At 69.8% G+C, this 57,385-nt stretch carries 52 protein-coding genes (2 of these 52 only partly in view); 32 read left to right on the top strand and 20 right to left on the bottom strand.

Going from position 1 to position 57,385, the window contains the following annotated elements:
• The 3 genes from ABD235_RS25525 to ABD235_RS25535 all read left to right on the top strand — a co-directional run.
• Positions 1-298, top strand: the 3' end of a protein-coding gene (locus ABD235_RS25525; RefSeq protein ID WP_344178363.1) for an amidohydrolase family protein. 641 nt of this gene lie to the left of the window's left edge; the window shows 298 of its 939 coding nt (coding positions 642-939); its start codon lies off the left edge, out of view; it ends in the stop codon at positions 296-298.
• Between the two features lie 102 nt (positions 299-400).
• Positions 401-964 carry a cysteine dioxygenase gene (locus tag ABD235_RS25530; protein ID WP_344178365.1) on the top strand — a complete coding sequence of 188 codons (564 nt, stop codon included), beginning with the start codon at positions 401-403 and terminating at the stop codon, positions 962-964.
• A gap of 224 nt (positions 965-1,188) precedes the next feature.
• On the top strand, positions 1,189-1,527 hold the full coding sequence (locus ABD235_RS25535; protein ID WP_344178367.1) for a hypothetical protein: 339 nt from the start codon (positions 1,189-1,191) through the stop codon (positions 1,525-1,527).
• 282 nt (positions 1,528-1,809) lie between these two features.
• Here ABD235_RS25535 and ABD235_RS25540 read toward each other — a convergent pair whose 3' ends face one another.
• From ABD235_RS25540 to ABD235_RS25555, 4 genes are all read right to left on the bottom strand, one after another.
• Complete coding sequence (locus tag ABD235_RS25540) at positions 1,810-2,619, bottom strand: class I SAM-dependent methyltransferase (RefSeq protein ID WP_344178369.1); 810 nt, start codon at positions 2,617-2,619, stop codon at positions 1,810-1,812.
• A gap of 85 nt (positions 2,620-2,704) precedes the next feature.
• Complete coding sequence (locus ABD235_RS25545) at positions 2,705-3,496, bottom strand: hypothetical protein (protein WP_344178371.1); 792 nt, start codon at positions 3,494-3,496, stop codon at positions 2,705-2,707.
• Positions 3,489-4,184 carry a helix-turn-helix domain-containing protein gene (locus tag ABD235_RS25550; RefSeq protein ID WP_344178373.1) on the bottom strand — a complete coding sequence of 232 codons (696 nt, stop codon included), beginning with the start codon at positions 4,182-4,184 and terminating at the stop codon, positions 3,489-3,491. The genes ABD235_RS25545 and ABD235_RS25550 overlap by 8 nt, the downstream gene beginning before the upstream one ends.
• A 311-nt stretch (positions 4,185-4,495) precedes the next feature.
• The gene (locus tag ABD235_RS25555; RefSeq protein WP_344178375.1) at positions 4,496-5,611 is read right to left on the bottom strand and encodes a TIGR03118 family protein; all 1,116 of its coding nucleotides are present in this window, start codon (positions 5,609-5,611) and stop codon (positions 4,496-4,498) included.
• An 80-nt stretch (positions 5,612-5,691) separates the two neighbouring features.
• Here ABD235_RS25555 and ABD235_RS25560 point away from each other — a divergent pair, with 80 nt between their 5' ends.
• Positions 5,692-6,087 carry a RidA family protein gene (locus ABD235_RS25560; protein ID WP_344178378.1) on the top strand — a complete coding sequence of 132 codons (396 nt, stop codon included), beginning with the start codon at positions 5,692-5,694 and terminating at the stop codon, positions 6,085-6,087.
• Positions 6,088-6,286: 199 nt separating this feature from the next.
• On the opposite strand, the gene ABD235_RS25565 is transcribed toward ABD235_RS25560, so the two are convergent.
• Entirely contained in the window at positions 6,287-6,925 is a 639-nt protein-coding gene (locus tag ABD235_RS25565; protein WP_344178380.1) for a hypothetical protein, read from the bottom strand.
• A gap of 151 nt (positions 6,926-7,076) precedes the next feature.
• Between ABD235_RS25565 and ABD235_RS25570 the strand changes: the two genes are divergently transcribed.
• From ABD235_RS25570 to ABD235_RS25595, 6 genes are all read left to right on the top strand, one after another.
• Positions 7,077-9,623, top strand: a complete 2,547-nt coding sequence (locus tag ABD235_RS25570; RefSeq protein WP_344178382.1) for a sensor histidine kinase — start codon at positions 7,077-7,079, stop codon at positions 9,621-9,623.
• Positions 9,620-10,297, top strand: a complete 678-nt coding sequence (locus ABD235_RS25575; protein ID WP_344178385.1) for a response regulator — start codon at positions 9,620-9,622, stop codon at positions 10,295-10,297. Before ABD235_RS25570 ends, ABD235_RS25575 begins: the two co-directional genes overlap by 4 nt.
• A 223-nt stretch (positions 10,298-10,520) precedes the next feature.
• The gene (locus tag ABD235_RS25580; RefSeq protein WP_344178388.1) at positions 10,521-11,372 is read left to right on the top strand and encodes a hypothetical protein; all 852 of its coding nucleotides are present in this window, start codon (positions 10,521-10,523) and stop codon (positions 11,370-11,372) included.
• A gap of 50 nt (positions 11,373-11,422) precedes the next feature.
• On the top strand, positions 11,423-12,643 hold the full coding sequence (locus tag ABD235_RS25585) for an SGNH/GDSL hydrolase family protein (RefSeq protein ID WP_344178389.1): 1,221 nt from the start codon (positions 11,423-11,425) through the stop codon (positions 12,641-12,643).
• Between the two features lie 194 nt (positions 12,644-12,837).
• Positions 12,838-13,965: an SGNH/GDSL hydrolase family protein gene (locus tag ABD235_RS25590; RefSeq protein WP_344178391.1), complete on the top strand. Its 1,128-nt coding sequence runs from the start codon at positions 12,838-12,840 to the stop codon at positions 13,963-13,965.
• A 173-nt stretch (positions 13,966-14,138) separates the two neighbouring features.
• Positions 14,139-15,071 carry a PE-PPE domain-containing protein gene (locus ABD235_RS25595; RefSeq protein WP_344178394.1) on the top strand — a complete coding sequence of 311 codons (933 nt, stop codon included), beginning with the start codon at positions 14,139-14,141 and terminating at the stop codon, positions 15,069-15,071.
• A 177-nt stretch (positions 15,072-15,248) separates the two neighbouring features.
• Here the strand turns inward: ABD235_RS25595 and ABD235_RS25600 are convergent, their stop codons facing one another.
• The 4 genes from ABD235_RS25600 to ABD235_RS25615 form a co-directional block, all read right to left on the bottom strand.
• Positions 15,249-16,670, bottom strand: coding sequence for an aromatic amino acid lyase (locus ABD235_RS25600; RefSeq protein ID WP_344178396.1), 1,422 nt, complete (start codon positions 16,668-16,670; stop codon positions 15,249-15,251).
• A gap of 73 nt (positions 16,671-16,743) precedes the next feature.
• On the bottom strand, positions 16,744-17,577 hold the full coding sequence (locus ABD235_RS25605) for an SMP-30/gluconolactonase/LRE family protein (protein ID WP_344178398.1): 834 nt from the start codon (positions 17,575-17,577) through the stop codon (positions 16,744-16,746).
• A 151-nt stretch (positions 17,578-17,728) separates the two neighbouring features.
• Positions 17,729-17,974, bottom strand: coding sequence for a type B 50S ribosomal protein L31 (locus ABD235_RS25610; RefSeq protein WP_077018606.1), 246 nt, complete (start codon positions 17,972-17,974; stop codon positions 17,729-17,731).
• On the bottom strand, positions 17,971-19,071 hold the full coding sequence (locus tag ABD235_RS25615; protein ID WP_344178401.1) for a CobW family GTP-binding protein: 1,101 nt from the start codon (positions 19,069-19,071) through the stop codon (positions 17,971-17,973). The genes ABD235_RS25610 and ABD235_RS25615 overlap by 4 nt, the downstream gene beginning before the upstream one ends.
• 137 nt (positions 19,072-19,208) lie before the next feature.
• Here ABD235_RS25615 and rpmG point away from each other — a divergent pair, with 137 nt between their 5' ends.
• Positions 19,209-19,376, top strand: coding sequence for a 50S ribosomal protein L33 (rpmG, locus tag ABD235_RS25620; protein ID WP_184800145.1), 168 nt, complete (start codon positions 19,209-19,211; stop codon positions 19,374-19,376).
• 3 nt (positions 19,377-19,379) lie between these two features.
• Positions 19,380-19,685 carry a 30S ribosomal protein S14 gene (rpsN, locus tag ABD235_RS25625; protein WP_344178405.1) on the top strand — a complete coding sequence of 102 codons (306 nt, stop codon included), beginning with the start codon at positions 19,380-19,382 and terminating at the stop codon, positions 19,683-19,685.
• 53 nt (positions 19,686-19,738) lie between these two features.
• On the opposite strand, the gene ABD235_RS25630 is transcribed toward rpsN, so the two are convergent.
• From ABD235_RS25630 to ABD235_RS25645, 4 genes are all read right to left on the bottom strand, one after another.
• Entirely contained in the window at positions 19,739-21,217 is a 1,479-nt protein-coding gene (locus tag ABD235_RS25630; RefSeq protein WP_344178407.1) for a carboxylesterase/lipase family protein, read from the bottom strand.
• Between the two features lie 94 nt (positions 21,218-21,311).
• Positions 21,312-22,070 (bottom strand): IclR family transcriptional regulator, encoded by a 759-nt coding sequence (locus ABD235_RS25635; RefSeq protein WP_344178409.1) that lies wholly within the window; start codon positions 22,068-22,070, stop codon positions 21,312-21,314.
• Between the two features lie 24 nt (positions 22,071-22,094).
• Positions 22,095-22,292 carry a hypothetical protein gene (locus tag ABD235_RS25640; RefSeq protein WP_344178411.1) on the bottom strand — a complete coding sequence of 66 codons (198 nt, stop codon included), beginning with the start codon at positions 22,290-22,292 and terminating at the stop codon, positions 22,095-22,097.
• The gene (locus tag ABD235_RS25645) at positions 22,289-23,182 is read right to left on the bottom strand and encodes a GNAT family N-acetyltransferase (RefSeq protein WP_344178413.1); all 894 of its coding nucleotides are present in this window, start codon (positions 23,180-23,182) and stop codon (positions 22,289-22,291) included. Before ABD235_RS25645 ends, ABD235_RS25640 begins: the two co-directional genes overlap by 4 nt.
• A 117-nt stretch (positions 23,183-23,299) precedes the next feature.
• On the opposite strand from ABD235_RS25645, the gene hutH reads away from it, so the two are divergent.
• The 9 genes from hutH to hutI all read left to right on the top strand — a co-directional run bounded on the left by hutH (position 23,300) and on the right by hutI (position 33,665).
• Positions 23,300-24,871, top strand: a complete 1,572-nt coding sequence (gene hutH, locus ABD235_RS25650; RefSeq protein ID WP_344178415.1) for a histidine ammonia-lyase — start codon at positions 23,300-23,302, stop codon at positions 24,869-24,871.
• A 30-nt stretch (positions 24,872-24,901) separates the two neighbouring features.
• Positions 24,902-26,557 carry a urocanate hydratase gene (gene hutU / locus ABD235_RS25655; RefSeq protein ID WP_344178417.1) on the top strand — a complete coding sequence of 552 codons (1,656 nt, stop codon included), beginning with the start codon at positions 24,902-24,904 and terminating at the stop codon, positions 26,555-26,557.
• Positions 26,558-26,728: 171 nt separating this feature from the next.
• Positions 26,729-27,727 carry an ABC transporter ATP-binding protein gene (locus ABD235_RS25660; protein WP_344178419.1) on the top strand — a complete coding sequence of 333 codons (999 nt, stop codon included), beginning with the start codon at positions 26,729-26,731 and terminating at the stop codon, positions 27,725-27,727.
• Positions 27,724-28,377: an ABC transporter permease gene (locus ABD235_RS25665; protein ID WP_344178421.1), complete on the top strand. Its 654-nt coding sequence runs from the start codon at positions 27,724-27,726 to the stop codon at positions 28,375-28,377. The genes ABD235_RS25660 and ABD235_RS25665 overlap by 4 nt, the downstream gene beginning before the upstream one ends.
• A gap of 1 nt (position 28,378) precedes the next feature.
• Positions 28,379-29,029, top strand: a complete 651-nt coding sequence (locus ABD235_RS25670) for an ABC transporter permease (protein WP_344178423.1) — start codon at positions 28,379-28,381, stop codon at positions 29,027-29,029.
• 53 nt (positions 29,030-29,082) lie between these two features.
• Positions 29,083-30,012, top strand: coding sequence for an ABC transporter substrate-binding protein (locus tag ABD235_RS25675; protein WP_425553176.1), 930 nt, complete (start codon positions 29,083-29,085; stop codon positions 30,010-30,012).
• Positions 30,005-31,198 carry an allantoate amidohydrolase gene (locus tag ABD235_RS25680; RefSeq protein WP_344178428.1) on the top strand — a complete coding sequence of 398 codons (1,194 nt, stop codon included), beginning with the start codon at positions 30,005-30,007 and terminating at the stop codon, positions 31,196-31,198. Before ABD235_RS25675 ends, ABD235_RS25680 begins: the two co-directional genes overlap by 8 nt.
• Positions 31,195-32,502 (top strand): formimidoylglutamate deiminase, encoded by a 1,308-nt coding sequence (locus ABD235_RS25685; RefSeq protein WP_344178430.1) that lies wholly within the window; start codon positions 31,195-31,197, stop codon positions 32,500-32,502. The genes ABD235_RS25680 and ABD235_RS25685 overlap by 4 nt, the downstream gene beginning before the upstream one ends.
• Positions 32,499-33,665 (top strand): imidazolonepropionase, encoded by a 1,167-nt coding sequence (gene hutI / locus ABD235_RS25690; protein WP_344178432.1) that lies wholly within the window; start codon positions 32,499-32,501, stop codon positions 33,663-33,665. Before ABD235_RS25685 ends, hutI begins: the two co-directional genes overlap by 4 nt.
• Positions 33,666-33,726: 61 nt before the next feature.
• Here the strand turns inward: hutI and ABD235_RS25695 are convergent, their stop codons facing one another.
• A complete protein-coding gene (locus ABD235_RS25695) occupies positions 33,727-34,602 on the bottom strand; it encodes a type IV toxin-antitoxin system AbiEi family antitoxin domain-containing protein (RefSeq protein WP_344178434.1) in 876 nt (291 codons plus the stop codon).
• A gap of 173 nt (positions 34,603-34,775) precedes the next feature.
• Here ABD235_RS25695 and ABD235_RS25700 point away from each other — a divergent pair, with 173 nt between their 5' ends.
• Positions 34,776-35,798: a sialidase family protein gene (locus ABD235_RS25700; RefSeq protein ID WP_344178436.1), complete on the top strand. Its 1,023-nt coding sequence runs from the start codon at positions 34,776-34,778 to the stop codon at positions 35,796-35,798.
• Positions 35,799-35,941: 143 nt separating this feature from the next.
• Positions 35,942-36,511 carry a phosphoribosyltransferase family protein gene (locus ABD235_RS25705; protein WP_344178438.1) on the top strand — a complete coding sequence of 190 codons (570 nt, stop codon included), beginning with the start codon at positions 35,942-35,944 and terminating at the stop codon, positions 36,509-36,511.
• A 112-nt stretch (positions 36,512-36,623) separates the two neighbouring features.
• On the opposite strand, the gene ABD235_RS25710 is transcribed toward ABD235_RS25705, so the two are convergent.
• Complete coding sequence (locus tag ABD235_RS25710; RefSeq protein WP_344178440.1) at positions 36,624-37,103, bottom strand: GNAT family N-acetyltransferase; 480 nt, start codon at positions 37,101-37,103, stop codon at positions 36,624-36,626.
• A 228-nt stretch (positions 37,104-37,331) separates the two neighbouring features.
• Between ABD235_RS25710 and dnaK the strand changes: the two genes are divergently transcribed.
• From dnaK to ABD235_RS25730, 4 genes are read left to right on the top strand one after another with little or no spacing between them, the layout of a single operon-like run.
• Positions 37,332-39,203 carry a molecular chaperone DnaK gene (gene dnaK, locus ABD235_RS25715; protein ID WP_344178752.1) on the top strand — a complete coding sequence of 624 codons (1,872 nt, stop codon included), beginning with the start codon at positions 37,332-37,334 and terminating at the stop codon, positions 39,201-39,203.
• Complete coding sequence (gene grpE / locus ABD235_RS25720; RefSeq protein ID WP_344178442.1) at positions 39,200-39,919, top strand: nucleotide exchange factor GrpE; 720 nt, start codon at positions 39,200-39,202, stop codon at positions 39,917-39,919. Before dnaK ends, grpE begins: the two co-directional genes overlap by 4 nt.
• A gap of 21 nt (positions 39,920-39,940) precedes the next feature.
• Complete coding sequence (dnaJ, locus tag ABD235_RS25725) at positions 39,941-41,122, top strand: molecular chaperone DnaJ (protein WP_344178444.1); 1,182 nt, start codon at positions 39,941-39,943, stop codon at positions 41,120-41,122.
• Positions 41,122-41,592, top strand: a complete 471-nt coding sequence (locus tag ABD235_RS25730; protein ID WP_344178446.1) for a heat shock protein transcriptional repressor HspR — start codon at positions 41,122-41,124, stop codon at positions 41,590-41,592. The genes dnaJ and ABD235_RS25730 overlap by 1 nt, the downstream gene beginning before the upstream one ends.
• A 63-nt stretch (positions 41,593-41,655) precedes the next feature.
• Here ABD235_RS25730 and ABD235_RS25735 read toward each other — a convergent pair whose 3' ends face one another.
• On the bottom strand, positions 41,656-42,318 hold the full coding sequence (locus ABD235_RS25735; protein WP_344178448.1) for a hypothetical protein: 663 nt from the start codon (positions 42,316-42,318) through the stop codon (positions 41,656-41,658).
• 150 nt (positions 42,319-42,468) lie between these two features.
• Between ABD235_RS25735 and ABD235_RS25740 the strand changes: the two genes are divergently transcribed.
• Positions 42,469-43,008, top strand: a complete 540-nt coding sequence (locus ABD235_RS25740; RefSeq protein ID WP_344178451.1) for a GNAT family N-acetyltransferase — start codon at positions 42,469-42,471, stop codon at positions 43,006-43,008.
• Here ABD235_RS25740 and ABD235_RS25745 read toward each other — a convergent pair.
• Together ABD235_RS25745 and ABD235_RS25750 are read right to left on the bottom strand one after the other, a co-directional pair.
• Positions 42,972-44,111: a glycosyltransferase 87 family protein gene (locus ABD235_RS25745; RefSeq protein WP_344178453.1), complete on the bottom strand. Its 1,140-nt coding sequence runs from the start codon at positions 44,109-44,111 to the stop codon at positions 42,972-42,974. The genes ABD235_RS25740 and ABD235_RS25745 overlap by 37 nt on opposite strands.
• Positions 44,101-45,300 (bottom strand): glycosyltransferase 87 family protein, encoded by a 1,200-nt coding sequence (locus ABD235_RS25750; RefSeq protein ID WP_344178455.1) that lies wholly within the window; start codon positions 45,298-45,300, stop codon positions 44,101-44,103. The genes ABD235_RS25745 and ABD235_RS25750 overlap by 11 nt, the downstream gene beginning before the upstream one ends.
• A 143-nt stretch (positions 45,301-45,443) precedes the next feature.
• Between ABD235_RS25750 and ABD235_RS25755 the strand changes: the two genes are divergently transcribed.
• Together ABD235_RS25755 and ABD235_RS25760 are read left to right on the top strand one after the other, a co-directional pair.
• Positions 45,444-47,225: a sensor histidine kinase gene (locus ABD235_RS25755; protein ID WP_344178457.1), complete on the top strand. Its 1,782-nt coding sequence runs from the start codon at positions 45,444-45,446 to the stop codon at positions 47,223-47,225.
• Positions 47,222-47,899, top strand: a complete 678-nt coding sequence (locus ABD235_RS25760; protein WP_344178459.1) for a response regulator transcription factor — start codon at positions 47,222-47,224, stop codon at positions 47,897-47,899. The genes ABD235_RS25755 and ABD235_RS25760 overlap by 4 nt, the downstream gene beginning before the upstream one ends.
• On the opposite strand, the gene ABD235_RS25765 is transcribed toward ABD235_RS25760, so the two are convergent.
• The gene (locus tag ABD235_RS25765) at positions 47,881-51,555 is read right to left on the bottom strand and encodes a S8 family serine peptidase (RefSeq protein ID WP_344178463.1); all 3,675 of its coding nucleotides are present in this window, start codon (positions 51,553-51,555) and stop codon (positions 47,881-47,883) included. The genes ABD235_RS25760 and ABD235_RS25765 overlap by 19 nt on opposite strands.
• Positions 51,556-51,721: 166 nt before the next feature.
• Here ABD235_RS25765 and ABD235_RS25770 point away from each other — a divergent pair, with 166 nt between their 5' ends.
• On the top strand, positions 51,722-54,298 hold the full coding sequence (locus ABD235_RS25770) for a S8 family peptidase (RefSeq protein WP_344178465.1): 2,577 nt from the start codon (positions 51,722-51,724) through the stop codon (positions 54,296-54,298).
• Between the two features lie 201 nt (positions 54,299-54,499).
• Complete coding sequence (gene clpB / locus ABD235_RS25775) at positions 54,500-57,076, top strand: ATP-dependent chaperone ClpB (protein ID WP_344178467.1); 2,577 nt, start codon at positions 54,500-54,502, stop codon at positions 57,074-57,076.
• Between the two features lie 51 nt (positions 57,077-57,127).
• On the opposite strand, the gene ABD235_RS25780 is transcribed toward clpB, so the two are convergent.
• Positions 57,128-57,385, bottom strand: the final stretch of a protein-coding gene (locus ABD235_RS25780) for an aminoglycoside phosphotransferase family protein (RefSeq protein WP_344178470.1). The gene runs 426 nt beyond the window's last position; the window shows 258 of its 684 coding nt (coding positions 427-684); its start codon lies beyond the right edge, outside the window; its stop codon occupies positions 57,128-57,130.

Consider the following 57,385-nt stretch of genomic DNA (forward strand, 5'->3'; position numbering starts at 1 on the left):
GCATCACGAACGCCTGTCGGCCCGCGGTGGACGCCTCGGCACCATCGACCCGCGGCTCTTCGTCGACACCTCGAGCTACGGTCCGCAAGGCATCGACGCGGTCGCCCGGGTCCTCGGCATCGACCAAGTCGTCCACGGCACCGACCGCCCGTACGCCGGAGTCACGGAACTCCGCCAGGGCGAAGCCGCGACGACGGTGATCCGCCACGACAACCCGCACCGCCTGCTGTTCGGCACCTCACCACCCCGCGACGCTCCCGGCCGCATCGGCTTCGGGCGCGGCGCACCGTCGTACTGAGCCTTCCGGCGTCCTGTACGCCGGGCAACCACTCGCTGCGGACCAGCGGCGAGCCCACCGATCCGCCGGCACCACGCCGGCATCCTCCGAGAGGGGAGTGCAGTGACTGCTCAGCCCGTTTCCGACGCACCCGTCGTTCCCGCGCGCCAGGCCAGCCGGCTCGTGGAGCTGAACGGCTGTCTGTCCCTGGACAACCTCCCGGGACGCGATCTCGACCCCGACGAACTCGCCGAGCTTGCCGGCGGCCTGGCCGCCCAGCCCCACCTGTGGGAAGACAAGGTCGCCTACAGCGACGAGGAGCGCGTCTTCGCCTCCCTCCACCGCGACGCCAACGTCGACGTCTGGCTCATCTGCTGGACCCCCGTCAACGACACCGGCTGGCACGACCACGACGTCTCGTCGGGCGCCGTCGCCGTCGCTCAAGGCCGCCTGGTCGAGCACAACCTGGCCCTGGGCACCGCCTCGCTCGAAACCGAGATCAAAGCCGGCGACGTGTTCGGCTTCGGCCCGGACCACATCCACCGAGTGGTCGGCCTCGACAAGGGCTCAGTCACCATCCACGCCTACAGCCCGCCACTGTGGCGCATGGGCCAGTACTCAGCCAAGGACGGCGTCCTCAAGCGAACGTCAGTCTCGTACGCCGACGAACTCCGGCCCATCGACTGACCCACCAGCAAGACAGCAAAGAATCAAAAGAGCAAGGAACAAAGAGCAGAACCAAAGAACAAAGAGCAGAACCAAAGACAGAAAAGCAAGGAAGAATTTAGTTAGGTCGGCGCGTGGTTGCGGTGGGTTCTACCTTTACGTCCGCCGTGGCGAAGGGCCTCTGCAGTCACGCGCCAGATCTCTACGTGTGTCGACTCATGCCTAGCCGGGTCGCATACTCAACCATGACTGACATCGAGCCCGTGTGGGAGCGCATCAGGCGTCACGCAGGCGAGGAGTTCCTGACCATCACTGGCCTGTCGTTCGTCTATGAAGTGCCGGGCAACTATCTACGCACCAATCGAACGGTTCGTCACCTCTCCAAGACGAACTTCGCGAGAGCGTTGGCGGACATGCCCGCGCCCGGTCCTGGTGCTATACCGGAACGTCAGGGCGCGTCTTATACGTGGGCGATCTTGATGGATGAGCGCATCCGCTCGGGCGAGTGGTGGTTGGAACGGACGCCCTCAGAGCACAGTGGGTTGTCCGGGGGCATTGCCCGCCCTCTTCGAACTGATGCTTAATGCGGTCTGCTCATGAGTTCGACAGCACGTGAACTAGTGACCGCTTGCCGCCAGGTCGCCTAGTTCGTACAGTTCAGCGGCCGTCGAGCGTAGGAGACGACCTCGGGGGAATCGTCGCGCAGGCGCGGTAGACGCCTGAGGTGCCGCGATCCAGCAGGCCGGCTTGTGTGAATCGGCGAATGACCTCGCTGCTGGAGCCGACGGCCTTGGCCTTGGCCTGGGGTTGTCGTGATGAGGCCCCACTGCTCCTTGGCGAGGTGTGTGAGGTCAACGTACTTGGGGTCAAGCACGTTGGCCGACTGCGAAGAACTGGGAGCTGGCGGGGACAAGGTCGGGGTAGCGGTCGGCCAGGTGGGAGGCGAGGAGGGCTGTTTGTAGGGGGTCGGGGGTTGTGAGGGTGTTTGGGGGTTGTTGGTTTTGGAAGTGGGCGTCGAGGGCTACGGTCAGCCAGCCGCCGGGGCCGGTGAGGGCGTGGATGGTGATGGAGCGGAGGCCTAGGCCGGTCATCTCCTGGCGGAGTTGGGGGACCGAGTGGTACGTGGTTTCGGCCATGCGGTCGTTGGCGGGGGTGAAGCCGGTGTCGAGGAGGTCGCGGACGATCTGTTCGCGTTGCTGGAGTTCGTTGGCGAGTGTCGCGCCGATCAGGTTGGCGGTTCGGTTGAGGGCTACTACGGCGACGAAACCGCCGGGGCGCGTGACTCGGGTGGCCTCGCGCATCGCCGTGAGACGGTCCTCCAGGACGGGGAGGTGGTACATCGGGCCGGCCATCAGTACGGCGTCGAAGTACTCGTCTTCCCAGGGGAGTTGGCGGGCGTCGCCGACGATCGCGTCGATGCCCGTTGCGCGAGCTTCGTCGACGTGCTGGGGCATGAGGTCGAGGAGCTCGACCGAGTAGCCGCGGTCCTGCAGCCAGCGCGCGTGTACGCCCGGGCCGCCTCCGATGTCGGCAATCAGTGCTGGTGGATCCGGTAGGTACCGGCCCAAGAGGTGTTGCATCCGGGCGAGTTCGAACTGGCCCTTCACAGTGGACGTCAGCCGAAGGCCTTCGTCTCGTTCCACGTAGTGCGCCTGAAGCGCGCTCTCGATCAACATCCTTCGAGCTTGCCGCCGGCGGCGCGGTCTCAGGAGGGCAGATCGAGGGGCATTCGAGGGCAGATTGGCTTGTGTGGCAGCTGGCTCAGCGGTCTATCTCCTCGCGTTTCTTGAGGTGGGGATTTGAACTGCAGAGGATGCGCCAAGTGGTGATGGCATCTTCCCGGTGGGGGCCGAGCCTGGTCCAGGCGGCGTGGTTCGGGTCTGCGAGATGTCTGTCCAGGTAGAGAATTCGGCCGTAGTCGCTGCCTTTGAAATGCGTTGTGAGAGTGATCGGGTCGGTGACGAGTGAGGTGAGGAAGGCAGCGTCGGAGACGTGGCGTTCGGGGCGCAGCTTCTCGGTCTTGAAGGCGGCGGCCTTGAGGACAAGTGCGCCGAGCAGTGAGGGAATGGCGATCTCGGTGGTTCTGATGCCCTTGGCAACTCGGACTGTCTGAGAGCGTTGAAGTGCTTGAGTGCCGCCGTCGATGCGGAGGGTTGCCCGCGGCCGCTTGGTGATCGGTGGCCAGGACTGGTGATCCGGCGCGAGAATGTCGATCACGGATCCGTCGCTCGGGCGTACGAAGCGATGGAGGAGGTCGGGGTCGTTGGCTTCCAGGGGTGTGAAGCCGAGGTCCTTGACCGTGCGAACGCACGCGGTGAGCTTGGGTTTCGACGGCGGGAGCAGGACCGCCGCGAGCATGTCGATGTCGTTGGTGGCGCGTGTCATGACCCTGCCTGCGATCAGCCCGTGCAGCATCACCATCTGTCCGCCGACGAGCATCCATGTGTCGGCGGACAGGGCTTCGCCGAGGTCGACGATCGTCTCCCACAGGTTGTCCAGTGCCGGCGGTAGTGGCGGGAGGATGCAGGTGGTCGTCGGGTCGGGCTCAGGCACGACGGAAGTCGGCCAGGAGGTGCGCTGCCAACTCGGTGCCCGCGTGGGTCGTCCGGGGGTCGGTCGACTCGATGAGGTCTACGGCGACGACGGCGTCCGGCATCGTCGTACCGGAGGCGAGTAGCGCTTGCACGAGGGCGGGGTCCTCGATCGTTCGGACGGTGAGGTTAGGACTGCTGCTGGTCGTGGTGAGCGCGTAGCGGGTGAAGAGTTGCTCGCGCGTACGGCGGTCGCAGTACAGCTCGGCCAGATCCATGCTGAGGATGTCGGCCCCCGCAGATTCCGCGGCGCTCAAGCCTGCGGCGGCTACGCCTTGTTCCTTGGTGACCGTCTCGAGGTAGGCGGGGAGGATTCGGCAGTGCTCGACGTGTGCTCGCCGGCGGACGGCCAAGGCGAGCGACTCGGGGGTGGTCTCGCGGAGACGCTTTCGTAGGCGTGACTTCTCGGAGTCGCCCAACCAGTCCGGCGTCAGGCCGGAGAGCAACCACAGGGCGCCCCACGAGATGCGCTCGGACCAGGGCCGTCCCCGGGTGGGAGTGGCTGCCTGCCTGCGCGTGACGTCGTCGCGGTCCACGTGCCAGACGCCGCCGAACCGGTGCCCGCGCAGGGTGCCGTCGGCGGCCAGCCTGCGGACGCGCCGCTGGCCGATTCCCAGCGTGTGCGCCGCCTCCCGCGAAGTGATCTCCACCGCGACCGCCCTACTGGCCTGGCCCATCCGACTGTGGTCGGTTTTGAGGTTAACACAATTGGCCCCAGAACGGTCTATTTGTGTCAAGGCCGATTGAGGCGTCCGGTGTGCAGTCTGGATCAACATGCCTTGAGCTTGGCTCCGCGTGTGGTGTCTCGGGAGGGCTGATCGTGGGGCAGATTGCGCCACCGACGTCGTGCCCCGGCTAGCTGCCGCGACCCTCACCACAGCGGACGTGCAGTGAGAGTCGACAGCAACCGTCTGCAACCCAACTAAGTTCTTGTTCTTTCCATCAGTTCTTTTGCCTGCTGCTACGGGTGGCGCAGGAGGCCCAGCAGGCCGTGGGTTTCGTTGGCGATGCCTGCGGAGAACCACAGGGCGTCGGTGCCGCCGGTGGTGGCGGTGCCGGGGGTCAAGGCCCAGAGGCCGGGGATTGCGAGGGTGTGGCCTTGGGTGTTCTTCAGTTGGGACGTGGTGTAGCGGCCGTGGGGCTTGGGGGTGAGGACGTTGATGCGGCCGTCGCCGAAGTTGCCGATCAGGAGGGAGCCGGCGAGGTTGCCCCAGGAAGCGGGGGCGAGGGCGAGGCCCCAGGGGGCGTTCAGGGTGCCTCGGGAGGCGATGCGGGTGACGAAGTGGCCGTCCGGGGTGAACTCCGAGACGTAGCCGGCGCCGCGGGTGTTGACGCTGCGGCCGGTCTTCGGGTCGACCTTGGCGTACGTGACGAAGACGCGGGTGCCGAGGGTCTGGACGTTGAAGGGGGCGTAGCCCTTCGGGAGGTGCAGGTCGCGGAAGGACCACCAGGGCTGCTTGGTGCGGGTGAAGGTGGAGTCGAAGACGTCGACGCGGTTCTGGGCGAAGTTGGCGGCGTACAGGGCGTCGTTGGTGGGGGAGATGGCCAGGCCGGTGTACGCGGCACCGGGGACGGTGGCCTTGATCTGAGCGGCGCCGATGAGCGGGCTGACCGGTGGGCCCCAGGCGGCGATCGAGCCGGTGAGGGTCGCGAAGATGAAGCGGGCGGGGGCGGTGGTGGTGCCGTTGGTGAGGACGAAGCCGGTCCCGGCGTTGGCGACCTGGCCGGAGGGGGCAGGGACGTCCACGCGGACGGTCGGGACCTTGGTCGCCGTGGTGGCGCCGGGTGCGGCGGAGTAGAGCGTTGAGGACGACGTACCGGCGTTCGAGACCCACAGGGGCGAGGTCGCGCCGAGGGCCAGGCCCCACGGGTTGACCAGGTCGGGGTCGAGGAGGGCGGCCTTGCCCGGTACGTCGGAGACGAGGTTGACCTGCTGTACGGCGAGGTCGTGGCCGGACGGGTGGTACCCGTGTGCGCTGGCGGTGCTGGGGGCGACGAGGGCCAGGCCGGCGGTCACGGCGGTGGCGAGTGCGATGGTGCCTGTCCGAGCTGAACGGCGGGATCGGCGCAGCGACATGTCACAGTCCTTCGGGTGGGTGGTTGAACATCTCCCACACGAGCGGTTCGGTCGGTCGGTTCAGTGGTAGACATTGCGGCATGAGCGAGCTCGCGATCACTCCGCTGAACCCCTCGATCCTGCCGGCGGCGACCGGGAACTACACGCATGGTGTCGAGGTGACCGGCGGCCGGCGGATGGTGTTCGTCAGCGGCCAGGTGCCGTGGGGGGACGAGCAGGGGCGGATCCCGGAGGACTTCGAGGACCAGTGCCGGATGGTGTGGCGCAATGTGCTCGCCGTGCTGTCGGAAGCGGGGATGAGTGTGGAGAACCTGGTGAAGGTGACCACGCATCTGTCCGATCGGCAGTACCGGGCGGCGAACTCGAAGATCCGCGAGGAGGTGCTCGGGGATCATGCGCCGGCGTTGACGGTGTTCATCTGCGAGATCTATGCGGAGGAGTGGTTGCTCGAGATCGACGCCATTGCTGTTGGTTAGTTCGTACGACGTACGGCCTGTGGCTGGTCGCCGCGGGTTCGCCGGGGGACGTTGCTGGAACTTCTCGCCGCTGCCGGCGGAAAGAAGTTGAGGGCAGAGTCCCAGGTGGGAGGCAGGCGTGCGTGCCCGGGCGGCGGTGATCGGCGCCTTGGGGGCGGCGGGGTGCGGATCGCCGTAGCGCGCACCCCGCCGCGAACAGCTACGCCCAGGTTTCGGCGTGGGTTACTACGCCGTTGGGGGCGCTGATCTCGGTGATGACGTCGTCGGCGTCGGCTTCGAGGGGCTCGAAGGGGTACTCCGGTACGACGTACGCCCGGGCGCCCGCGACCAGGTCGACGCCGGGGAGCTCGAACCAGGCTTCGCCGGTTTCGCGGCTGATCTCGTAGATGGCCTGCTCGGCGGTGTCGACCGGGTCGCGGTCGCCGGACTCGTCGAGCTCGACCGGGTGCCGCTCCTGGGCGGCGCGGCCGGCGTCGAGCAGGGCCTCCAGGTCGACCACCTTCAGGTCGAACCGGGACACCACGCTGATCAGGTGGTCCTGCTCCTCGGGCTCCTCGTCGTCCACCTCGACGATCTCGTCGTCGAGCAGCAGCGGCGTCGTACCGGTGTGCTCGAACACGGCGTCGTTCCAGCCCTCGACGAGCTCCTCGAGCTGGGCGTTGTGCTCGTCGAGCACGGCCTGCTCCTCGTCGCCGGTCATCGCCAGCAGGGCCTCGGTGTGGGCCTGGAGGCGCTCGGCGAGCAGCCGGCTGGCCTCGGCCAGCGCCTTGCGGGACTCGTCGGAGAAGAACTGCTCGGAACCCTGGGCGGGGAACTGCTGGTCGTCCACTTCAGTCACTGCGTTCTTCCCTAACTCTGCGAAGACTTCTCATTGCCAGGCGTAAGTATGTGGGCTGCGGCCGCCACGGCGAAGTCCGGTCCACCCACCACCTCTGTGAGAGAGCTGTGAGTACGGCGTCCGCCGGGTTCCGACCTGACACTATGGAGTCATGGCAGGTCGCGGGCGGCTGAGGATCTATCTCGGCGCCGCGCCCGGTGTCGGCAAGACCTACAAGATGCTGGGCGAGGCACGACGGCGGCGCGAACGTGGGACCGACGTGGTCGTCGGCTTCGTCGAGACCCACGGGCGCGAGCAGACCGCCGCCATGCTCGACGGCCTGGAGGTGGTGCCGCGCGCGATCGTCGACCATCGCGGCGCGAGCTTCACCGAGCTCGACCTGGAGGCTTTGCTGGCCCGCCGGCCCGAGGTCGCGCTGGTCGACGAGCTGGCCCACACCAATGTTCCGGGGAGCCGGAACGCGAAGCGCTGGCAGGACGTCGACGAGCTGCTGAGCGCCGGGATCGACGTGATCTCCACGGTGAACATCCAGCACCTGGAGTCGATCAACGACGTGGTCGAGAAGATCACCGGCGTGCCGCAGCGCGAGACCGTGCCCGATCGCGTGGTGCGGGCGGCGGACCAGATCGAGCTGGTCGACATGGCGCCGGAGGCGCTGCGGCGGCGGATGGCGCACGGCAACGTGTACGCCGCCGACAAGGTGGATGCTGCCTTGGGCAACTACTTCCGGATCGGCAACCTGTCCGCCCTGCGCGAGCTGGCGCTGCTGTGGTTGGCCGACCGCGTGGACGCGGGGCTTCAGCAGTACCGCGAACAGCACGACATCGACTCGACCTGGGAGGCGCGGGAGCGGGTCGTGGTCGCGCTGACCGGCGGTCCCGAGGGCGAGACGCTGATCCGGCGCGCGGCCCGGATCGCCGCCCGGTCGGCGGGAGGCGACCTGCTCGCCGTACACGTCACGCGGTCGGACGGGCTGACCGGCGCGGACCCGGCCCGGCTCGCGCAGCAGCGGCAGCTCGTCGAGAGCCTCGGCGGGAGTTACCACCAGGTCGTCGGCGAGGACGTTCCGAACGCGCTGCTCGCGTTCGCGCGCGCAGAGAACGCGACGCAGCTCGTCCTCGGCGGCAGCCGGCGCTCGTTCCTGTCGATGCTGCTCACCGGTCCCGGGATCGGCGCGACGTCGATCCGCGAGTCGGGCGACATCGACGTCCACATCGTCACGCACTCGCAGATGGGCCGCGGCCGGTTGCCGCGGGTGCAGGGGAGCCTGTCGCGGATGCGGCTGATCTACGGCTTCGGCCTCGCGATCCTGCTGCTGCCCGCGCTTGCCCTCCTGCTCGGCTCCGGCAGCGACACGCTCAACCTGACCAGCACTGTGCTCGCCTTCCTGCTCGCGGTCGTCGTGGTCGCGCTGGTCGGCGGGTTGTGGCCGGCAATGCTGGCGGCGATCGCCGGCACGTTGGTGCTGAACTGGTTCTTCACGCCGCCGACCCGGTCCTTCTCGATCACCGAGCCCAACAACGCCATCGCGCTGAGCATCTTCATCCTGGTCGCCGCGATGGTGAGCTCGGTCGTCGACCGGGCGGCCCGGCGTACCAGGCAGGCCGCGCGGTCCGCCGCGGAGTCCGAGACGCTCGCGACGCTGGCCGGGTCGGTGCTGCGGGGCGAGACGGCGTTGCCCGCGCTGCTGGAGCGGGTCCGCGAGGCGTTCGGGATGACGTCGGCCTGCCTGATGGAACGGGTCGACACCGACGAGCTGACCGAGACCTGGCGATCGATCGCCTCCGCCGGTACGCCGACCTGCCGCAGGCCCGAGGACGGTGACGCGAAGATTCCCGGCCGGGACGACCTGGTGCTCGTGCTGCAGGGCCGCTCGCTGGCCGCTGACGAACGTCGCCTGGTCGGCGCGTTCGCAGCGCACGCCGCCGCGCTGGTCGATCGGGCCCGCCTCACCGAGGCCGCCGCGGAGGCGAAGCCGTTGGCCGAGGCCGACAAGCTCCGTACGGCGTTGTTGCGGGCCGTCGGCCACGATCTGCGCTCGCCGCTGGCGTCGGCGAAGGCCTCGGTGACGAGCCTGCGCAGCTCCGACGTCGAGTGGAGCCCGGCCGAGCGGGACGAGCTGCTGGAAACGGCCGACGAGTCGCTCGACCGGCTGAGCCGACTTGTCGACAACCTGCTGGATCTGAGCCGGTTACAGGCGGGGGTGCTGCCGGTGTTCACGCGGCCGACGGCGCTGGACGAGATCCTCCCCGGCGTACTGGGTGAGGACGCGGCCGACGTGACGGTCGACCTGCCGCCGGGGTTGCCGCTGGTCGAGGCGGACCCTGCGTTGCTCGAGCGCGTGGTGGCCAACCTGCTCGCCAACGCGATCCGGTACTCGCCGCCAGGCCGCGGGCCCTTGCTGACGGGGAGTTCACTGGGGGACGTGGTGGAGATCCGGGTGATCGATCGTGGACCGGGGATCCCGGCCGAGGACCGGGACCGGGTGTTCGCGCCGTTCCAGCGACTGGGTGACACCGACAACACGACCGGCGTCGGACTCGGCCTGGCGCTGGCGCGTGGTCTGGCCGAGGCCATGGGCGGCTCGCTGCGGCCGGAGGACACGCCGGGCGGGGGTCTGACCATGGTCGTCTCGATGCCTTCAGCAACAATGAACGACGTGCCGGTACCCGGCCGCCTCGAGCGGGGAGCCCTGTGACCAGAGTGCTGGTGGTCGACGACGAGCCGCAGATCGTGCGCGCCTTGCAGATCAACCTGAAGGCGCGCCGGTACGAGGTGCACGTGGCCGGGAGCGGGACGGCGGCGCTCAAGGTGGCCGCGCAGCACCCGCCCGATCTGGTCATTCTCGATCTGGGGCTGCCGGACTTCGACGGCGTCGAGGTGATCCGCGGGCTGCGCGGCTGGACCGAGGCGCCGATCCTGGTGTTGTCCGGCCGGACCGACAGCACCGACAAGGTGGAGGCGCTGGACGCCGGCGCCGACGACTACGTCACCAAGCCGTTCGGGATCGACGAGCTGCTGGCCCGGATGCGCGCCGTACTGCGTCGCAGCGGCACCGTGGCCGAGGAGCCGGTGGTCACGGTCGGCGACGCCGAGGTCGATCTCGCGGCCAAGCGGGTCACGATGACCAACGGCGACGAGGTCCGGCTGACGCCGACCGAGTGGCACCTGCTCGAGGTGCTCGTCCGGCACCCCGGGAAACTGATGTCCCAGCGCCAGCTCCTCACCGAGGTCTGGGGGCCGGGCTACGAGACCGCCGGCGGCAACCTGCGCTTCTACATGGGTCAGCTCCGCCGCAAGCTCGAGGCCGACCCGGCCCGACCCCAGCACCTGCGCACCGAACCCGGCATGGGCTACCGCTTCGAACCCTGAGGGGAGATGCGCCGATGGCGATCATCGACAACGCCGGCTCGCGGTCGACGACACGATCGCGGCGCACCAGCGGCCGAAGGTCGGCTACCCGTACGCGCTGCTGCTGATGCTGGTCGTCAGCTGCGGCCTCTACTTCGTCTTCACACGCCGCGGCTGGTCCTGAACACCCGCGGGCGTCCGATTCCTGTAAGACATCCGGCGCGTGAGTTGGCAGGGTGGGTGCATGGAGATCTTCGAGGGTGGTCGGGAGTTCGTCAGGCGTGACGCGCGGCTGGTCGAGCGGCGGCTGTTCGCCACGCTGTTCGAGGGTGCTGACGGCGACGGCGTCCTGGACGCGCTGCGCGGGTACCGGAACGCCGACGGCGGGTTCGGCCACGCGCTCGAGCCGGACAAGCGGTGCCCGGACAGTACGGCGCTCGACGTGGAGACCGCGTTCGACGACATGATCGCGGCCGGCGTACGGGACGACGAGCTGATCGGCGCGGCCTGCGACTGGCTGCAGTCGGTCGCGACGCCGGAGGGCGCGGTGTCGCTGTGCAGCCCGGCGATCGAGGGGTACCCGCGGGCCGAACACATGTCCGACTGGACCTACGTACCGGGGCTCAACCCGACCGCGGGACTGGTAGGGCGGCTGTACACGCTCGGGTTCGAGCACCCGTGGCGTGACCAGGCGGCCGAGTGGTGCAAGGCCGAGCTGGCCAAGGGACTGCCGACGGACGGGCACGCGATGCTGGAGACGCTGCAGTTCCTGGAGCATCAGCCGGACGTCGACCTGGACCGGATCCGGGACTGGCTGCCGAAGCTGTCCACGTACCGCGCCAACGCCGACGATCCGTCGTACGGCGTGACGCCGCTGCACTTCGCGCCGACACCGGACAGCCGCTGGCGGCAGCTCTTCACGCAGGAGCAGATCGACGGCCATCTCGACCGGTTGCTCGCCGACCAGCAGGCCGACGGCGGCTGGGCGATCACGTGGGAACCGCCGGGCCCGATGGCGACGCTGGAGTACCGCGGGGTCGTCACGGTGGCGGCGCTGCGCAGCCTCCAACTGAACGGGAACTTGTCAATCGACTGAATGAACTCGCGCCCCGGCTGTGGAAGAATGGAGCCGGTGAGGCCGCCCCGATGAGCTGGATGCAGTCGCTGATCGCGGCGATCGCGATGGTGGCCTCCTCATTGCCCGGAGCCCCGGCGCCGCAGGCCCCCGCGCGGATCGCGCCGACGGACGGCTGGGTCGCGAGCTGGGGTGTCGCGATGACGCAGGCCGGTACGACGGGGCCGTCGGCGACCGGCGTCCGGAACACCACGATCCGGCAGGTCGCGCACCTCTCGCTCGGCGGCGGTTCGATCCGGCTGCGCCTGTCCAACCGCTTCGGCAAGCAGCCGCTGGTCGTCGGCGCGAGCTCGGTCGCACCCCGCAAGGGCGGTGCCGGTACGCCGAACCTCGAACTGCTGAAGAGCGTCCCGGTCACGTACGGCGGCCGCGCCGCGGTCACGATCCCGGTCGGCGCGGAGTCGGTGTCGGACCCGGTCGACCTGCCGATCGGCGACGACAGCGACGTCGTGATCAGCACGTACTTGCCCGGGCCGACCGGGCCGCTGACGCAGCACCCGGCCGGGTACGCGTCGGCCTTCAGCGCGGTCGGGAACCAGACTGGCGCGGGTGGTGCGCCGTACAAGAAGATCCCGGGGATGGCGCGGTTCGTGCTGACCGGCGTGGACGTGAAAACGCCGGCCGAGGGCGCGATCGTGCTGTTCGGCGACTCGATCACCGACGGCGCCTCGTCGCCGGTCGACCGGAACCTGCGGTACCCGGACCAGCTCGCCGACCGGCTGCTCAAGCGCCGGTACGCCGTGGTGAACGCCGGCATCGGCGGCAACCGGCTGCTCGTCAACGGCGGCGTCTCCGGCGAGGCCGCGATCGGCCGGTTCGAACGCGACGTGGTGCGTCGTAGCGGCGTCCGGGCCGTCGTGATTCTCGAAGGGATCAACGACATCCGCGCCGGCAACGGCACGATCTCGGGCGCGCAGCTGATCAACGCGCATCGCCAGCTGATCGCCCGGGCGCACGCCGCCGGGCTTCGGGTGTACGGCGCGACGCTCACGCCGTACTGGGCGGCCGATCACTACACCGTCGGCGGCGAGGTCGCGCGGCAGGCGCTGAACCAGTGGATCCGGACGGCCGGCGAGTACGACGGGTACGTCGAGTTCGAGCACGCCGTGCGCGATCCGTACCAGCCGTTGCGGCTCGCGCCCGGGTACGACAGCGGGGATCACCTGCACCCGAACGCGAAGGGCTTCACGGCGATGGCGCACGCGGCCGATCTGGACGCGCTGACCTCTTAACGCAGGGGACCGACCGCTCACCGACCGTAGGGTTGCGATCCCGGAGCGTGCTGCGTGGAATCGAGCTACGTGTCCGTCCCACGAGAGGTGCTGTCATGCGCCCGTTGCGCAAACTGGTTGTCACCGCTGCTGCTCTGCTTGTCGTTGTTCCCCTCGCTCCTGCTTCGGCCGAACCGTCCTTCGGGGCTGATTGGGTGGGTACTTGGGCTGTTGCCGTCACGCCGCCCGGTACGTCGGGGCTGTCGGCGACCGGCGTCACCGACACGACCCTGCGGCAGGTCGCACACTTGTCCGTCGGTGGCTCCGAGCTGAGGCTCAGGCTGTCGAACGTCTACGGGACCACTCCCTTGAAGGTCGGGAAGGTGACCGTCACTCCGCGGGCCGACGCGTTGGCCGGTACGCCGACCGTCGATCCGTCGAAGCTCAAGCCGGTGACCTTCGGTGGTCAGGCCGCGGTCACCATCCCGGTCGGCACCGAGTGGATCTCCGACCCGGTGCGGCTGCAGGTGCCGGACGACACCGACCTCGTCATCAGCACCTACTTCCCCGGGCCGACCGGGCCGTTGACGCAGCACCCGGCGGGGTACGCGACGGGCTTCGTGGCCGGCGGCGATCAGACCGGCGAGGCGGGGCCGGCGTACACGGCGATCCCGGGCGCGGCCCGGTACGTGATCGAGGGCGTCGACGTGAAGAGCCGGGTGCGGGGATCGGTCGTGCTGTTCGGGGACTCGATCACCGACGGGGTCGTGTCGCCGATCGACAAGAACCTGCGCTACCCGGATCAGCTCGCCGATCGGCTGCTGGCCCAGCCGGCGTGGCGTGAGCTCGGCGTACTGAACGCGGGGATCAGCGGGAACCGGCTGCTGGCCAACGCCGGTACGGCGGGCGACTCGGCGCTGGCGCGCTTCGACCGGGACGTGCTCGGGCAGACGAGTGCTCGAAGTGTGGTGTTGTTGGAGGGGATCAACGACATCGGCAACAGCCGCGGCGCGACGGATCCGGCCGAGCTGATCGCGGTGCACCGGCAGTTCATCCAGCGGGCGCACGAGGCCGGGTTGAAGGTCTTCGGGGCGACGCTGACGCCGTACGAGGGGGCCGGGTACTACTCGGTCGAGGGCGAGGCCGACCGGCAGGCGCTGAACCAGTGGATCCGGACGTCGGGCGAGTACGACGGGGTCGTGGACTTCGACAAGGCGGTGCGGGATCCCGCCGCGCCGGGGAAGATGTTGCCGGCGTACGACGTGGGCGATCACCTGCACCCGAACGCCGAAGGGTTCAAGGCGATGGCTGCCGCGTTCGATTTGGCGGCGCTGAGCCGGTGAGCTTTTCGATGCTGCTGGAATAGGCGGCATCCGTTGTGGAGAACGGTTGTCCGGCCTCTGACCTGCGCGTTTTCCGTGCTGGGTCGGGGGCCGGACGGTCTGGTGGGGGTTGAATCGGTGGCGGGGTTCTCGGCACGCTGCCGACATTCCGTTCTCTGATGGAGGAGTGCTTCATGCGTGGTGAGAAATCGATTGCCCGAGTGGTTGGTGTGGTCGCGTTGGTCGTGGGCGGCGGGGTGGTGGCGACGTCCGAGGCGGCGGCCGAGGCCTGTCCGGCGACGGCGGTCTTCCAGACTGACGGCTACACGGCGGGTGAGTCGCTGGTGAACTGGAACAACTCGCGGTTCAACCACAACGTGCCGGCCGGCGTACAGGTGATTCAGGTGCCGTACTACGCGGGAGTCTTTCCGGTCGTCGATCGGTTGGCGCTGGACGCGTCGGTGGCCGAAGGGGTCGGCAAGCTGACCGCGGCCGTGAACGACTTCCACGGGCGCTGCCCTGGGTCGCAGCTCACACTGGCTGGGTACTCCGAAGGAGCTGTTGTCGCAGGCAACGTTCTCGAACGGTTCGCGCAGTCGTCGGCGATCCCGCACGCGCAACTGAACGGCGTCCTCTACGGCAATCCCCGCCGCCCCTTCGGCCCCGGCGGCCGCGGCGGCGTCGCCGGCGGCATCGAGACCAACCTGCCGACCGTCCTGCCCGGCGTCACCATGCAGGGCCCGCACCAGTACGCCGGTATCGCCGTCCGAGAGGTCTGCAACGAGAACGACGGCATCTGCAACTCCACCAACCTGATCACCAACCTCGCCGCCTTCGCCAACGGCCTGATCGGCTACGCCTCCGGCGACCACGCCTACGACCTCGACCCGATCCGCGACACGGGCAACGGCGTCACGCTGCACCCCCAGAACCCAAGAATCCCGTACGGCGCCCCGCTGCCGCTCCCCATCGGCACCCCGTGGCAGATCCAGCAACAACTCTTCGGCGACGGGCCGGCCCGACAAGCAGCCATCACCGCCCGCAACTCCCTGGGCACAGTAGCCTCCCCAGAAGCCCTTGCAGCGTTGGCAAACCAGCCTTGGTTCCGCCTACTGGCTGCTGCTTAACCCGGGGAACTGCGCCAGGCGTTTGGTGCACGCTGTACGACGGCCGGCTCGGTCGACCCGACCAGGGCGCGTTGGCAGGGGCCGAGCCGAGCGCGGTCGCCCCTCGGCGCAGCCGAGTGGGCTCGGGGCGACAGGCTCCCTTCCCCCACCCCGCCTGACCCTCGGCGCAGCCGAGGGTCAGGCGGATTCGGCGGGGTGCTCGACTTGGCGATCGCCCCACTGGGTCATGAGCCCTCTCGCAATCTCCAGGTCGTCTCGGAGGGAGCGGTCCGCGAGCGCCGGGGGGAGGGCCGCCAGGGCGTCTGCCAGCCAGGGGCCAACTGCAGACGGCGCCAGATCCTCGGGAGTGAAGCCGGCCAGGCGGATGGCTCGTACGGCGGTGACCAGCTCGCACGCCAGCACCTCCCGCAGGGCGTCGAGGAGTTGGGTGGTGAGGACGGCCGCCTGGGGAGCGAAGCTTGCATGATGTTCGGCGCCCCGGGAGAGGGTGGCGGTGCCGAGAGTGGCCGGCTGGGCGGTGGAGCGGACGGCGGCGAGGGCGTCGTGGGCGACGTACTCGATCATCATCACGCCCGAGCTGGCTTCGGCGCCGCTGGCGAGGAAGCGGGACAGGCCGGTGAAGTCGGGGTCGACCAGGTTCGCGACGCGGGAGGTGGAGAGAGTCGCGACGCTGTGCAGGCTGAGGCGGAGCGAGTCGAGCGCGAGGGCGATCGGCATCGCGTGCCAGTTGCCGTTGTGCAGGACGGTGCCTCCGGCAACCAACGGGTTCTCGGCCGAGGCGTTGATGTCGATCATCAACGCGTTGCCCAAGGCGTCGACATGATCGACCGCGGGGCCCAGCACTTGAGCAAACGCCCGCAAACCGAAGGGATCCTGGATCCGCGCAGGCGCCAGCGGCAGACCGGCGAGCAGCCCACGCATCCGGTTGGCGACACGCACCTGACCGGGCTGCGGGCGCGCCTCGTGCACGCGCACGTCGTACACCTCCGCGTTGCCGCGCATCGCGACGTGAGCGAGCGCACCGACCAGCGGTACGACGTTGATCAGCGTCGCCGCCTCGACGTACGCCAGGCAGCACTCGGCCAGCGTGATCGCGTTGCTCGACAGCAACGGCAGCGCGCTGGTCCCGTCGATCACGTCGCCGAGCGCGAGCCCGAGCTCGGCGAGCGGACCGAGGTCGCCGGTGCCGATCGCACCACCGCGATGCAGATCGGGCAGCTCGTCCTCGTTGAGCAGCCGAACGATCGCCTCGGCGACCTCCGCCGCGAGCCCGGAGCCACCGGATGCGAGCTGGTTGACGCGAATCAGCAGGCCGAGCCGGACGACGTCGCGCGGGTACGGCGTGGTGCCGGTCGTCGAGTGCGACAGGAGCAACCGGGTCCCGTGCTCGGGGTCGGTGGTGAGCACGTCGCGGTTCGCGCCGACGCCGGTCGTGCGCCCGTACACGGGCTGGTGCCGCGCGATCTCGGTGACGGCCGCAGCCGAGTCGGCCATCCGCTTGCGGGCGATCTCGCCCAGGCGGACCGGCGTACGGCGCTGGCCGAGGCCGACAGCGGTCAGCGGCGTCAGCCCGGCCCCGGAAAGCTCGATCGGCTCCACAGCCACAGTGTGAGACCTGCCCGCCCACAGGCTGAAGCACCACGCCAACGTTCCCGTCTCGCATCCGAGACAGCTATGCGAAGCGCGGCACCGGGATCGCGATCACCTCGTACGGCGGCGCCGCCGCGGCACCCTTGGCGAACTGGCTGTTCACGATCAGCAGCCGCTCGCCGTCCGTCGCCAAGGTCGTGGGCGTGTCGAAGGCGGGAGCGGTGTGCCGGCCCAGCGGGCTCGCCGTACGCCCGTCGGGCGAGAGCTCGAGCGCGGCCAGGAAGAACTCGGCCGTCGCCATGCTGTCGCCCTCGTTGCACACGCCGATCAGGGTGTCGCCGATCAGCAGCAGCCCGTCACCGGCGAATCCGGTCGCGAGCGCGGTCGTCGACAAGTCGCCCAGGCCGAGGCGCCAGAGGATCTCGGTGCCTTGGGCAGCGATCACCAGCGCGCTGCTGTCGGCAGTCGCGACGATCCCGTTGAGATAGGCGTCAGGGCCGGCAGCGGGAAGCTCCAGCACAAGAGGCGCCGAGTCGGATCCAAGGTCGAAGCGCCAGACCACCGGACGCGAGGAGTCCGTCGCGTAGGCATGTTCGCCGACCACGCAGACGTCGTTGAGGTACCCGTCGACGTGTCGCCGGGAGATCAGCCGACGGCTCGCCACGTCGTACAGAAAGAGATCGCCCGTCTTGCCGCCACAGACGACCAGCACGTCGGGCGCGATCGTCAGACCGAGCGCGACAGTTCGTCCGTCGGTTCCGGCCGGGGACCAGATCTCGGCGACCGGCTGGTCGAGAGCGCAGCGGTACAGCGTCCCGTCCGCGCTGCTGCCCGCGAAGAACGTGCCGTCCGGACCGAGCGTGATGCCTTCGGGCCGGACGCGGTCGCCGGGCAGGTGGTACGCCGTGATGGACACCGCCGCACGCTAACCCGCCACTGGTTCAGGCAAAAAGGTAGGCCCGCCGATCCTGGGGGAGGGTGGGATCAGCGGGCCGGGTGGCAGCGGTCGCCGGGTCGAGCGGCGGCCGTGCCTGGTCTCGGGCGGGGCCGGGGCCCCGCGTCAGGTCCTACTTCTGGCCGTAGCGCTTCTTGAACTTCTCGACGCGGCCCTGGGTGTCCATCACGCGCTGCTGACCCGTGTAGAAGGGGTGGCTCGCGGACGAGATCTCGACGTCGACCACCGGGTAGGTGTTGCCGTCGTCCCAGACGACCGTCTCGGAGCTCTCGCGGGTGGAACCGGTCAGGAAGCTGAAGTTGCCCGACTTGTCGCGGAAGACGACCCGACGGTACTCCGGGTGAATGTTCTGCTTCATGCAGCGGTACTTCCTTCCAGATAAGGGGCGAACGGGTCGGTCAGGCTTCTGACCTCTTCATCCGCACGTAGTACACAACCGTTCAGGCGGCGTTCTAATTCCCAGATGTCGAGATCGAGGCCGGTGAAGGACAGGTAGCTCGCCCGGTCGCCGTGCTCGGGGTGCCACTCGAGCGCCGACCGGGCCCGGTGGCTGCTGCTCACCTCCGGCCAGCGGTCGGCCGGGAGGTCGGCGAGCCAGCGGCCCAGTACGCCGATCGAGATGTTGGTGCCGAAGCTGTCCCACCCGAGCCGGGCTTGCGGGCGCGTTGCCAGCCACACCGTGCCCTTGCCGCGGGCGGTCCTGTCGACCAGGTCCTCCAACGCGTCGTACAACCGCTCCGGGTGGAACGGCCGGTCCGACGAGAAGAGGAACGTCCGCACCGGCCCGCTTTCTTCCCGCAGGGGTGCGCTGATCGTTCCGGGCTCGACGCGGGCCCGCGCCGCGGCCCGGTCGTGCAGCTGTACGCCGGCCAGCTCACGAGCCCGTCCGACGATCCGGGCCTGGGGATTGAGGGCCTGGGCCAACGCCGCGGCCGCGGACGACGGGTCGACCAGTACGGCGTCCGCGTACTCGACCTGGTGGACGATCGCCTCGGCCAGCGCCCGGTTGTCCTCGGCGGCGGTCGGGATGCCGCGGTCGCGCACCAGTTCCTCGCCCGTCGCGTCAGCGACGAAACTGCCCGCCTCGACGACCGCCAGGACCACGCTGACCTGCAGTTCCCCGGCCGCGTCCCGCCCGATCTCCTCGGCCAGCGCCTCCGGATCACCGGCGGCGGGGACGTTGACCACCGCCGCGTCGTACCGGTGGACGGCCGCGATGCTCCGGAGCAGCTCGACCAGCGTGCCGCGCATCGCGCAGGACACGCAGGGGTGGTTCATCCGGATCACCTCGCGGTCGATCACGCCCTCGGTCGTCCGCGCGATCCGGACCACCGAGCCGCCGGCCAGTCCGCGCACGTCGTACTCGACCAGGACGGTCCCGGGCAGCAGGAGATCGGTCGCGGCGCCGTCGCGGGTCGTGGTGTCGACCCCGCTGACCAAGGTGACCGGCAGCATCCGTACCCTCTTCCTCGACGCTTATTGAAAATGATTACCAACACAACCTACACTCCGGTGACCGGAATAGTCACCCGGGTCCCAGGTGTTCACCGTACTGAGTCCTACGGCGCGCGAGCGCCAAGAAAGGTTGGTCGATGGCCAAGCACAACGACATCCGCCCGATCGTCAAGCTGCGGAGCACGGCCGGCACCGGGTTCACCTACGTGACCCGGAAGAACCGCCGCAACGACCCCGATCGGCTGATGATCCGCAAGTACGACCCGGTTCTGCGCCAGCACGTCGACTTCCGCGAAGAGCGGTAGTCGGTGGCGAAGACCAGCAAGATCGCCAAGAACGAGCAGCGCAAGGTCACGGTCGCCCTGTACGCCGGGCGCCGCGCCGAGCTGAAGCGGCTGATCGCCGACCCGACGACCGGTTTCGCCGAGCGCGGCGAGGCGCAGCTCAGGCTGCAGAAGCTGCCGCGCGACGCGAGCCCGATCCGGGTCCGCAACCGCGACGTGGTCGACGGCCGGCCGCGCGGTTTCCTCCGCAAGGCCGGCATCTCCCGGGTCCGCTTCCGCACGATGGCCCACCGTGGGGAGCTCCCGGGGATCACCAAGTCGTCCTGGTGAACCTCTGCTGAAGGTCCGGCCCGGAACCAGGTGGTTCCGGGCCGGACCTTTTGTCATGAGGTCCAGAAGCCGAGCCGGTGCCCGGAGAAGAAGTCGGTGCGGGTCACCCCGGCCGGGTCGAGCGACTGCACCTTTCGGTCGAACGGCGTCGCCCGCGGCCAGTACGACGTACCGCTGACGTCGGGCCGACCCGTTCGCGCGAAGGCGCTCCACCGATCGATCACCTCGGCGGAGAGCTTGGGATCGGCCGGCTCGAAGATGCTCAGGTCGAGCAGGTAGGTCAGGTCGGTCATGTGGTGCGACCCCACTGGCCAGCCGGGACGGTCCAGCCCGAGGTACCAGGGCGCGTCGCCGGCGAACTCGAAGGTGTAGGTCGGCATCCGCAGCGACAGCAGCTGGTTGGTCCGGTACGCCGGTGCCGCCCACTGGGAATCCGTCATCACCGTCGACAGCGCCAGCCCGGCCGGCGCGACGTCGGCGTACTCGGCAAGGACCGTCGAAGCTTTCGCGCCGAACTGCGCACGGACCGCCTTCTCGTACTCCGCCTGAGTGATCGGTACGCCGGTGGCCGCCTCCTGCGCGCCGTACCGGCCGTGTTCCTCGTCGTGGTTGATCCCGTGCAGGACCGGGACGCGGTTGACGCGCCCGGTCAGCAGAGCCTGTGCCGGGTGCAGCGGCAGCAGCGGGCCGTCCAGCACCGGGCCGAACTCGTAGTCGGCGGTCGCCGCCAGCAGCTTCTCGATCGGAACCGCCCGCAGGCACTCGGTCGTCGAGCAGCCGAGCTTGGTCGTCAGATCGCGGCGGTACTTCTCGGCGACCGGCCGCGGCCTCGGCGCCGCGTAGTTGGTCGTCGAGTACTCCTGCGCGCACGGCCCGCTCTGCACGATCGCCCGGTGGAACAGTCCTTCGGCGGTCGGCGAGGCGAGATGGTCGCAGACGCTGTACGCGCCGGCCGACTCGCCCATGATCGTCACGTTCCGAGGGTCGCCGCCGAACGCCTTCGCGTTGCGCTGCACCCAGCGGAGCGCTTCCTGCTGGTCCTCCAAACCGTAGTTGCCGGCCAGGAATCCGAGCGCGCCGAGCCGGTACTGCACCTGGACGACGACCAGCTCGCCCTGCGCCGCGAGCCGCTTCGTCCCGTAGACGCTGTTCGCGCCGTGGGTGAAGCTGCCGCCGTGGATCCAGACCACGACCGGGAGATCCTTGCTCGCTCGCTTCGGTGTCGTCACGTCGACGAAGAGACAGTCCTCATTGGTGCCGGCGACACCGATCGGGTGCTCGGTCTGTGGGCAGGACGCGCCGTACCGCGTGGCGTCGCGGACGCCGTTCCAGCGGGCCGCGGGTTGTGGTGATCGCCAGCGGCGATCACCGCTCGGCGGGGCGGCGTACGGGATGGCGCGATAGGTCCGGGTGGTCTCGTCGGAGATCCCTCGCACTGGACCGAGGTCGGTGCGTACGACGGTGTCGCCGGTCGGTGGAGCTGCGGCGAGCGATGTCGCCAGCAGGGCGGAGGCGGCCAGAATCGGGAGCATCGGATGCCTTTCCAGGAGGAGAGTTCCATCCTGGAAAGGACCGGACCGCCGAGCACTGGGTTCAGAACCCCGCCGAAGGTGGGCTCAGCACCACTTAGCCGCGGAGGCGGCGGGTCAGCGCGTCGGCGGCCTGCCGGACGCGGCGGGCGAGAAGCGAGCGTTCGCCCGGGCCTACCGACTCGCTGCGGAAGGAGATGCTGATCGCGGCGGCTGGGTGGCCGGCGTGGTCGAGGGCGGCGCTCGCGACCGAGGTGACGCCGGCGGTGACGTGGGACTCCTCGATGGCGAAGCCCTGCTGGCGTTCGTCGGCGAGCAGGCGGCGGAGCTGGCTGAGCGTCTGAGGGCCTTGGTCAGTACGGCGTACGAAGGACTCCGGCGTCGGGAACAGTGCCCGGACCTGCGCCGGGGGCAGAGCCGCCAGCAGAGCTCGGCCCGACGCGGTCAACGTCGCGGGGAGCCGGACGCCGACGTCGGTGACCAGGGTCAGAGGCCGCGGCGGCTGTTCCTTCAGCAGGTAGACGAGTTCACGCCCGTGCAGGACGCCCAGGTGGGCGGTGTGGCCGACCTCCGCGACGAGCTGGGCCAGCAGCGGACGGGCCAGGCGCTCGAGCGGATCGTGCCGCAGGTAGGCGCTCCCGATCTCGAAAGCCGCCACCCCGAGGCCGTAGCGCTTGTCCTCCGGCAGGTGCACGACGAAACCCTCGTCGATCATTGCCCGCAGCAAGTGGTACGTCGACGAGCGCGGCAGGCCGACCGCGGAGGCGATGCGCTCCATCGGTACGGGTCCGGGCTGGGTGGCCAGGAACGTCAGTACCCGCAGGGTCCGGGTCGAGGCGGGAACGTTGCCGCTCACAACTGTGAGGGTAGCGGGCCTGTCTCAGATTTTGGACGATTGACCGCTTCCGGCGCGGCCGCGCCGGATCTTGGCCCGGACCAGTTCGCCGATCAGCGCGAACGCGAACAACCCCGCGGCCAGTCGCCAGTCGAACGTCCGGTCGTCACCGGACAGCAGGAACCCGACCGCGGCCGACAGTACGGCGAAGAACGTCAGCGATCTCACGAGCTTCTTCGTCACAGGGCCTTCGCCGCCGTCCAGGCCGAGCCGGCGAGCCGGTACCCGAGCCAGTGGTTGACCGCGAGCATCGGCTCGTTCGCCGCGTCGTTCCCGGTCGAGGCCGTCGTCAGGCCGGCCCGGTGCGCCCGCCGCAGCGCGTGCGACTTCACCACCTTCGCGAGTCCGCGTCCCCGGTACGCCGGAACGGTGCCGGTCAGGTTCGACCAGATCACGCCACGGTCCGGATCGGCCGTCGTGGTCACGAACGAGACGACCTGATCGCCGTCGAGCAACGCGATGCTCAGGTCCCGGCGCAGGTCCGGGTGGTTCCAGTCCGTCGCCACCCAGTTCTCGTACGGCGGGGCGTGCGACAGCCCGCTCGGGTCGCCCGCCACCACCGCCGCCGTCGCCGTCCACACCTGACGGGCGTCCAGGTCGTCGTACGTCGCCAGCCGCAGGCCCGCCGGCGGGTCGACCGGGTCGGGTGCGTCGGCCAGCCGGACGTCGGAGTGGCTCATCCGCCGGTCGAGCACGTAGCCGTGCCGGTGGGCGAACTGCCGCGATGCGTCGTCGTCCTCGACCACGAGCAGCAACGCGACCGCGCCGAACTCCGTCGCGAGCTGCTCGACCGCGGCCGTCAGCGCCCGGCCGGCGCCGTGACCCCGGCGCTCGGGCGCGACCTGCACGGCGATCCGGACCCGGGGCGCGGGCTCCGCCGGGTCCGGGCGGAACACGTTGCCCCATCCAACGATCACGCCGCCCTCGACGGCGACCAGGACCATCCGCGTCGAGCCGGTCCCCAGCTCGGTCTCGATCCCTCGGGCCGTCTTCACCAGCCGGGGCAGCGCCGCCGCGTACGCCGCCGCCAGACCCACCCCGTCCCCCGGGGCCGCCGGGCGTACGTCAATCATTGCCCGAGCCTAATCGGCGACGGGGTCCCCCCGGAGTCACCGCAACTGTCTCGCATCTGAGACAGCAAGTGGGTGGCGGTGCTGTCGGTCCGGGCGGGGGCGCGGTGCAATGGGCGGGTGGAGACAGCTGAAGCAGTAGGTGGCAGCCGACCGTCGACGGTCGTGGTGGGCACCGGGCCGCTGGCCGCCGGTGACGTGGTGGCCGTGGCGCGGTACGGCGCGCAGGTGCGGATCGACGACCACGCGCTGGAGGAGATCGCCAAGTCGCGGGCCGCGATCGAGGCGCTGGCACACGCCGACATCCCGCACTACGGGGTGTCGACCGGGTTCGGCGCGCTGGCGACGCGGCACATCGCGCCGGAACTGCGGGCCCAGTTGCAGCGCAGCCTGGTCCGGTCGCACGCGGCCGGTTCCGGCCCCGAGGTCGAGACCGAAGTCGTCCGCGCCACCGCCCTGCTGCGCTTGTCGACGCTGGCCACCGGCCGCACCGGCGTGAAGGTCGAGACCGCCCAGGCGTACGCCGGACTGCTGAACGCCCGGCTGACCCCGGTCGTGCACGAGTACGGCAGCCTCGGCTGCTCCGGCGATCTCGCACCGCTGTCCCACGTCGCGCTCGCGGTGATGGGCGAGGGCAAGGTCCGCGACCGCGACGGCAACCTGCTGGACGCCGGCGAGGCGCTCGCCGCGCACGGCCTGCAGCCCGTCGTACTGGCCGAGAAGGAAGGCCTCGCGCTGATCAACGGGACCGACGGCATGCTCGGCATGCTGGTCCTCGCGATCGCCGACCTGGAGCGCCTGCTGAAGACCGCCGACATCGCCGCGGCGATGAGCGTCGAGGGCCAGCTCGGGACCGACCGCGTCTTCGCCGCCGACCTGCAGGCGCTGCGTCCGCACCCGGGTCAGGGCGCTGCCGCCGCCAACCTGCGCTCCGTACTGGCCGACAGCGCGATCGTCGCCAGCCACCGCGGTCCGGAGTGCAACCGGGTCCAGGACGCGTACTCGCTGCGCTGCTCCCCGCAGGTGCACGGCGCCGCCCGGGACACCGTCGCGCACGCGGCGACCGTCGCGGGGCGCGAGCTCGCGGCCGCGATCGACAACCCGGTCGTGCTGCCTGACGGCCGGGTCGAGTCGAACGGCAACTTCCACGGCGCCCCGGTCGGCTACGTGCTGGACTTCCTCGCGATCGCCGTCGCCGACGTCGCGAGCATCAGCGAACGCCGTACGGACCGCTTCCTCGACGTCGCCCGCAACCACGGGCTCAACGCGTTCCTGGCGGACGACCCGGGCGTCGACAGCGGGCACATGATCGCGCAGTACACCCAGGCCGCGATCGTGTCCGAGCTGAAGCGGCTCGCGGTCCCGGCCAGCGTCGACTCGATCCCGAGCAGCGCGATGCAGGAGGACCACGTGTCGATGGGCTGGTCCGCCGCCCGCAAGCTGCGCCGCTCGGTCGACGGCCTCGAACGCGTGCTGGCCGTCGAGATCCTCACCGCCGCGCGGGCTCTCGACCTGCGGGCTCCGCTGGAGCCGGCCCCCGCGACCGACGCCGTACGGCGTGCGCTGCGCACCCACGTCGAGGGACCGGGCACCGACCGGCACCTCGCCCCCGAGATCGAGCACTCCGTCCGGCTCGTTGCCGACGGCACCTACCTGTCCGCTGCCGAGGCCGTCACCGGCCCACTCGCCTGACGGCATCAACCGAGAAAGGCTGGATCACCCATGTCCGGACCCCGACCCGTCCGCGCCGCGCGCGGTACCACCCTGACCGCCCAGGGCTGGCAGCAGGAAGCCGCGCTGCGGATGCTGCAGAACAACCTCGACTCCGAGGTCGCCGAGCACCCCGACGAGCTGGTCGTGTACGGCGGTTCCGGCAAGGCCGCGCGGGACTGGAACTCCTTCGACGCGATGGTCCGCACGCTGACCACGCTCAAGGACGACGAGACGATGCTGGTCCAGTCCGGCCGTCCGGTCGGCGTGATGCGCACCCACGAGTGGGCGCCGCGGGTGCTGATCGCGAACTCCAACCTGGTCGGCGACTGGGCCAACTGGGAGGAGTTCCGCAAGCTGGAGGCGCTCGGGCTGACCATGTACGGCCAGATGACGGCCGGGTCGTGGATCTACATCGGCACCCAGGGCATCCTGCAGGGCACGTACGAGACGTTCGCCGCGGTCGCCGCGAAGAAGTTCGGCGGCACGCTGGCCGGCACGATCACGCTGACCGCCGGGCTCGGTGGCATGGGCGGCGCGCAGCCGCTCGCGGTGACGATGAACGACGGCGTCGCGATCTGCGTCGACGTCGACGACTCGCGCATCCACCGGCGGATCGAGCACCGCTACCTCGACGTACGGGCCGACTCCGTCGACCACGCCCTGCAACTGGCCGAGGAGGCCAAGAAGGCGCGCAAGCCGTTGTCGATCGGTGTCCTCGGCAACGCCGCGGTGATCGTGCCGGCGCTGCTGGAGGCCGGTGCGCCGATCGACATCGTCACCGACCAGACCTCGGCGCACGACCCGCTGATGTACCTGCCGGTCGGGATCGAGTTCGAGGACTGGGCCGCCGAGCGGCAGAAGGACCCGGCCGGGTTCACCGAGCGCGCGCAGGCCTCAATGGCCCGGCACGTCGCGGCGATGGTCGGGTTCCAGGACGCCGGCGCCGAGGTGTTCGACTACGGCAACTCGATCCGCGACGAGGCGCGCAAGGCCGGGTTCAACCGGGCCTTCGACTTCCCGGGGTTCGTCCCGGCGTACATCCGGCCGTTGTTCTGCGAGGGCAAGGGTCCGTTCCGCTGGGCCGCGCTGTCGGGCAACCCGGCGGACATCCGCAAGACCGACCAGGCGATTCTCGAGCTGTTCCCGGACAACGAGCACCTGACGCGCTGGATCAAGATGGCGCAGGAGCGGGTCGCGTTCCAGGGCCTGCCGGCCCGGATCTGCTGGCTCGGCCAGGGCGAGCGGGACAAGGCGGGGCTGCGGTTCAACGAGATGGTTGCCTCCGGCGAGCTCGAGGCGCCGATCGTGATCGGCCGGGACCACCTGGACACCGGCAGCGTCGCGTCGCCGTACCGGGAGACCGAAGGCATGCTGGACGGCTCGGACGCGATCGCGGACTGGCCGTTGCTGAACGCGCTGGTGAACACCGCCAGCGGCGCGTCCTGGGTGTCGATCCACCACGGCGGCGGGGTCGGGATGGGACGCTCGATCCACGCCGGTCAGGTGTCGGTTGCCGACGGCACCGAGCTGGCGCGGCAGAAGCTCGAACGGGTGCTGACCAACGACCCGGCGATGGGTGTGATTCGGCATGTGGACGCGGGGTACGAGAAGGCGGCGGAAGTAGCGGCCGAGCGCGGGGTACGGATTCCGATGCAGGAGTCCTGACCTTCGGCCGGTACGGGGAACGGGGTCAACGCAGTACACAGTGCGACCATGGCAATCCACAGCGCTAAGGTGCACTTTCCCGAGGAATGAGAAAGGTGCTGATCGCGTGGCACCGGGCCCTCGTTCCCCTAGGATCGTTCGGGCGATCGCCGACCAGCGCGAAGGGGCGCCATGATCGAGTTCGAAGACGTCACCAAGCAGTACCCGGACGGCACGATGGCCGTCGACAGCCTCAGCTTGCGGATCCCGAGCAACGAGATCACCGTCTTCGTCGGTCCCTCGGGCTGCGGCAAGACGACCTCGCTGCGGATGATCAACCGCACCATCGAGCGGACCAGCGGCCGGATCTCGATCGACGGCGACGACATCAACGCCGGCGACCCGGTCAGTCTGCGGCGCGGGATCGGGTACGTGATCCAGCACGCCGGGCTGTTCCCGCACAAGACGGTCGTGGACAACGTCGCCACCGTGCCGAAGCTGCTCGGCTGGGACAAGCGCAAGACCCGCGCGACCGCGATGGAACTGCTGGAACGCGTCGGCCTCGACCCCAAGCTCGCCGAGCGGTACCCGGCGCAGCTGTCCGGTGGTCAGCAGCAGCGGGTCGGCGTCGCCCGCGCCCTGGCGGCCGATCCCAAGATCATGCTGATGGACGAGCCGTTCAGCGCGGTCGACCCGATCGTGCGCCACCAGCTGCAGGAGGAACTGCTCCGCCTGCAGCGCGACATCGGCAAGACGATCGTCTTCGTCACCCACGACATCGACGAGGCGATCAAGCTCGGCGACAACGTCGCCGTCCTCAAGGTCGGCGGGAAGCTGGCCCAGTTCGCGCCACCGGCCGAGCTGCTGGCCCACCCGGCGGACGAGTTCGTCGAGAGCTTCGTCGGCCAGGACCGCGGTTACCGCGCACTGACCTTCCGCGAGGCCGAAGGGCTCGAGCTCGCGCCGGTGCCGGCCGAGCTGGTGGTCGACGACGCGGGCAAGCCGACCGGCTGGCAGCACAACGGCGAGGTCCTGCCGCTGGGCGCCGTCTTCCGCCGCGGCGACTCGCTGCGCGCCGCGCTGGACGCCGTACTGACGTCGCCGATCGGTCAGGGCGTCTGCGTCGACGAGTCCGGCAAGGCGCTGGGAACGATCGACCAGGCCGGGCTGGCCGGGGCGCTCCGGTCATGAGCTGGATCGGCGACAACCTCGGACTGATCTGGGACCAGCTGCGCGAGCACCTGTACCTGGCGATCCTCCCGGTGCTGCTCGGCCTGCTGATCTCCGTGCCGCTCGGCTACCTGGCGACCCGGTTCGGCTGGCTGGCCAATCCGCTGATCGCCCTGGGCGGCGTCCTGTACTCGTTGCCCTCCATCGCGCTGTTCATCGTGCTGCCGGTGATCCTCGGCACCCAGGTGCTCTCCACGATCAACATCGTGATCGCGCTGACCATCTACACGGTGTCCTTGCTGATCCGCAACGTGATCGACGGACTACGGTCCGTGCCACCCGACGTGCGCCAGGCGGCCGTGGCCGTCGGGTTCGGGCCGCTGCGGCGGCTGCTGACCATCGACCTGCCGATCGCCGTACCGGTGATCTTCGCCGGGCTGCGCGTCGTCACGGTCGCGAACATCTCGATGGTCAGCGTCGGCGCGGTGATCGGGATCGGTGGCCTCGGCGAGCTGTTCACCCAGGGCTTCCAGAAGGACTTCCTGACCCCTGTCGTCGTCGGCGTCGTGCTCTCGCTGCTGCTCGCGCTGCTCGCCGACCTGGTGCTGGTGACCTTGCAGCGGGTCCTCACGCCCTGGGCCCGTGTCTCCTCCCCGGTGAAGGCGGCCTGACATGTTCGAGTACCTCTTCGACTCCTTCAACTGGTCCGGCCCGGAGGGCATCACCGCCCGCATCCTGCAGCACATCTGGTACACGGCCGCCGCCCTCGGTCTGTCCGCGCTGATCGCGCTGCCGGTCGGTCTCTACATCGGCCACACCCGGCGCGGTGCGTTCCTCGCGATCAACATCGGCAACGCGGCCCGGGCCCTGCCCAGCCTCGGCCTGCTGATGCTCGCGGTGCTGCTCACCGACCAGATCGGGTTCCTCCCGGTGCTGATCGCGCTGGTTGCCCTCGGCATCCCGCCGATCCTGACCTCGACGTACGCCGGGCTGTCCGGCGTGGACGCCGCGACGACCGACGCGGCGCGCGGGATGGGGATGACCGGCCGGGAGATCCTGGCCAAGGTCGAGGTCCCGATCGCGCTGCCGCTGATCATCTCCGGCCTGCGCAGCGCGACGCTGCAGATCGTCTCCACGGCGACCATCGCCGCGCTGGTCTCGCTGGGCGGTCTGGGCCGGTACGTCGTCGACGGGCTGAAGCTGCGCGACTTCCCGCAGATGTTCAGCGGCGCGCTGCTGGTGGCGCTGCTGGCGATCCTGCTCGACCTGCTCTTCGCCCTGCTCGGCCGGGTCGTGGTCTCGCCCGGTCTGCGGAACAACTGATGAACACACTCGGCGCCGGCCGGCGCCGGAACGGAATACTGGAGGTTCCCGTGTTGAGATCCACGCTCGTACGTACCGCGATCGCCGGGGTCGCGGTCTTCGGCCTGGTCGCCTGTGGCGGTGGCGGCGACCCGCTGTCCGGTGACAACGACGCGGGTTCCTCGCCGGCGCCGGACAAGGTCACCAGCATCACCGTCGGTTCGGCTGACTTCTCCGAGTCGCAGCTGCTGGCCGAGATCTTCGGCCAGGCGCTGCAGGCGAAGGGCATCGAGGTCAAGCAGCAGCAGAACATCGGTAACCGCGAGACCTACATGGCCGCGATCAAGGACGGCTCGGTGCACCTGCTGCCCGAGTACACCGGTGCCGCGCTCGACTACTTCAAGAAGGGCGCGACCGAGACCGAGGACGACGCGGCGTACAACGCGCTGAAGGGCGCGCTGCCGTCGGGCCTGGAGGTGCTGGACAAGTCGCCGGCCGCTGACGAGGACACCATCGTGGTGACCAAGGCGACCGCCGACAAGTACAGCCTGAAGTCCCTGGCCGACCTGAAGGCCGTCTCCAAGGAGATGGTGGCCGGCGGCAGCTCGGAGTTCAAGGTCCGCGAGGCGGGGCTGAAGGGTCTGAAGGAGAAGTACGGCGTCGAGTTCAAGGAGTACAAGACGCTGGATGCCGGCGGCCCGCTGAGCACCAAGGCGCTGCTGGACAACCAGATCCAGCTGTCGAACTTCTTCACCACCCAGTCGGTGATCAAGGACAACAACCTGGTCCAGCTCGAGGACCCGGAGAACATCCTGCCGCCGAACAACATCGTTCCGCTGATCCGGACCGACCACAAGTCCGACGAGATCGCCGCCGCGCTCAACGCCGTCTCGGCCAAGCTGACCACCGACGACCTGACCGAACTGGTCAAGCGCGTCGACGTCGGCAAGGAGAACGCGAAGGCCGTCGCCAAGGACTGGCTGACGAAGAACAGCCTTGTCTGAGTCATTCGAACAGCTCTGGACGGACCTGTCCGCCATCGGCCGTGACCCCCACACCGGGGGTTACCGCCGGGGCGGCTGGACCGAGACCGAACGGGCGGCCACGGCTTGGTTCGTCGACCAGTGCACGAGCCGTGGTCTGGACGTGCAGTCGGACGGGATCGGCAACTTGGTCGCGTGGTGGGGGCCGTCCACTGGTCAAGGTGTGGTGACCGGCAGCCACCTCGACTCCGTCCTCGACGGTGGCGCCTTCGACGGCCCTCTGGGTGTTGTCTCGGCGCTTGCTGCTGTCGACCAGTTGCGGGCTGAGGGCTTCCAGCCTTCCGTGCCCATCGGTGTCGGCGCTTTTGTGGAAGAAGAAGGCAGTCGGTTCGGGATGCCGTGTCTTGGCTCTCGGGTTGCTGCCGGGGTGCTGGCACCCGAGAAAGCTTTGGCTCTGCAGGACCGTACGGGGGTGACTCTGTCCGATGCTTTGTCGGATGCGGGTGTCGACCCGGCCGGCGTCGGGCCTTCGCCCTTGCTTGACCGCATGGGCACCTTCGTCGAGCTCCACGTCGAGCAAGGCCGCGCGTTGACGGCGCCCGTCGGCGTGGCGTCCTCGATCTGGCCGCACGGGCGCTTCCGCTTCACCTTCGGCGGCGAGGCGAACCACGCCGGCACCACGCTGATGGAAGACCGGCACGACCCGATGCTGACCTACGCGATGACCGCGCTGGCGGCCAACAAACAGGCCCGCCTGGCCGGCGCCCGCGCGACCTTCGGCCGGCTGTCCGTCGAGCCGAACGGCACCAACGCCGTACCGTCCCAGGTGACCGCCTGGCTCGACGCCCGCGCCGCCTCCACGGAGATCCTGGATTCCTTGCTGGTGGCAATCACCCGACAGGCCGCCGAACGCGCCGAGCGCGACGGCACGACCGTCGAAGTGACCGCCGAATCGGTCTCGCCCGTGGTCGACTTCCCGGCCGGCCTGCGCGACCGCCTGGCCGGCGTACTGGACGGTGCGCCGATCCTCCCGACCGGCGCCGGGCACGACGCCGGCGTGTTCTCCGACGCGGGAATCCCGACCGCGATGCTGTTCGTCCGCAACCCGACCGGCGTCTCGCACTCGCCGGCCGAGCACGCCGAGATGGACGACTGCCTGGCCGGGGTCGACGCGCTGGCGACAGTGCTGAAGGACCTGGCCCGGTGACGGCGTACTGGTGCGCCCGCGCGATCCTCCCGAGCGGCATCGCAGACTCTGTCCTGGTCACCGTCGCTGACGGAAGGATAACGGGAGTCTCCGTCGGCGCCGACCCGGGCACCGCGACCCGTCTCAACGGACTCGTCCTGCCCGGCCTCGCGAACTGCCACAGCCACGCCTTCCACCGCGCGCTGCGCGGCCGCACGCAGACCGAGCGCGGCACGTTCTGGACGTGGCGCGAGCAGATGTACGCCGTCGCGTCGAAGCTCACGCCCGACACGTACTACCGCCTCGCGCGCGCCGTGTACGGCGAGATGCTGCTGACCGGGATCACCGCGGTCGGCGAGTTCCACTACCTGCACCACGCCCCGGGCGGCCGTCGGTACGACGACCCGAACGCGATGGGCGAGGCGCTGATCGCCGCCGCCCGCGACGCCGGGCTGCGGATCGCGCTGCTCGACACCTGTTACGTTGCCGGCGGCATCGACCAGCCGCTGAACGAGGTGCAGCAGCGCTTCAGCGACGGCGACGTCGTCGGCTGGGCCTCGCGCGTTCAGGAGCTGCGCGGATCGGACGACGTGGTGATCGGCGCCGCCGCGCACTCGGTTCGCGGCGTCCCGGCCGACCAGCTCGGCGCCGTCGCGTCGTTGTTGCCCGAGGCCCCTTTGCATGTGCACCTCTCGGAGCAGGTCGCCGAGAACGACGCGTGCTTGGCGGCGTACGGACGAACGCCGACGCAGGTGCTCGACGAGGCCGGCTTCCTGAGCGCGCGGACGAGCGCCGTGCACGCGACGCACCTGACGCCGGTCGACATCGACCGGCTCGGCAGCTCCGCGACGTACTCGTGCTTCTGCCCGACGACCGAGCGCGACCTGGCCGACGGGATCGGCCCGTCGGTCGCGCTGCGTGCGGCCGGGTCGACGGTGACGCTGGGGTCGGACAGCCATGCCGTGGTCGACCTCTTCGAGGAGATGCGCGCGGTCGAGCTGGACGAACGGCTCGCGTCGCAGGAACGCGGCCACTGGTCGGCCGCCGAGCTGCTGGCCGCGGCGACGGTCGACGGGCATCGGTCGCTCGGCTTCGGTGACGCCGGGGTGATCGCGGTCGGTGCGCGCGCGGACCTGGTCGCCGTTTCGACGGACAGCGTGCGAACGGCCGGGACGGGAGCGTCTCTGGAGACCGTGGTCTTCGCGGCGTCCGGTGCCGACGTCACCGACGTGGTGGCCGGCGGCGTGCATCAGGTTGCCGAGGGCAATCATTCGAAGCTGGACGTCGGCGCCGAGCTGGCGGCCGCGATCGCGGAGGTGACATGAGCTCGCTGCTGCTGACCGGGATCAGCTCGCTGGTGACGAACGACCCGTCCCACGGGCCGCTGCTGGGCGAGCTGCGCGACGCCGCGCTGGTGATCGAGGGCAGCACGGTCGCGTGGGTCGGGCCGCGGACTTCGGCTCCCGCCGCCGACGCCTCGATGGACCTCGGCGACCGAGCCGTCGTACCGGGGTTCGTGGACTCGCACGCGCACCTGGTGTTCGCCGGGGACCGCGCCGAGGAGTTCGCGGCGCGGATGACCGGTACGCCGTACAGCGCGGGCGGTATCCGTACGACGGTCGCCGCGACCCGCGAGGCCGCCGACGAGCAGCTCACCGCGAACGTCGCGCGCCTGGTCGCGGAGATGCGGCGGCAGGGCACGACGACCGTCGAGATCAAGTCCGGCTACGGGCTGACCGTGGCCGACGAGGCGCGGTCGCTGGCGGTCGCGGCGGAGTTCACCGACGAGACGACGTACCTGGGGGCGCACGTCGTACCGGCCGAGTTCGCCGACGACCCGGCCGGCTACGTCGACCTGGTGACCGGGCCGATGCTGGACGCGTCGGCCAAACATGCCAAGTGGGTCGACGTGTTCGTCGAACGCGGCGCCTTCGACGCCGACCAGGCCCGCGCCATCCTCCGCGCCGGCCAAGCGCGTGGCCTGTCGGCCCGTGTCCACGCCAACCAGCTCGGCGAGGGCCCCGGCGTCCAGGTCGCCTGCGAGGTCGGCGCCGCCGCGGCCGACCACTGCACGTTCCTGACCTCCGCGGACGTGGACGCCCTGGCCTCGGCCGGAGTCGTCGCCGGCCTCCTCCCCGCCATCGAGTTCTCCACCCGCTCGCCGTACCCCGACGCCCGCCGCCTCCTCGACGCCGGCGTCACCGTAGCCCTGGCCACCGACTGCAACCCCGGCTCCGGCTACTCCTCGTCCATCCCGTTCTGCATCGCCCTCGCCGTCCGAGAGATGCACATGACCCCCGCCGAAGCCCTCTGGTCCGCCACCGCCGGCGGCGCCGCCTCCCTCCGCCGCACGGACGTGGGCCACCTGTCGGTAGGAGCCCGAGCCGACCTGGCAGTACTCGACGCCCCGTCGTACCTGCACTTGGCCTACCGACCGGGAGTCCCGCTGGTCACCCAGACGTTCGTGGGTGGCCGTCCGGTGGGTTGAGCTCGACGCGCACCACCGTCCAACCGTCGGTCTGCACGAACACCCCCGCGTAGTGGACCGGTCAGGCGGCGAGAGAATCCTGGTTGATGGGTGGTGGGCGACGGAGCACCTCACGCACAGCCTCGATCACCCACTCCCGATCGAGCATCACGTCCTCCCAGCTGAACCGCAGCACGAGCCAGTCCCGCAGTACGAGGTTGACCTGGCGGCGACAGTCGTTGACCAGGGCCTTGCGGGTGCCATGGAACTCGAACCCCTCCGCCTCCAGCGCGATCCGTCGCAGACGGTCCCCGAGGTCCACCCGGGCACTGAAGCCCTCGTCCCGAACCACCACTTGCGGTTCGAACCCCTCGATCCGCGCGTCGATCAGGATCGCCCGGAGGGCTGACTCCAGCACCGACTCAGCCCTGTGGTCGGCCAAGGCGACTACCCGCTGGACCCGCCGCCGATGCGGTCCGGTCAGCCGCATCGCCGCTGCCTCCAAGTCGTCGCGGTCGACCAGGTCCAACCGGAGGGCCGAGTCCGCCACCGCGAGTCCCTCGGTCAGGGACAGCGTGCGGGCACAGTCGAGGACGGTTCGGACTGGAGTGGTCACGTCGTCGATCGCCGGCGAATCACCCCAGTGAGGAACACAGGGCAACCCCGCTCGCCTGCGCGCCCGGTCCAGCGGGATCGTCACGTGCGGAAGCGATGGGACCGAGATGACCCCCATCCCCCAGTGTTGAGCTGCGCTGAGGTGTGAGACGACGCCGCCCTGACTCCGCGCCGCAGTCAACGCCGACGGCGCCTCCGGCAGTGCGTACACGCCCTTGGCCACCCGCCGGACGCTGCCGGCCGCGAGTGCCTTCCGGACCGCGTGAGCGGTCACGACCGCGAGCAGATCGGAGAAGGTCGCGGTCCCGCCTCGCTGCGCGAGCACTTCACCGACCTCGACCATCACCACAGCGTGCCGGATTCCCGCCACGAATGGATTTGCTTGTCCACAAGGGCCGACGCCCACCACCCACCAACGCTGGTCGGGCCGCGGTTTTCTGCCCTACCCGAGCGTGGGACCGACACAGCCGCCGCGATTGGTGGGTGGTGGGCGTCGGGATATGAAAGCGTGGGCGTATGAGTCGCGTGGTGATTGCCCGGAGCATTGCTGGTCAGCTGCCGTACTTCCCGAGCGCCGTCAGACTGGCTGATGGGCGGGTGCTGGTGGTCTGGCGGGAAGGGCTCGGGCACGTGCGGAGCGTGGGGCGGATCGTCGCGGCCGAGAGTTCGGACGACGGGCGGTCGTGGTCGGAGCCTCGGGTGATCGTGGACACGTTGTACGACGACCGGGACCCGATGGTGGTGCAACTGGCCAACGGGGACGTGCTGCTGAGCTGGTTCCAGATCGACTGGTCGGTGCGGCCGTACGTGTGCCCGGGGGTGCTGGTCGCTCGGTCGGTCGACGGCGGGGCCTCGTGGGGTGAGCCGGCGGTGGTCGGGTCGGCGATGGTGGATCACGAGACCGCCGAGGTGTGGCACGGGTTCCGGGCGGGGCACATCGTGGCGCACGGGCAGATCCTGGAGTTGCCGGATGGGGATCTGCTGGCTCCGGTGTACGGGGTATTCCCGGGGGACCAGAACCACTCGGCGAGTGTCGTGCGGTCGACCGATGGTGGGCTCACCTGGCCGGCGGCGCAGGAGGTCGTGCTGGGGCGGCGGGCCGGGCGCGAGTACCTGGAGCCGGTGCTGACGTTGCTGCCAGGCGGGCAGGTGGTGGCATTGCTGCGGACCGACGAAGAGGCCGAGCTGGTGCGGAGCGACGACAACGGGCTGACCTGGTCGGAGCCGGAACTGTGTGGGCTGCACGCCTCCTCGGCTGACACGTTGACGCTGTCGGACGGGGCTGTGCTGCTGGCGTACGGCGATGTGTCGAAGCAGTTCAACCCTGGGCGGCCGACCGTGGCCACGATCATCGGTGACCCGCTCGGGCCGTGGGACCAGGACGCGCTGCGCGTGGTGATCGACGCCGGCCAGAACACGGTGGACCAGGCCAACCCGGCGGTCGTCGAGCTCCCCGGCGACGAGTTGCTGGTGATCAGCTACGACATCTTCACCCGGGAGATCGTCGGCGAGCTCCTCCCGCGTACGGCGCTGCAGTAACCGCGAACCGGGGTCGTCGAAGCACGACTGTCCGGTCGAGGCCTAGAGATCGAGGCGCTGGGAGAGGTAAGCGCAGACCCTGCCGACAAGCGCGCTGCACTAAATCCGGTGCGCTCGCCAAGCCGGGGCGTCACGCTTGGAGCATGTCCAGGTCAGCAGTGCATCAGCAAGCCGGCGGCGGTGTCCGTGGGCGGCTGCGTGCTGGGCTGCGTTGGCGGCAGGACCGGGTCGACCGCTGGGCCTGTGCCGACTTGACCGGCTGGTGGCGGGACGCCGAGCTGCTCCGCGACCTCGGCCCGGCCCTCGCCGGCCTGTACGACGAGACGCCGACCGTCGTGGTCGGTCCGGTGTCGCGCGGCGCCATGATCGGCGCTCTCACCGCGGCCTCGCTCGGCGTCGGGTTCGTCGAGGCGCGCAAGGAGATCGCCCAGGCGACCGACAGCGACCGCTGGGTCTGCCGGACCACCGGACCGGACTACCGCGACCGGAACCTGGTCTTCGGCTTCCGCCGCGGCCTGCTCCAGTCCGGCGACCGGGTCCTGATGGTCGACGACTGGGCAGACACCGGCGCCACCGCCCGCACTGTCCGGGCCCTGGTCGAGGACTGCGGCGCCCACTTCATCGGCGCCGCCTGCATCGTCGACGGCCTGCTCGACCCCCGCCTCCGCCACGACCTTCCGATCCGCGCGCTCCTCGACGTACGGACGCTGTAGGGCTGGTCGCCGCTGTCCCGCCGGGTGACGTCGCCGGAACGTCCCGCCGCGGCCGGCGGAAGTTGGCGGGTGAGCCTGACGGAATCAGCCGGCCGGGGCGTCGGCTGTCGGCTTAGATCAGCTCCTTCGACAGCATCGCGCTGGTGGTGCCGTCGGGGCGCTGGAGTTTGCCGACCTCGACGAAGCCGCGGGCGGCGTGCAGGGCCAGGGACGGGATGTCCGGTGGGTCGGACTGGACCCGGCAGACCAGGCGGTCGAAGGGCTTGGCGGCGCGTTCGACGGCGCGGTAGACCGACGTGGCGATGCCCTGGCGGCGGTACGGCTCGGCGATCACCAAGCGGTCCAGGTAGAGGTAGCGGTCGGCGTAGGTGTCGGCGAACCACTGGAAGTCCAGGCCGTCGTACGCGGATCCGGGGGCGAAGGTGAGGACGAAGCCGGCGAGGTCGCCGTCGACGTCGACGACGGCTGCGTGGGCGGCGATCAGGCGGAGCCAGTCCAGCCGGTCGGGACCGAGTTTGTCGAGGTGGGACTCGGCGGCGTTGAGGGCGAGCACCGTGGGCTCGTCGGCGGTGGACAGTGGGCGGAGTTTCACCTGGTCAGCCTCCCACGGCAAGCGCTTGCAGCGGCAGGGGTCGGACCAGGGCCGAGCAGGGGTGATCCCGGAAATCCGAGGGCCGGGGTTGGGAATGAGCCGACCGTGGTGCAATGTTGAGCCAGGTGTACTCAAGTCTGCCGGATCGGATCCGGGGGCAACTTGAAATACCGATCCTGGATCGGCAACATTGAGTCTGCATCACTCAACTTCGTGGAGGTAACGCTAATGGCCCGCGCGGTCGGTATCGATCTCGGTACGACGAACTCCGTCATCGCCGTACTGGAAGGTGGCGAGCCCACCGTCATCCCCAACGCCGAGGGAGCGCGTACGACGCCCTCGGTGGTCGCCTTCGCCAAGAACGGCGAGGTCCTGGTCGGCGAGGTGGCCAAGCGCCAGGCCACCACGAACGTCGACCGCACCATCCGGTCCGTCAAGCGCCACATGGGCGAGGACTGGAACGTCAGCATCGACGGCAAGAAGTTCACCCCGCAGCAGATCAGCGCGTTCGTGCTGCAGAAGCTGAAGCGGGACGCCGAGGCGTACCTCGGGGAGCAGGTCACCGACGCGGTCATCACCGTGCCGGCCTACTTCTCCGACGCGCAGCGCCAGGCGACCAAGGAAGCCGGCGAGATCGCCGGGCTGAACGTGCACCGGATCGTCAACGAGCCGACCGCGGCCGCGCTGGCCTACGGCCTGGACAAGGGCACCGAGCAGACCATCCTGGTCTTCGACCTCGGTGGCGGCACCTTCGACGTGTCCCTGCTGGAGATCGGCGACGGCGTCTTCGAGGTGAAGGCCACCTCCGGTGACAACCACCTCGGTGGTGACGACTGGGACCAGCGGATCGTCCAGTGGCTGGTGACCCAGTTCAAGAACAAGAACGGCACCGACCTGTCCGGCGACAAGATGGCCATGCAGCGTCTGCAGGAGGCCGCGGAGAAGGCGAAGATCGAGCTCTCCAGCGCCGCCGAGACGAGCATCCACCTGCCGTACCTGAGCCTGACCGACTCCGGCCCGCTGCACCTGGAGGAGAAGCTCTCCCGGGCCGAGTTCCAGAAGCTCACCAACGACCTGCTCGAGCGCGCCCGCGCGCCGTTCAAGGCCGTCATCAAGGACGCCGGCATCGACGTCAGCAAGATCGACCACGTGATCCTGGTCGGCGGCTCGACCCGGATGCCCGCGGTCGCCGAGCTGGTCAAGGAGCTGACCGGTGGCAAGGACCCGAACAAGGGTGTGAACCCGGACGAGGTCGTCGCCGTCGGCGCCTCCCTGCAGGCCGGTGTGCTGAAGGGTGAGGTCAAGGACGTCCTGCTGCTCGACGTGACCCCGCTGAGCCTGGGCATCGAGACCAAGGGTGGCGTGTTCACCAAGATCATCGAGCGCAACACCACGATCCCGACCAAGGGTTCGGAGATCTTCACCACCGCCGAGGACAACCAGCCGTCGGTGATGATCCAGGTCTACCAGGGTGAGCGCGAGATGGCCCGCGACAACAAGTCGCTCGGCAACTTCGAGCTGACCGGCCTGCCGCCGGCGCCGCGCAACGTGCCGCAGATCGAGGTCACCTTCGACATCGACGCCAACGGCATCGTGCACGTCAACGCCAAGGACCTGGCCACCGGCAAGGAGCAGCGGATGACGGTGACCGGTGGCTCCGCGCTGCCGAAGACCGACATCGACCAGATGGTCCGCGACGCCGAGCAGTACGCCGAGGAGGACCGCAAGCGCCGCGAGGCCGTCGAGTCCCGCAACCAGGCGGAGGGCTTGGTCTACCAGACCGAGAAGTTCCTCGAGGAGAACGAGGACAAGATCCCCGACGACGTCAAGACCGAGGTCAAGGACGGCGTCGCGGAGCTGAAGAAGGCCCTCGAGGGTGACGACGCCGAGGCGATCAAGGCCGCGTCGGAGAAGCTCGCCCAGTCCAGCCAGAAGATGGGTGCCGCGATGTACGCGAACGCCCAGGCCGCCGGTGGGTCCGAGGAGAGCGCGTCGTCCGGCGACAGCTCGACCGGTACCAACGACGACGACGGCGTCGTCGACGCCGAGATCGTGGACGAGGACCGCCCGCAGGACAGCAAGCCTGAGGACACCAAGTGACCGATCGTCCGACCGACCCTGGAAGCGAGTTCGGCGACGGGGACCCCGTCGTCCGGGACAAGCGCCGGATCGACCCGGAGACCGGCAACCTGCGGGAGCCCGGCGAGCCCGTCTCGTCGGCCCCCGCGGGTGGCGCCGCGCCCGGGATGCCCGGCACCCCGGGCGCGCAGCCCCCGCGCGACCCGTCCGACCTGATCGGGCCGTCGGCCCAGGAGGCCCTGTTGACCGAGGCGCTCGCCGAGCGTACGGCGGACCTGCAGCGACTGCAGGCCGAGTACGTGAACTACAAGCGGCGCGTCGACCGGGACCGCGAGGCCAACCGTGAGGTCGTCATCGGCTCGGTGCTCACCGAGCTGCTGCAGACCCTGGACGACGTCGGCCGGGCCCGCGAGGCGGGCGAGCTGGAGGGCGCCTTCAAGGCGGTCGCCGAGTCGCTCGAGCGGGTCACCGAGAAGCTCGGGCTGGTGAAGTACGGCGAGGTGGGCGACCCCTTCGACCCGCGGATCCACGAAGCGCTGCTGCACAACTACTCCGACGAGGTCGACGGACCGACCGCGACGCTGGTCATGCAGCCGGGTTACCGGCTGGGCGACCGGATCCTGCGGGCGGCCCGGGTGGCGGTGTCGGAACCGACCGAGCAGCTGCCGGCCGGCGCCGAGAACGGGGCTGAAGGCAACGATGACGACAACCAGGCCGCAGACAAGCCTGCGGAGTAAACGGCGGGAGGTGGGACGTCGATGAGTACCAAGGACTGGTTGGAGAAGGACTTCTACAAGGTGCTCGGCGTCTCCAAGACCGCCGAGGCCGACGAGATCAAGAAGTCGTACCGCAAGCTGGCGCGCAAGTACCACCCGGACTCCAACGCCGGGGACGCGTCGGCGGAGGCGAAGTTCAAGGAGGTCTCCGAGGCCTACGACGTGGTCGGCGACGCCAAGAAGCGCAAGGAGTACGACGAGGCGCGGCGGCTGTTCGGCAGCGGCGGGTTCCGGATGCCGGGCAGCGGCGGTGGCGCGCAGGGCGGCGGCTTCGGCTTCGACGTCGGTGACCTGTTCAACCGCGGCGGGGCCGGCGCCGGTACGGCGGGCGGCGGGCTCGGCGACATCCTGGGCGGCATGTTCGGCGGTGGTGGCCGGTCGACGACCACCACGTCGACCGCGCGGCCGCGCCGGGGTGCCGACATCGAGACCGAGGCGACGATCGAGTTCGGCGAGGCCGTGAACGGCGTCACCGTCGCGCTCCGGATGACCAGCGACGAGCCGTGCAAGACCTGTCGCGGGACCGGCGCGAAGTACGGCACCGTGCCGAAGGTCTGCCTCAAGTGCGAAGGCACCGGCATGCAGACCTCGGTCCAGGGCGGCGTGTTCGCGATGACCGAGCCCTGCACCGAGTGCAAGGGCCGCGGTCTGGTCGTCGACCAGCCGTGCGAGACCTGCCACGGCTCCGGCCGCGGCCAGTCGAGCAAGACCATGCAGGTCCGCATCCCCGCGGGCGTGCAGGACGGTCAGCGGATCCGGCTCAAGGGCAAGGGCGCGGCCGGCGAACGGGGTGGCCCGGCAGGCGACCTCTACGTCACCGTGCACGTCACCCCGCACCGGATCTTCGGCCGCCAGGGTGAGCACCTGACGCTGGCGGTGCCGGTGAGCTTCACCGAGGCCGCGCTGGGCGCCGAGATCAAGGTCCCGACGCTCGACGGCCTGCCGGTGACGGTCCGGATCCCGGCCGGTACGGCGAACGGCAGCAAGTTGCGGGTCCGTGGCAAGGGCTCGGTCCGCCGCGACGGCAGCAAGGGCGACCTGCTGCTGACGCTGGAGGTGCAGGTGCCGCACGAACTGACCGACGAGCAGCGCGAGAAGCTGCAGGAGTTCAGTACGGCGTCGGCCCAGCCCGATCTGCGGGCCGGGTTGTTCGGGAGCGCGTGATGGCCTCAGGAGCAAGCAGCCGGCCGTTCAGCCAGGTGCCGACCTGGGACGACCGCACCCCGATCTACGTGATCTCGGTGGCGGCCCAGCTGGCCGGCATGCACCCGCAGACCCTGCGGCAGTACGACCGCCTGGGCCTGGTGGTCCCGAGCCGCGCGAGCGGCCGGGGCCGCCGGTACTCGGCGTACGACGTGGCGAAGTTGCGCTACGTGCAGCACCTGTCGCAGGAGGAAGGCGTCAACCTCGCCGGAATCCGGCACATCCTCGAGCTGCAGTCCGAGGTCGAGGGGCTTCGCCACCGGGTGAACCAGCTCCTCGCCGAGGTGCAGCGCGGCGTCGGGGTCTCCCGGCGCAGTACGGCCAGCCGGGTGTTCTCGGCCGGCCCGGCGGGCGACGTGATCGCGATGGGCCGGCAGCAGACCACCACCCGATGGATCCGCACCGAGCCACTGGAGATCGGCCCGCGTTGATCGGCAGGAACGGACGGCCCGGCGTACCACCCTTCTGGAGTGGTACGCCGGGCTGTTTCGGTTCTAGGCCGTCGGGAGTCCGGGCATCAGATCGGTTAGGACGCCGTGGACCGCTCGCCGTCCGGCCTCGCCGGCCAGGTCGTCGTACAGGATCGTGACGTGGATCATCACGCGACCGACGCGGACGAAACCGGAGCCGCCGCGGTCGACCGAGCCGAGGTCGGCCTGCTCGCCCAGCCGCGGCCAGTTCTGGTCAGGTGCGAGTTGCCGTGTGGCCTCGGGGGTGGTTCTGAAGACGAAGACGCTCAGCACGACGCCGCGCTTCGCGCTCGCGACCGCGGTGCACTGCGACCCCTGGGTGGCCGCCCGCGCCAGGTCGGGAAACATCGCGAACTTGGCCCAGTCCGAGCTGCGCGGAGTCTTCTTCGACTCGTAGGCGCGCCAGGTCTGGGTTCCCTTCGCTTCCAGGAAGCCGGCCCGGCGCAGGTACTTGCACGGTGAGGTGAGGATCGGGAACGCGCGCAGCGGAACTGTGTCAGCCACCCCGGACGGCCGGACTTTTGCCGGAGCCGGCGTCGGGCTCGGGCTCGAGGCCGACGAGACCTGCGGAAGGGTGCCCGAAGTCGTGGCGGTTGCGCGCGGCTCGGCGGTGGTCCCGCCGGAGGAGCAGGCCGTCGCGAGTGCGAGCACCAGTCCGCCGGCGATTGCCATCAGGGGACGTCTCATCCGGGGATGATAGATGGGCCGGCACGGTAACGCAGGACCGGAGCGGACCGGTTCACAGGCGGCCGCGCCTGCGGCGAGCACGCCACGTTGCTGGTTGTCCGGGCTGGTCGACCCGATGCTGGGGTTGCGGGCGCGGTTTACCTTGGAGAGGTGACGGTGACTCTGGAGACTGAGCGGCTGTTGATTCGGGACTGGGTCGAGGGGGACGCGGAGGCCGCGCTCGAGATCTACGGGGCGGCGGACGTCGCGCAGTGGCTGTCGCCGGCGATCGAGCGGGTGGCGGACGCGGCGACGATGAAGATGGTGCTGGGGGCATGGATCGAGGCCCAGCCGAACTTCGTGGTGCCCGCCGGGCGGTGGGCGGTCGTCCGCAAGGACGACGGCGAGGTGATCGGCGGGATGCTGATCCGCCTGCTGCCGCCGTACGAGGAGGACCTGGAGATCGGCTGGCAGCTGAAGCCGGCCGCCTGGGGGCAGGGCTTCGCGAGCGAGGCGAGCCGGGCGCTGATGAAGTGGGCGTTCGACGACGCGGACACCGACGAGCTGTACGCGGTCGCGCGGCCGAACAACAAGCGCGCCATCGCGACCGCCCAGCGGCTGGGCATGGAGTGGGTCGGCGAGACCGACAAGTACTACGACCTCAACCTGCAGGTCTACCGGATCAGAGCGGCCGACTTCGTCTCCTCCTGAGCCCGTACGACGCTCTGGCTGATCAGGAACCCCACACCGATCAGCACGTACGCCGAACCGACGACGTGCTCGAGCAACGACCAGTCGCGCCCTTCTGCCGGGAGGAGCGTGTGCGGGCCGACCACGAACACCAGCGCCGTTGTCCACAGCAACCGGCGCTTGGTCAGCAGGACCAGCACCGCCGGGGCGATCCACACCCAGTGGTGTGACCAGCTGACCGGTGAGGCGAGCAGTCCCCAGACGGCCACGACCAGCAGCGCGGTGACGTCGTCGCCCTCGGCTCTACGGCGCCAGGCGGCCAGCCAGGTCAGTGCGCCGCTCGTGGCCACGAGCGCGAGCCAGACGACGGTCCGAGCGACTCCCTCGTCCATGACCCGCGCCAGCACGGCCTGGAAGCACTGGTTGAACCCGTACGTCGCTCCGCCGATCCGGTCTGGGTCGAAGAGCACGCCGAACCAGTAGCCGCGCGAGTCACCCGGCGCGAGGCACCAGGCGAGCAGGGTGAAGCCGGCGAAGCTCACTGCTGACACGGCGGCGGACCGGTAGTCCCGTCGTACCAGGTAGAAGACGACGAAGACGGCCGGGGTCAGCTTGATCGCAGCGGCCAGACCGACCAGCAGGCCGCGTGGCCAGCGGGTGCGCGGCAGCAGGCAGTCCAGCGCGACCAAGCCCATCAAAATGAGGTTCACCTGGCCGAAGCCGATTGTGGAGCGCACCGGCTCCAGCACCATCGCCGCCAGTACGCCGAACAGCCCGGTGACCACCGCACGCCGGTTCCAGCCGTGCAGGCGAGCGCTGACCACCAGCAGGGTCGCTGCGAGTCCGGCGACGCTGGACGCGTTCATGAGCAGCTCGGCGACGGTGAACGGTACGGCGTACAGGGCGGTGAACAGGATCGCGGCGAGTGGGGGATAGGTGAACGGCAGCCGGATGCCGGGGACGAGGTCGGCGAAGTGCTCGGAGTACAGGCCGACTCCGTGCAGCCAGGCGTAGCCGCCGGTCCGGTAGACCTTCAGGTCGAGCGAACCGGCATACAGGGTGTACAGGACCGGCAACAGGGCGACCAGGCCGGCCAGGACGAGGATGCGGCGGTCACGCAGCACGGCGACGCATCCAGTAGAGGGCCAGGCCGATGGTCGCGACCGCACACAGGGCGTAGGAGTTGCCGGCCACCAGTTGAAGCCCGTGGTGGGTGTACTCCTTGTCGCCCAGGTATGGCGTGTGCCAAGGCAGTCCGAAGGCTGTCGTGACCAGCCAAGCGAGTGCCAGCCCAGTTAGCGCGGCGCTCCGGGTCTGCAGCGCCCGGTGCACCAGTACGGCGATGACCGGCAGGGCCCAGACCCAGTGACCGGTCCAGGAGATCGGTGAGACCAGCACACCGACCAGTGAGGTCAGCAGCACCGACTCGAGCACCAGCCCCTGCTCGTAGGCCCTCCTGACGACGACGAACCCCAGCGCGAGGGTGATCGCTACGGCCAGCAGCCAGTACGGCGCGATGCCGTCGATCCCGCCGTTGACCCGGGCGAGGACCCCGCGCCAGGCCTGGTTGCTGATGAAGTGCGTCGCACCCGGCCGGCTCGGGTCGAAGATGTAGCGGCCCCAGAACTGCCGGGACGCGTCCGGCATCGCGATCGCCCCGGCGACCATCGTGCCGATCGTCGCCGCGGCCGCCGTGCCGGCCTCGCGGTAGCGGCGGGTGACGAGCAGGTAGACGATGAAGATGCCCGGCGTCAGTTTGATGCCGGTCACCACGCCGACGAGGACACCGCGGAACCGGTAGGGCAGGTGGCCGAGCAGGTCGACCAGGAGCAGCGCGGTGAGGATCAGATTGACCTGGCCGAGGTCGAAGGTCGACCGGACCGGCTCCAGCGCCACACCGGCGGCCCCGACGGCCATGCCGATCGCGGCGACGCGATAGCGCGACCAGTGCGGCCTCAGCGCACGCAGCGTGACCATGCCGATCACCAGCAGGGCTGATGCGTTCACCAGGGACATCAGTACGCGGCCACCCGCCGTACCGAGCAGTGCGACCGGTGCGAAGACCAGTGCGGCGAACGGCGGGTAGGTGAAGCCGAGCGCCATGTCCTTCGGGTAGGCCAGGTGGGCCGTGTAGATGTCCTGGCCGTGCAGGAACGCCTGGGCCGAGACGACGTACACGCGCAGGTCGTACTGGAGCGAGATCGGCGGCCAATGCCAGAGGCAGAGCGCCAGGAAAACGATGCCGACGGCAACCAGGGGGAGGACCGGACGACGGGTCCGGACAGCTGGGCGAACAAGCGAACCGATGGTCATGCTTCGACCCTCGCCGCGCGGCCCCCTCCACCACATCGCCGCGAAGAGCCAGCTGCGGTCGCCGGTTCGAGTGAGCCGCCACGCCGGGGGGATCACTCCAAAGAGTGACGGCCTGGGGCCGTGCGTGCCCGCAGAATGGCTGAGTGACCGCTGACGCCGTGCCCGCGCCCCCACGCCGCCGTACGGTGCGACGGCTGGTGGTGGACGCCGTGGTCGCGGCGCTCTTCACGGTGGTCGTCGACGGCTACTACCTGTGGATCTCCCCGCCCTGGAACTCGTTCTACCCGTCGTCATCGACAGTGGCCCAGCTGGTGATGCTCTCGCCGCTCTCGCTGGTTCTGCTCCGCCGCCGGCCCGAGGTGCCCGCTGTGGTGCTGACGGGAGCCTCGATCCTCGCCACACCTGTTGGCGAACCGTTACCGGTGCTGGCCTGTGCCGCACTCGCCATGTTCTTCCTGGGCCTCGGCCGTCCACGGCGGCAGGCAGCGTTGAGCGCGCTCGTCGTCCTGGCAATCCCGATTGTGCGGCACCTGGTGTCGTTCGGGCCGTTCGACTACCTGAATGCCGAGTTGCCGCCGGCCTGGTCGTCGACGCTGCTCGTCTGCGCTGGGCTGGCAGTGAGCGCTGCAGCCGGTGGCTTCGTGCGCAGCAGGGGCTGGACGTCCGCTGCCCTGGGCAACCAGCTGCTGCGTTTGCTCGACGATCCTGTCTTCCGGACCTGGCTGGACGGCGTCGTGGCCGCCGGGCTCGTCGTACTGGTGGTCCGCGAGCTGCAGAACGACCCGGTGGGTGGCGACTGGACCGATGCGCAGCAGTGGGTCCTCCTCGTGGCTGCTGCAGCGCCGGCCTCGCTGGCGGTGCGCCGGAAGATCCCTGAGATCCCCTTGCTGGCGCTGGCGGCCACCTGTCTGCTGGTCTACCCACTGGCTCAGACGCAGTGGGTGCTGATCACTGCGTTCGCCCTGGCGCTCTACTCGATCGGAGTCCACCGCACCTGGTGGAAGTCCGCCCTGTATGCCGGTACGACGCTGATCGCGCTCCGCGTGATCAGCTGGCTGCTCCACGACGGCGCGGCGGCCCGACTGGTCGTGGACGGGCTGTACTCCGTCAGCGACCGCCGCATGGCGGAGCTGCTGCACCGCATCTGGCCGGTCTGGCTCTCGGCGTCGCTGGCACTGGCCTGGGCCACCGGACTGCTCACCCGGCTCGCCCTGCAGAACCGGCGGGCCGCTCAGCGTGAGGCGGCGCTGGTCCAGAAGACCCAGGAGCAGGAGCAGCTCCAGGTCCTGCTGGAAGGCCGGTCGCAGATCGCCAGAGACCTGCACGACGTCGTGGCGCACGCGGTGAACCTGATGGTGATCCAGGCGGAGACCGGCCCGGACCTGATCGCCCGGGGCGACCAGGACGTGCTGGCAGGGTTCCAGCGCATCGGTGACGCCGGACGGCGTGCGCTGGGTGAGCTGGACCGGATGCTGTCGGCGCTGCGCGATGCCGACGGCGTACCGGACCCGGAGCTGACTCCACAGCCTGGCCTGTCCGACCTGCGGCGGCTGGTGGAGGACGTGGCGCACGACGGGCTCACCGTCGAGCTGGACGTGCACGGCGACACCGAGCTGGCGCCGACGGGACACCAGTTGGCGGCGTACCGGCTGGTGCAGGAGGCGTTGACGAACGTGGTGCGGCACGCGGAAGCGACCAAGGTGGTGGTGATGCTGGAGGTCCTGGCCGACGAGTTGCGCGTGGAGGTCAGCGACAACGGGCACGGGTTCGACCCGGAGGTGGCACGGACGGGTGGCCGGCACGGGCTGGCCGGGATGCGTGAGCGGGTCCGGATCCACCACGGGACCCTCACGATCGATGCGGCACCAGGACGCGGTACGACGATTGCGGCCCGAATCCCTTTGGCTGCTGAGGCTTCCCGATGATCAAGGTGATGGTGGTCGACGACCAGGACCTGGTCCGGGACGGGATCTCGATGATCCTGGACGGGCAGCCGGACATCGAGGTCGCCGCGCAGGCCGTCGACGGCGCGGACGCGATCCGGCAGGCCGCCGCGCTGCTCGATCTGCGGGTGGTGCTGATGGACGTCCGGATGCCGGTGATGGACGGGATCGAGGCGACCCGCCGCCTGGTCCAGGCCCCCAACCCGCCGAGGGTGCTGATCCTGACCACCTTCGACCTCGACGAGTACGTGTACGACGCGCTGCGCGCCGGGGCCAGCGGGTTCCTGCTCAAACGCTCCTCGCGCGACGAGCTGATCAACGCGGTCCGCGTGATCGCCGACGGCGACGCGCTGCTCGCACCGCCGGTGACGCGACGGCTGCTGGACCGCTTCGCCCGCGGCCGGCCGGACCCCGACGAGTCCGGCCGGCTGGACGAACTGACCGCGCGCGAGCGCGAGGTGCTCCGACTGGTTGCCGAGGGCAACTCAAACGCGGAGATCGCGGCGGCCCTGCACCTGACCGAGCACACGGTCAAGACGCACGTCAGCCGGATGCTGACCAAGACCGGGCTGCGAGACCGGGTGCAGGCAGTGATCCTCGCCTACGACACCGGCCTCGTCGAGCCGCGACCGCTCGATCAGCGGACCAGTCCGTAGGCCCGGGTCACCTCCTGCTCGAGCGCGTTGCCGTCGGCGTCGGTCCCGGTGAGCTTGAGGGACGGTGCCTGACCGGCCTGACTGTTCGGGTGGGTGACCGTGGTGATCCAGCGGCCGTCGGCGGTCGTCTTCAGGGGCAGGTCGGTCCACCGGCCGCCGTCGTACGAGAGTGACAGCGTGGCCTTGGTGAACTTCGCCGTGCTCTGCGAACCGGTCTGGTGCCGCAGGCCGAAGGTGATGGCCGTCGGCCTGCCGGTGCGGACCTGGCTCGTCGCATCGGCTTGCGGTACGTCGAGATCGGCCAGGACCAGCGGCATCACCTCGTCGGCGCCGCCCTTGCTCCTCCAGGTCCAGGTGGACTTCACCTGGGTGGAGTACTTCCAGTAGTTGCTCTCCCGGCGGGTGTCGAGGGTCGCCTTGTAGCTCGCGGCGTCGTCGGGCAGCTCCAGCCAGATGCCGGTGTCCTCGGCAGTGCCGACCTGCTCACCGTTGCGCTCCAGGGTGAGCAGGCTGTCGGGGTTGTTGTACGGGGCAGCCCACTCCTGCTGGTGCTGGAAGGGGCTCACCTGGAACTGCAGACCGCCGTCGACGTACTGCGTGTACTGCACGCCTGCCGGCAGACCGCTGAGCAGTACTGGCTTGAGCCAACGCTCGGCGCTTCTTCGGCCTGGACGGTAGATGACGGGGGCACCGTGAGCCGCCATCGCCCCGCCGTCGTCGGTGTTGTTGTAGTAGACGCCGCTTTCCCAGCTGAGTCCGTGATCGGCCTGGACGTAGGAGACCCGGTGGAACGGTGTGGCGAAGGTCGGTACGAGCCAGCCGCCGGACTGGTTGCCACCGGGCGTGGACGTGCCGCGCGACTCCGACGTCTGCATGCCGGGGGTGTGGCTGCCGAACGTCTCGCTCACCGTCGCCAGCTGGTGTTTCTTGACGGTGTGGGTGCCGGCAGCCGGGATCTGGTTGGCCCAGGGCTGCATGAGATCGTAGACATACGGCGTACTGGCCACTCCGCTCACCTGGATCGTGGCAGGCATCGCCTTGAGCAAGGCCTGGGCGTTGGCCCTCGAGGTGCGCATGGCCGGGATAGTCGCGTCCTGATCGCCGTACGCCCAGTAGCTGGAGACGCCGTTCATGCCGGGGTAGTCCGGGTTGTAGAGCAGCACCGCGGCCGCGCCGGCGTCCTCGGCGGCGCGGGTGACCTGGCCGTTCCAGCGCGGGTCGGAGTCGCTGAGCCTGATCAGGGCGAGCTTGCCTTTCGCGCCCTTCAGCTCCTCCGGAGTCGCCGTGCCGGCGTCGTACAGCGGGAGGTTCTTGGTACCGGTGAAGCGCGGACCGAAGTAGAAGTCCAGCACCTCGAACGCTTTGCCGCCTCGGACCTTGGCCTGGTACGGCGCGCGCTCGAGCCTGGCACCCAGCGCGAACTCGGAGCTGCCGGTGGTGAGCTTGGTTGTCGGCGTGGCACTGGTCAGGCGGGCCGCGCCGGTCCACGAGATGCCGGTGCCGCCGGTGATGAGTCCGTCGGTGTTCTTGAGCGTGTAGCCCATTGCTCGTTCCCTGGCGGGCATTCCGGTGGCGCCCTGAGCGGTCAGGTCGATCGGCTTGGCCGTGCGGGCGTCGAGGGTGGTGGTGAGGTTCTTGTCGACCTGGAGCTCGTTGGTGGACAGGACCGAGTACTCCCGCGCCCGGCTGTCCGTCGGGTCGGTGAAGAGGACCGTCGAGACGACGTACCGGCCGGGAGCGAGCCGCGCGGTCACCTTGCCGTCGCGCAGGGGCAGGGTGTTGTCCGGCATCGGGTCGCCGTCCAGGCGGGCGATGTTGACGTCCGTCTGCGCCGCGCTGCCGTCCTTGGCGATGCCCTGGATGGTCAGGTCGTACATCTCGGGCTCGGCGTACCAGCCGTACGTCGTGACGATCGGGTCTTGACCGGCCGGCGTTGCGGTGATCCGGCCGGAGTACTTGCCGACGCCTGCTGCTGCGCGGTCGAAGGTGGCTTGGACTGCCGCGGTGCCGTTGGCCGGTACGACGAGCTGGGTCGCGCTGAGCTGGGGAGTCTCCGCTGTGGACGCCTCGAGCTGGAGCGTCACCGGCTCACTGGTCGGGTTGCTGTACGTGAGGGTCTTGGTCAGCTCCTCCTTGGCGGGGAAGGGCCAGCGCAGTGTGCCGAGCTCCAGTTCGCCGGTGTCGACCGTGACGGACTGGTCGGTCGCCTGGTCGCCGTCGACCCGACCGGCGCCCTCCTCGTCGACCCGGCCCTGCTGGGGGTCGGCGGTGGAGATCAGCTGGGCCTTGAGTCGGTCGGCCTGCCAGTCCGGGTGGGCCTGGGCAACCAGCGCGGCCACACCGGCCACGTGCGGTGAGGCCATCGACGTACCGCTCAGGGCGGTGTAGTTGTCGTCCACCGGCTCGCCCAGCTCGGTGCCGGCGGCGCGGGCCGCGACAATGCCGGTACCGGGTGCGGACAGCTCGGGCTTGATCGCGCCGTCACCAGCCCGCGGGCCACGGCAGGAGCTGTCGTTCAGCGAGCCGTCGCGCTGGAGGTTGCCGACCGCCAGCGCCTCGTCGGCCGCGGCGGGCGAGGTGACCGTGCCGGGCTGCGGGAAGAAGCAGTTGCCCGCAGCAACTACGAACAGGGTGCCGGTGGTCCGGGTCAGCTGGTTCACGGCCTGGGACACCTCGTCGGTGCCGTCGGACGGCTCCCGGCTGCCGAGGCTCAGGTTGACCACGTCGGCGCCCTGAGCGGCCGCCCACTCCATCCCGGCGATGATGCCGGAGAAGCTGCCGGAGCCGGTGTCGTCGAGGACCTTGCCGATCAGCAGTGTGGCGTCCGGGGCGACGCCTTTGTGCTTGCCTCCGTCGGCCGCGCCGGTGCCCGCCGCGATGCTGGCGACGTGGGTGCCGTGCCCGTGGTGGTCGACGGTGTCCGCGGTGTCGGTGAAGTTCTGCTGGGCGCCGATCCGGCCGGTGAAGTCGGCGTGGTTCGGGTCGATGCCGGAGTCGAGCACGGCGATCTTGACGCCCTTGCCGGTCAGACCGCGCTCCCAGGCGGCGGGTCCGCCGATCTGCGGCACGCTCTGATCGAGCTGGACGCTCACTGTGCGGTCGAGGGAGACCTTCTGGACGCCCTGGACGGTGTCCCAGAAGTCGGCGGCCTTGGTCTTCTCGACCTTCGTGGCCTGGGCGTTGATGCTCTTCAGGGTGCGGGAGTTCGTGGTGCCCTTGAGCTGCTTGAGCTGCTTGAGCTGCTTGGGCTGCGCGCCGCCGTACCGGACGATGACCGGCAGGGTCTTCGACTTGGCGTCGTCCTGGCCCTCGGCGATCAGCGTGGTGACGTCGAACAGGGCTCGATCGAGCCGGCCGCTGGAGACGTCTTTCCGCGCGGCCTCCGGTACGACGTACGTGTGGCCGTTGGTGTAGGTGGTGACGGCAGCCGTGGAGCGGCTGGTCGGGCCTGGTTCGAAGACGACCTTCTCTGGTTGGCCGGGGCGGCTGGTGACCTGTACGCGGTCTCCGGTGACCAGGGTGATCCGGCTGGTTGACGTGTTCTTGTGCGGTGGGGTCTGGGCGGCGTGGGTTGGCGGGGCGGCTTGGGCGGTGGGTGGCAGTGCGCTCGCGATGAGCGCGACCGCCAGGACGGAGATGGTCCGGCGATGACGCAAGAGTCCTCCACAGGCAGGAAGTGGTCATGCCGAAAGACGCTTTTCGCAGGCATCTTGGTTCTGTCGGGACAAGACATCCGAGTGACCTCTGGCTGTGCACGGCAGCCGGAGGCACACTCGGCCAAGGGGGCGCTTCGCACTGCGCCGAAGTAGAGGGGTGGGGGACATGCAGGTGGACGACGCGGGTCTGTTGGCGCATTTCGCCGAATGGAAGGGCCGCCGAACCGGGAGGACGGTCGCGGCCTTCGGGCCGCAGGACAGCAGCGCGGCTCTGTACGCGGCCGACGAACTGCTGGTCGACAGGGAGGACCGCGACCTGGTGGAGGAGCTCACCGGCCGGTACGGCGCGGAGCTGCTCGGCACGGGCGAGCTGCCGTCGCCGCCGGACGGGCTGGAGGTTCGAGAGGTCCGTGGGGAGGAGCCGGTCGCGCTCCGGCTGAAGTTCCGGGAGGTGCCGCGGGTCGACGGTCAGGACGACCTGCTGGCGCGGGCTGCCGAGGCGTTCCACGGCGAGGTCGTGACGACGTGTGACATGGGCGCCGCCGTCGCCGCCCTGGCCGTTCGGTGCTCGCTGGAGGAGCGGCCTGCCGGGCTCAACCTGTTCGGCGAGCCGTTCGCGATGCCGCTGAGTACGGCGACCGAGGGGCCGGTGCCGGGAGTGGGGTCGAACGCGTTCACCTGGTCGGCGTTCGCCGGGCGGAGCAGGATCGTCGAGGCCTGGCAGTTGATGGACTCGATCCAGCGGATGGGCAGCAGTCCGTTCGTCGTACTGGCCGTGCTGGACGACGGCTTCTGGCTCGACGGCGGCGGGGCGCCGAACGTGGCGCTCGGGCAGACCGGATCCGATCTGGGGACCGGGGTGATGCAGCTCAACCTGATGGCGGAGGGCACGCCCGCCGGTGGCATGTCGTCCGGCTCGTCGCCCTGGCACGGGAACGCGGTGGTGAGCGCGGCCGCGGCCACGGTGGCGAACTCGCTGGGAGCTGCCGGCAGCGGCGGGCTGGTGGTGCAGCCGATGGTGTTCCGCACCGACATCTCGATCGACCACATGATGCGGTGCGCGCGGATGTGCGCGGCCTGGGGCATCGACGTGCTGAACATGAGCATCGGCACCTGGGGACAGACCGAGCTGTTCTTCCCGACCAGCACCTGGGACCGCACCTTCCGGTTCGCCGCCGACAACGGCGTGGTGATGATCGCCGCCGCCGGGAACTCGGGGCTGAACCTTCCCGACGACGAGAACATCCGGCCGGCCACGCGCACGCCGGACGTGCTGACGATCGGCAACCTGGACACCAACGACACCGCCGCACCGAAGTCCAACTTCGGCTCCTCGGTCGGGCTCTGGGCGCCCGGCACCGGGATCCCGGTGATGCCGGACGGCAACAACCCGTCCGGACGACTCGCGAGCGGGACGTCGTTCGCGGCGCCGATCGTGGCCGGAGTGGCCGCGATGATGAGGGCCGCCAACCAGTCGCTGAGCGCGCACGATATCCGGCGGATCCTGGTCGAGACCGGCTGGCCGGGTGACGGCAAGGTCAGCCGGGGGCTGGACGCCTTCGCGGCGCTGTTCGCCGCGGTGAGCTCGACCATTCCGGACAGTGGCGAGCCGAACAACACGCCGGCGACCGCGCGCACGCTGATCGCGACCGGTCCGGGCGGCGCGCTGCAGCCAGGGCTCGGACCGTTCACCACGCGTTCGAAGGCGGGGGACACCGACTACTGGCGGTTCACGGTGGACAAGTTCTCCACCACGACGGTGACGGTCGACTTCTACGAGCGGCTGAGCACGCTGGGCGTGATGGTCGAGGCCGAGGATCCGGACGGGCGCGGGCCGGACGACATGGTGCGGACCGGATCGGCGACGACCGGCCGGATCGTTCTCAGCGGGTTGCTGCCGCCCGGTGGTTACCGGATCCGGATCACGGGCAGCGGCGTCACGGCGTACAGCTTGGTGGTGGGACGCCGCGCGGCTTTGCTGCCGCGTGACGGGTTCGAGCTCAACGACTCGTTCGAGTCGGCGGCGCCGATGTTGTTCGAGGTGAACCGGTGGAGCCCGTTCCTGCACCGGAGCTGGGGTCCGGGCACGTACGACGCGACCCTGCACCGCGAACGCACGATCTCGCCGTACATCGGCGGCGGCACCTCCGTGGTCAACGAGGACTTCTTCCGGCTCGAGGTGCCGCAGCGGACGATCTTCTCCCGTCCCGCGGTGACGATCTCCGACGCGGACCGGCCGCTCGACCTCGTCCTGTACGACGAGCGCCGCGTCGAGCTCGAGCGCTGGACCGGTGTCCGCAAGCGGACCATGTACCCGCCGGAGTGGTCGACCTGCTACCTCAAGGTGACCGGCGCCGACGTCACCCGGTACCGCATCGGCACCCGGATGACCGTTGACACGCACATGATCCCCGGCCCCTGGGAGGAGATCGAGGTGATCCCGAAGTGGTGGGGCGATCCGCCTCCCCTGGTCCTGGCCGACGAGATCAGCCACTACCTGCACGAGATCGGCCCGGCAGTCCACGGCCCAGCCCTCGTCTTCGACGCCGAGCCGGACACGCTCCTGATCGAGCTGATCGACCGCACCGGCCAGGTGATCCGCGAGGCCCAGCGAACCCCCGCCGGCCTGGCTTTGGATACCCAAGACCTGGAGGAGGGCCCGTACGTCGTCCAACTGACCCGCCGAACCAACGAGCCGACCTTGGTCCGCGTGGTTCCACCTCTGACCAGGGCCCCGGCCTAGAACCGGGCGATGCGGACGGCCCGGCTGCGGTCAGCTTCACCCACCGCATCCGGGCCTGTTCAGACCGTCGTCCACCAGCGGGCGGTCGGGAGCAACCCTGAGATTTCCCCAGGTTTTGGCAGACTTGAGTGGAATGGACTCAACTTTCGGTAGGTTGTAACAAGAGACTGCTGTTAGTTGAGCTTGAAAGGCTGGAACCAGATGGATGTTCAGCGGTTGACGACGCTGGCCCGGGAAACCCTGTCGGTCGCGATCCGTCAGACCTCCGCGGCGGGCAACCCGACCGTGGAGCCGATTCACCTGTTGTCGGGGTTGCTGGCGCAGCCCGAGGGGACCACGGTCGGTCTGCTCGAGGCCGCGGGCGGTGACATCGACGCCGTACGGCGCAAGACCGCCGAGCAGCTTGCCCGCCTGCCGAAGGCGAGCGGCGGCAGCGTCCAGGCGCCGAGCCTTTCGCCGAAGACCAGCGACGTGCTGAACCAGGCGGAGCAGCGCGCGCTCGGGCTCGGCGACGAGTACGTCTCGACCGAGCACCTGCTGATCGCGCTGGCGACCGTCGAGGGCGTGGCCAAGTCCGCGCTCGACGTGACGCCGGACGCGCTGCTGCAGGCGTTCGACCAGATGCGCGGCAACCGGCGGATCACCTCCCCCGAGGCCGAAGGCACGACGAAGTCGCTGGAGAAGTACGGCATCGACCTGACCGAGCGGGCCCGCGACGGCAAGCTCGACCCGGTGATCGGACGTGACTCCGAGATCCGGCGCGTGGTCCAGGTGCTGTCCCGGCGTACCAAGAACAACCCGGTCCTGATCGGTGAGCCCGGCGTCGGCAAGACCGCCGTCGTGGAGGGCCTCGCGCAGCGGATCGTGGCCGGCGACGTCCCGGAGTCCTTGCGCGGCCGCAGGCTGATCAGCCTGGACCTGGGTGCGATGGTGGCCGGCGCGAAGTACCGCGGTGAGTTCGAGGAGCGGCTGAAGGCCGTGCTGACCGAGATCAAGGAGTCGGACGGCCAGGTCATCACGTTCATCGACGAGCTGCACACGGTCGTCGGCGCGGGTGCGTCCGGCGAGGGCGCGATGGACGCCGGCAACATGCTGAAGCCGATGCTGGCCCGCGGCGAGCTGCGGATGATCGGCGCGACGACCCTGGACGAGTACCGGACCAGGATCGAGAAGGACCCCGCGCTGGAGCGCCGTTTCCAGCAGGTGTTCGTGGGCGAGCCGTCGGTCGAGGACTCGATCGCGATCCTGCGTGGCCTGAAGGAGCGGTACGAGGCGCACCACAAGGTCGCCATCTCCGACAGCGCGCTGGTCGCCGCCGCGACCTTGTCCAACCGGTACATCTCCGGTCGTCAGCTGCCCGACAAGGCGATCGACCTGGTCGACGAGGCGGCGTCCCGGCTGCGGATGGAGATCGACTCGTCCCCGGTCGAGATCGACTCGCTGCGCCGTACCGTCGACCGGCTGAAGATGGAGGAGCTGGCGCTGTCGCGCGAGGACGACGCCTCCAGCCGTGAGCGGCTCGAGCGGCTGCGCGCCGACCTCGCCGACCGCGAGGAGGAGCTCCGCGCCCTCGAAGCGCGCTGGGAGAAGGAGAAGTCCGGCCTGAACCGGGTCGGTGAGATCAAGGAGCGGATCGACGAGCTGCGCGGCCAGGCCGAGCGCGCCCAGCGCGACGGCGAGCTGCAGCGCGCCTCGGAGATCCTGTACGGCGAGATCCCGGAGCTGACCAAGGAGCTGGAGGCGGCCGCCGCCGAGCCCGAGGTCACCGACGGTCCCGACGCGATGGTCAACGAGGAGGTCGGCCCGACCGAGATCGCCGAGGTGATCGCGATGTGGACCGGCATCCCGACCGGCCGGCTGCTCGAGGGCGAGACCGGCAAGCTGCTCCGGATGGAGGACGAGCTCGGTCGCCGGCTGATCGGTCAGCGCGAAGCGGTCACGGCCGTCAGCGACGCCGTACGGCGCGCCCGCGCGGGTATCTCCGACCCGGACCGGCCGACGGGTTCGTTCCTGTTCCTCGGCCCGACGGGTGTCGGCAAGACCGAGCTGGCCAAGGCGCTGGCGGACTTCCTGTTCGACGACGAGCGGGCGATGGTCCGGATCGACATGTCGGAGTACGGCGAGAAGCACAGCGTCTCGCGGCTGGTCGGCGCCCCGCCCGGGTACGTCGGCTACGAGGAGGGTGGCCAGCTGACCGAAGCGGTCCGCCGGCGGCCGTACTCGGTGATCCTGCTCGACGAGGTCGAGAAGGCGCACCCCGAGGTCTTCGACATCCTGCTGCAGGTCCTGGACGACGGTCGCCTGACCGACGGGCAGGGGCGCACGGTCGACTTCAGGAACGTCATCCTGATCCTGACCAGCAACCTCGGCTCGGCGTACCTGGCCGACCTGACCCTGGACGACAAGGCCAAGCGCGACCAGGTGATGGCCGTCGTGCGGCAGTCGTTCAAGCCGGAGTTCATCAACCGGCTGGATGAGATCGTCCTGTTCGACGCCCTCGGCAGCGAGGAGCTGACCAAGATCGTCGCGCTCCAGATCACCGCCCTGCAGAAGCGCCTTGTCGACCGCCGCATCACGCTGGACGTCGGCGAGGACGCCCTGGAATGGCTGGCCCTCACGGGCTACGACCCGGTGTACGGCGCTCGGCCGCTCCGCCGGCTGGTCCAGTCGGCCATCGGCGACGAACTCGCCCGCGGCCTGCTCTCCGGCACGGTCCGCGACGGCGAAACCGTCCACGTCCACCTCAACGAGTCCAAGGACGCCCTAGAGGTCAGCTGACCTGACAAGCTGCCCGGGATCGATGATCCCGGGCAGCTGCGTTTCCTGGCCTCACGCGAGGGCCGCGGCGAATTCTCGACGGTGATCTGCCGTGAACGCATGCTCCCGCCGAGACCACGCGATCCGCTCCGCGAGTTGCTCCGGAGTGGCCTCGACGCTTGCCTCCGGCAACTCACCCCAGAACCGCGCGTTCCGGCTCTGCCGCTCCAACATCGCGTCAACCAGCACTGCCCGCTGCTTCACGGGCATCCCGTAGCCATCCGCCAACATCCGGACCTGCGCAGCCTGGAACTCCACCGAAGGCGCTTC

Source organism: Kribbella lupini (assembly GCF_039529595.1).
Lineage (GTDB): Bacteria > Actinomycetota > Actinomycetes > Propionibacteriales > Kribbellaceae > Kribbella > Kribbella lupini.

What these genes read in the sequence shown, in the direction of transcription:
- ABD235_RS25770 (WP_344178465.1), top strand. Translation starts at nt 51,722, where the DNA reads ATGCAGGTGGACGACGCGGGTCTGTTGGCGCATTTCGCCGAATGGAAG.
- ABD235_RS25735 (WP_344178448.1), bottom strand. Translation starts at nt 42,318, where the DNA reads ATGAGACGTCCCCTGATGGCAATCGCCGGCGGACTGGTGCTCGCACTC.
- ABD235_RS25665 (WP_344178421.1), top strand. Translation starts at nt 27,724, where the DNA reads ATGAGCTGGATCGGCGACAACCTCGGACTGATCTGGGACCAGCTGCGC.
- ABD235_RS25730 (WP_344178446.1), top strand. Translation starts at nt 41,122, where the DNA reads ATGGCCTCAGGAGCAAGCAGCCGGCCGTTCAGCCAGGTGCCGACCTGG.
- ABD235_RS25670 (WP_344178423.1), top strand. Translation starts at nt 28,379, where the DNA reads ATGTTCGAGTACCTCTTCGACTCCTTCAACTGGTCCGGCCCGGAGGGC.
- ABD235_RS25585 (WP_344178389.1), top strand. Translation starts at nt 11,423, where the DNA reads ATGAGCTGGATGCAGTCGCTGATCGCGGCGATCGCGATGGTGGCCTCC.
- ABD235_RS25695 (WP_344178434.1), bottom strand. Translation starts at nt 34,602, where the DNA reads ATGGTCGAGGTCGGTGAAGTGCTCGCGCAGCGAGGCGGGACCGCGACC.
- dnaJ (WP_344178444.1), top strand. Translation starts at nt 39,941, where the DNA reads ATGAGTACCAAGGACTGGTTGGAGAAGGACTTCTACAAGGTGCTCGGC.
- dnaK (WP_344178752.1), top strand. Translation starts at nt 37,332, where the DNA reads ATGGCCCGCGCGGTCGGTATCGATCTCGGTACGACGAACTCCGTCATC.
- ABD235_RS25560 (WP_344178378.1), top strand. Translation starts at nt 5,692, where the DNA reads ATGAGCGAGCTCGCGATCACTCCGCTGAACCCCTCGATCCTGCCGGCG.
- ABD235_RS25580 (WP_344178388.1), top strand. Translation starts at nt 10,521, where the DNA reads ATGGAGATCTTCGAGGGTGGTCGGGAGTTCGTCAGGCGTGACGCGCGG.
- hutU (WP_344178417.1), top strand. Translation starts at nt 24,902, where the DNA reads ATGTCCGGACCCCGACCCGTCCGCGCCGCGCGCGGTACCACCCTGACC.
- ABD235_RS25750 (WP_344178455.1), bottom strand. Translation starts at nt 45,300, where the DNA reads ATGACCATCGGTTCGCTTGTTCGCCCAGCTGTCCGGACCCGTCGTCCG.
- ABD235_RS25555 (WP_344178375.1), bottom strand. Translation starts at nt 5,611, where the DNA reads ATGTCGCTGCGCCGATCCCGCCGTTCAGCTCGGACAGGCACCATCGCA.
- hutI (WP_344178432.1), top strand. Translation starts at nt 32,499, where the DNA reads ATGAGCTCGCTGCTGCTGACCGGGATCAGCTCGCTGGTGACGAACGAC.
- ABD235_RS25535 (WP_344178367.1), top strand. Translation starts at nt 1,189, where the DNA reads ATGACTGACATCGAGCCCGTGTGGGAGCGCATCAGGCGTCACGCAGGC.
- ABD235_RS25595 (WP_344178394.1), top strand. Translation starts at nt 14,139, where the DNA reads ATGCGTGGTGAGAAATCGATTGCCCGAGTGGTTGGTGTGGTCGCGTTG.
- ABD235_RS25615 (WP_344178401.1), bottom strand. Translation starts at nt 19,071, where the DNA reads ATGCTGCCGGTCACCTTGGTCAGCGGGGTCGACACCACGACCCGCGAC.
- ABD235_RS25705 (WP_344178438.1), top strand. Translation starts at nt 35,942, where the DNA reads ATGTCCAGGTCAGCAGTGCATCAGCAAGCCGGCGGCGGTGTCCGTGGG.
- clpB (WP_344178467.1), top strand. Translation starts at nt 54,500, where the DNA reads ATGGATGTTCAGCGGTTGACGACGCTGGCCCGGGAAACCCTGTCGGTC.
- ABD235_RS25570 (WP_344178382.1), top strand. Translation starts at nt 7,077, where the DNA reads ATGGCAGGTCGCGGGCGGCTGAGGATCTATCTCGGCGCCGCGCCCGGT.
- ABD235_RS25645 (WP_344178413.1), bottom strand. Translation starts at nt 23,182, where the DNA reads ATGATTGACGTACGCCCGGCGGCCCCGGGGGACGGGGTGGGTCTGGCG.
- ABD235_RS25540 (WP_344178369.1), bottom strand. Translation starts at nt 2,619, where the DNA reads ATGTTGATCGAGAGCGCGCTTCAGGCGCACTACGTGGAACGAGACGAA.
- ABD235_RS25630 (WP_344178407.1), bottom strand. Translation starts at nt 21,217, where the DNA reads ATGCTCCCGATTCTGGCCGCCTCCGCCCTGCTGGCGACATCGCTCGCC.
- ABD235_RS25700 (WP_344178436.1), top strand. Translation starts at nt 34,776, where the DNA reads ATGAGTCGCGTGGTGATTGCCCGGAGCATTGCTGGTCAGCTGCCGTAC.
- ABD235_RS25760 (WP_344178459.1), top strand. Translation starts at nt 47,222, where the DNA reads ATGATCAAGGTGATGGTGGTCGACGACCAGGACCTGGTCCGGGACGGG.
- ABD235_RS25610 (WP_077018606.1), bottom strand. Translation starts at nt 17,974, where the DNA reads ATGAAGCAGAACATTCACCCGGAGTACCGTCGGGTCGTCTTCCGCGAC.
- ABD235_RS25660 (WP_344178419.1), top strand. Translation starts at nt 26,729, where the DNA reads ATGATCGAGTTCGAAGACGTCACCAAGCAGTACCCGGACGGCACGATG.
- rpmG (WP_184800145.1), top strand. Translation starts at nt 19,209, where the DNA reads ATGGCCAAGCACAACGACATCCGCCCGATCGTCAAGCTGCGGAGCACG.